We start from the raw sequence: 57,671 nt of genomic DNA on the forward strand, positions 1-57,671 counted from the left end.
ATCAAACTCTTCAATTTAAAGTTTGATTTGCTGCAACAAGTGCAGCGATGCTCATCTGTAAAACGTCATAATGAATTTCATTATGTGTTCACTCGTGAGACTTGATATTTTTTACGTCCGGAGACGTTGATATCAATCCTGCGAGTGCCCACACAGATTGTCTGATAAATTGTTAAAGAGCGGTGCAATCAGCGCCTTAAGCTGCTGTTGCGAGGTGGCGTATATTACGCTTTCCTCCTTCAGAGTCAAACACTTTTTTCAGCGTTTTTCTCCGGCGGGATGAATTTCTTCACTCCCTGCTGAGCCGCCTGCGTTGCCGCTTTGCCGTCTCAGTGGTGGCGCATTATAGGGAGTTATTCGGGGCTGACAAGGGTTTATTGCAAAAAATTGACTGAGCGCTACTTTTTTAACCGAACAGGCTAAAAACAGACATTTCTCGATCAATAATCAGTCAAAAGCGCCCGTTTGGCGGCACAAATCAGCGTCACGCGTATAAGCACCAATGCTATTCTATTAGTCCAACGCCGTTTTCTTTGTTGCAGACTGAACAATTATTAAAGAAGGACTTTCAATGATTCGCTCCGCGCGCAGTATGGCCGGCTTGCCCTGGATCGCCGCAATGGCGTTTTTCATGCAAGCCCTCGATGCCACCGTCCTCAATACTGCGCTTCCTGCTATCGCCACCAGTCTCGACCGATCCCCTCTTGCCATGCAATCTGCTGTGATCAGCTATACGCTCACTGTCGCCATGCTGATCCCGGTCAGCGGCTGGCTGGCCGATCGCTTCGGCACGCGCAAAGTCTTTATCGTGGCCGTTTCACTGTTTACGTTAGGGTCTTTAGCATGTGCACTCTCGGGCTCGCTGAGCATGCTGGTTATCTCACGCATTATCCAGGGTGTTGGTGGCGCGATGATGATGCCGGTCGCGCGCCTGGCATTGTTGCGTGCTTATCCACGCAGTGAATTGCTGCCGGTACTTAACTTTGTGACCATGCCGGGATTAGTCGGACCGATTCTGGGGCCGATGCTCGGTGGCTTGCTGGTCACCTACGCCAGCTGGCACTGGATATTCCTGATTAACATTCCCATCGGCATCGCGGGCATCTTCTATGCACGTAAATATATGCCGGATTTCACCACGCCTAAGCGCCGCTTTGATTTTGGCGGCTTCATTCTGTTTGGCTTAGGTCTGGTGCTGATATCCGTCGGTATCGAACTGTTCGGAGAGCGTATCGTGTCGCCGTGGCAGGCGGTGCTGGTGCTGTTAGCCGGTGTCGCGCTATTGCTTCTATATATAGTGCATGCACGCCGCCATCCTGCACCGCTGATCAACTTACCGATGTTTAAGACCCGAACCTTCTCGGTCGGCATCATTGGTAATATCGCGGCACGTCTGGGCACGGGTTGTATTCCCTTCCTGATGCCGTTGATGTTACAGGTGGGCTTTGGTTATCCCGCACTGATAGCGGGTTGCATGATGGGGCCAACAGCGATTGGCTCGCTGCTGGCCAAATCCACCGTGACACAAGTGCTACGTCGCTTCGGCTATCGTAAAACGCTGGTCGGTATCACCATCATCATCGGCATTCTTGTCGCCAGCTTCTCACTGCAAACACCGGGTGAAAGTGTATTAATGCTGTTAGCCGCGCTGTTTGTATTAGGTATGGCGATGTCGACACAATTCACCGCGATGAACACCATCACACTGGCCGATTTGAATGATGAGAATGCCAGCGGTGGTAACAGCGTGCTGGCAGTAACGCAGCAGGTATCGATCAGCTTTGGCGTGGCCGTCAGTGCGGCGGTACTGCGTTTCTATCAGGATTTCGAGAGCACAACTGTGCAGCAATTCCACGCCACCTTCCTGACGATGGGCGTGATCACCGTGCTGTCCGCGTTTGCTTTCCTGATGCTGCGTCCCGGAGATGGCCGCAATCTGATCGCTAATCGCGAGAAAAAGAAGAAAACCGCTTAAACCGAACCGCGTTCCACCAGCTCCGGCGTCAATACCAGCGTTTGCTGGCTGGCGTCGGGATCGCTCATACGATGAATCAGCGTATCAATCGCCAGTTCGCCCAGTTCATCCTTGGGCTGATGGATGGTACTAAGCGGTGGTGTGAGATAACGTGCCAGTTCGATATTGTCATAACCCATCACCGCGATATCTTGCGGCACGCGTAATCCCGCCTGGAATAGCGCGTGATATACGCCCACTGCCATCGCATCGTTACTGGTGAAAACCGCTTCGGGCAGCAACTCTAACGTCAGCAGTTGGTTCATCGCGTTGAAGCCGCCCTGAAACTCGAAATCACCGTCAACCACATAACCTGGCAACACCGGCAATCCACTGTTGGTCATCGCTTTATGGAAACCTTCCAGACGCAAACGCGCCGGGGTTTTATCCTGAGGGCCGGCAATACAGGCAATACGCGTGTATCCGCGATCGATCAGATGCTGCGTTGCCAGTTCACCGCCCAGCAGCGCATTATCCTGAATGATGTCGCCACGCCCTTCAAACGGCGCCCAGTCCATCATCACCATGGGTACGGACGGATAACGATTGAGGATCTCCGCAGAGGGAAGGTGCGTCTCGGTGCACATCATTAATAAGCCATCGACACGCTTTTGCATCAGCGTTTCGAGGCTGCGATTCATGCGCTCTTCATCGCCTTCGGTATTGCACAGAATCAGGCTGTAGCCGCGCTCGTAGCAGCTATTTTCTACGCCGCGTACCACTTCTGAATAAAACGGGTTACTGCTGGCCGTCAGTAACATGCCAATAGTGCGGGTTTGGTTGATTTTCAGGCTGCGTGCCAGCGCGGAGGGCGCGTAATTCAGCTCACGGATTGCCTGATCCACTTTTTCCCGCACCTGTTCGCTCACAAAACGATTGTTATTGATGACGTGGGAAACAGTGGAAGTGGAGACGCCCGCCAGGCGGGCGACATCTTTCATGGTCGCCAAAGGCTTAACCCTGTTGCTGCAGGAAGTTATCGATCTCAGTGCGCCACGGCACTGAGGGCTGCGCACCCGGACGCGTCACCGCAATTGCGGCGGCGGCATGGGCAAAACGCACGGCATCATGCATTGCAACACCTTCCAGACGCGCGGTAATAAAGGCACCGTTAAAAGTATCGCCCGCTGCGATGGTGTCGATAGCCTGCACGTTGAAGCCCGGAATACGCACGCCTGTGCCCTGCTCGCTCAACCACACACCACGACGACCTAAGGTAATCAAAACGGTAGAGATGCCTTTATCATGCAACGCCTGCGCCGCATGTGCTGCATCTTCATCACTTTTCACCGCGATGCCGGTCAGAATTTCGGCTTCGGTTTCGTTCGGTGTGATGATATCGATTAAGGCCAGCAGCTCATCAGACAAATGTGTGGCAGGCGCTGGATTCAGAATCACTTGCGTGGCATTGGCACGCGCAATCTTCGCTGCCGCCAACACGCTTTCCAGCGGCGATTCCAACTGCATCAGCAAGGCCTCAGCATCAGCAATCACTTGCTGATGGCGATCGACACAGGCTGGCGTCAGCGCCGCGTTAGCACCGGAATAGATGCCGATATTATTTTCACCTTCGCCATTCACGAAGATCATCGCCACGCCGGTGGCTTCGTCTGCCACGATTTCTACCGGAGCAGTATCAATACGGTCCTGCTGCAGCTGCTGGCGGATACGTTCGCCAATGTCATCTGCACCTACACAGGCAATAAAAGCGATATCCGCGCCAGCACGACCGGCCGCCACGGCCTGGTTAGCCCCTTTGCCACCAAAGGCAATCTGATACTGTTTGCCGATCACCGTTTCGCCCGGACGCGGAAAATGGGTGAGGTTCAGAATGTGGTCGGCATTGATGCTGCCAAGTACCGCCAGTTTTGCGCTTGTGTTCATAGGGAGTGATCCAGAAAGTTGCGCCACCAGGACGGTGGCGCGTTGCCATGCTTTTCTTTGTTTTTTATTTGGTGACCAGCTTCAGGTCAACTGGATTAACCGACTGTACTTTTTCGCCTTTCAGCACTTTATCTGCAGTGTCCACACCAATCACGCCAATTTTATCAGGCATCTGCGCCACTGTGGCGGTCAGTTTACCGGCTTCTACCGCTTTCACACCGTCAGCGGTACCGTCAAAGCCCACCACCAGTACATCGGTTTTACCGGCAGTCTGCAGCGCACGCAGTGCGCCCAGCGCCATTTCGTCGTTCTGAGCAAATACAGCCTGTACATCCGGATGCGCCTGCAGCAGGTTCTGCATCACGTTCAGACCTTTAGTACGGTCGAAATCTGCTGGCTGGCTCGCCAGGATATTAAATTTGTGCGCATCAGCAGCCTGCTTGAAGCCTTCGCCACGCTCGCGCGCTGCGGAAGTCCCGGCAATACCCTGCAGCTCGATGATTTTTGCGCCATCGCCCAGTTTCTTCGCGATGAAGTCACCGGCCATTTTGCCGCCGAAGCGGTTGTCAGAAGCCACGTGGCTCACCACGGTGCCTTGTGCCGCCACGCGGTCCAGGGTGATCACCGGAATGTTGGCCTGGTTGGCCATCTTCACGGCGTTACCCACGGCATCAGAATCCGTTGGGTTAATCAGCATCAGCTTGGTGCCACGCACAGTCAGATCCTGTACGTTCGCCAGCTCTTTCGCCGGGTTATTCTGCGAATCCAGCACCACCAGGTTATAACCCAGTTTGTCGGCTTCTTTCTGTGCGCCATCTTTCAGAGACACAAAGAACGGATTATTCAGCGTTGATACAACCAGCGCAATGGTGTCCTTAGCCATCGCGCCAGCACTGAGGGTGGCGCCAAGGATGACGGCCAATGCAGTTAACTTTTTCATTTATAGAGTCCTGTGTGAAGGTCAGAGTTATTTGCTGCTTTTGTTATCCACCAGCACCGCCAGCAGAATGACAACGGCTTTAACAATCATTTGGTAGTAAGAAGATACGCCCATCAGATTCAGGCCGTTGTTCAGGAAACCCAGGATCAGCGCGCCAATCAGCGTGCCCATAATGCGACCTTTACCGCCCGCCAGGCTGGTTCCGCCTAAGACCACCGCCGCGATGGCATCCAGTTCATAACCGGTACCTGCCGTCGGTTGCGCAGAGGAAAGCCGCGCGACTTCGATGGTGCCCGCCAGCGCCGCCAGCAGACCACACAGCGAATAGACGATGATTTTGACGCGGTTAACATTGATCCCTGACAGACGTGTCGCCGCTTCATTGCCGCCTAACGCATAAATGTAACGACCGAGGCGCGTGTGATGCAGCATGTACCACGCCAGCGCGAACACTACTGCCATCAGCCACACCGGCGTTGGGATACCCAGCGGACGGCCAATACCGAACCAGCCGAACAGATCGGCGTTATCACTGAAACCGGTGTTGATCGGGCTACCGTTGGTATACACCATGGTGACGCCGCGCAGCAGCAGCATCATCACCAGCGTGGCGATAAACGCCTGTACCTTGCCGCGCGCCACAATCACGCCGGTAATACCGCCAATCGCCGCACCCAGCGCCAGCGAAGCCGCTACTGCCACCAGCGCATTCACTTCCAAACCGACAATTGAAGCGGCGACTGCACCGGTGAGCGCCAGCAGCGATCCCACCGACAGATCAATACCCGAAGTCAGAATCACCAGCGTCATGCCGACGGCCATAATGGCGTTAACCGAGGTCTGCTGCAGGATGTTGAACATGTTGGCAACGGTGAAGAAGTTCGGGCTTTGGCTCGCCACCACGGCAATCAGCACGATCAGCGCAATCAGCGATTTCTGCTCCAGCAGCCAGGCTTTGCTAAACCAGCGACGGCTGGCGGGTAAGGTTTGGGTGCTCATACAACTAACTCCTCGCTGTGTTGCTTACCGACTGCCGCCGCCATCAGGGATTCCTGGGTAGCCTGCTCACGGGAAAATTCGCCACTCAGATGGCCTTCATGCATCACCAGGATGCGATCGCTCATGCCCAGCACTTCCGGCATTTCCGATGACACCAAAATGATGCTCAGCCCTTCGGCTTTAAACTGGTTAATTAACTGATAAATCTCTTTTTTCGCACCCACGTCCACGCCACGCGTCGGCTCATCCAGAATCAGTACGTTCGGGCGCGTCATTAATCCGCGCGCAATCGCCACTTTCTGCTGATTACCACCCGACAGCAGGCCAATCGGCTGCTCCATTGACGGGGTTTTAACGTTGAACAAACGGATGAAGTCGCCTACTGCCAGTTGTTCTTCACTGTGTTTCAGATTACCGGTGGCATGGCTGAAATAGCGCAGCGCGGTCAATGACATGTTCTCTTTCACCGACATGCCGAGCACCAGGCCATCGCGCTTGCGGTCTTCTGAGATATAGACGATGCCGTTGGCCAGGCCGTCCTGGGGTGATCGGGTAATAATTTCGCGACCGTTGAGCGTAACGGTGCCGTTGCTGCGAGGCAGTGCGCCGTACAGCACTTTCATCAGTTCCGTCCGTCCCGCGCCCATTAAACCGGAAATGCCAAGGATTTCCCCTTTGCGCAGGTTGAAACTGACGTTATCCACGCCCGGCCCGCTGAGATTTTTAACAGTTAAACGAACATCGCCCGGTGCCTGATCAATATGCGGATATTGATCTTCCAGCTTACGGCCCACCATCATCTCGATCAGACTCTCTTCGCTGAGATCGCTCACCGCGCGCTCGGCAATAAATTGCCCGTCACGAAACACGGTGACATCATCGCAAATCTCGAAGATCTCTTTCATACGGTGCGAGATATAAACAATGCCGCAGCCCTGCGCTTTCAGTTCATTGATGACGCGGAACAGCGACAGGGTTTCGGTATCGGTCAGCGCATCGGTCGGTTCATCCATAATGATGACCTTCGACTCGAAGCTAAGTACTTTGGCGATCTCAACCATCTGCTGATCGCCAATCGATAAATCGCCCACCAGCTTATGGCTGTTGAAGCGCAGGTTCAGACGATGTAATAAGGCATCCGCCTCGGCGTACATCCGGTTCCATTCGATGCGGCCAAAGCGGTTAACAAATTCGCGACCGAGGAAAATATTCTCTGCAACGGTCAATTGCGGAATCAGGTTGAGTTCCTGATGAATAATGCCAATGCCCGCTTCCTGCGACGCTTTCGGTCCAGAAAAAGCCACATCCTTGCCCAGCCACTGCAGAGAGCCCGCATCCATGCTGTAAATGCCGGTCAGCACTTTCATCATGGTGGATTTCCCCGCGCCGTTTTCACCCACCAGCGCCATCACGCGCCCCGGATAAACAGCCAGCGAAGCGCCATTCAGCGCTTTCACGCCGGGAAACGACTTTTCAATCCCTTTGAGTTGCAATAACGGTTGCATAACGACCTCAGAAGGTTACGCCAGCGCTCAGGATGACATTCGCATACGGAGAACACTCTCCGCTGCGAATGACGGCCTGACTACGCTGCGTTTCTTGTTTGAACTGTTCATGGCTGGTGTAACGGATGGTGATGACATTCCCCTGGTGCCGTTGCAAGGCATCGAGCACGGCGAGCAGTGCGCTGTGGAGTTGCGGATTGTGTTGCTTGATCTCCTCCGCCATCAGGGCGCTTTCGACTTGCATCTCCTGAGTGACAACATCAACCACCTGTAAAAATTCGGGCGTTCCCGGCGTCAACGCCAGGTCGATTCGCTGTGGTCCGGCCGGAATCGGCAAGCCCGCATCCGCAATCGTCAGCGTATCGGTGTGCCCCAGGCGGGCAATCACATGAGAGAGTTCAGCGTTTAACAAGCGACCTTTTTTCATTTCTTCCACTCCACAGCGAAACGTTTCGCTGAGCGGGAGTGTATTAAATGTGCGCGGCAACTCAATGACGTCATCACGGAAATGTGATCGCCATCGAAACGTTTCGCTTGTGCCGGGAATAATTTGAGTTTGGTGGGGGATACGAGCCGCCTGAGCGGCTCTGAAGGGTGTTATGGCAGCTTGCGGACCTGCTTAACGTCCAGTTCAATGGAATTAAAGTCCTTATCCAGCTCGCCGGTCAGTTCAACCTGATCCTTCGGAGTGATGGTCTGTCCGTGCCAACGCTTATGGTCGATTTCCACTTTCATGTTGCCGCTACCGTCACGGAACAGATAATCCTCATCGCCGATTTGCTTATCCAGATAACCGCGCACGGTGATCCAGCTGTCATCTTTCATCTCTTCAGCCTGCTTCACTGTTACGACGCTGGTGTTATCGGCCTGGAAGCCGCCGGCGTGAACCTGAGCCTTTGGCGCCCTGGGATCAACAAAGCCACCCTGCTGCGCGGCCAGAACCGGCGTCGATGCCAACATCACAATCGCAATTAACGCTGCACTCTTTTTCATTTTTCACCTCTGTTCCATGAATGTGTGGGATACGGAAGCCATTACAGCATAGGGTTCTTAACAGGATCTTAAGGGTTAAAAAAACACGAAAAATAGCCAAAATGCAGCGATTGACGCTGTACAAGCCGGTTTTGGCTTCGTATAACGACTCCTGCACTAAAGGAGAAACGCATGCGCATATTATTGATTGAGGACGACAAGCTTATTGGCGATGGCTTGAAAGTGGGGCTAACGAAACTCGGTTTCAGCGTTGACTGGTTCGTCTCAGGCGAAGCGGGATTCCAGGCCCTGCCAGCCGCGCCATGGGATGCCGTGGTACTGGATCTTTCGCTACCCGAGCGCGATGGACTGGAGATCCTGCGTCAATGGCGTGAGCAAGGCGCAGATGTGCCTGTATTGATCCTCACCGCACGTGATGCGCTCGATCAGCGCATACAAGGATTACAGTCAGGCGCTGACGACTATTTGTGTAAGCCCTTCGCGCTCGCTGAAGTCGCCGCGCGTTTACAGGCGCTGATTCGCCGCCGTCATGGACAACTACAGCCCGAGTTGAAACACGGCAAGGTGGTGATGTCGCCCAGCAGCCACAGCGTCTGGATTGACGGCGAAACCATCAGCCTGAAGAGCCGTGAACTGGCGCTGCTGGAGCTGTTTATGCGCAATCCAGGTCGCGTGCTAACCCGCAGCCAGCTGGAGGAAAAACTCTATAGCTGGGATGACGATGTCTCCAGCAACGCAGTAGAAGTGCATATTCATCATCTGCGCAAAAAGCTCGGCACAGCGTTTATTCGTACCGTTCACGGCGTGGGTTATACACTCGGTGCGGCAGAATGAGTCTATTTCTACGACTCGCCATCGGCTTTGTGCTGCTGATTACGCTGTGCGGTGGGGTGGCCAGTTACAGCGCCTGGCATCAGACCCGCGACACCGTTAATGAGCTATTCGATACCCAGCAAATGCTGTTTGCCAAACGCCTGCTGTCACTCGATCCCACCAGCTTGCACGCCGCCTCTCTGCCAAAAACCAAATCCATTTTGCGCCATCACCGCGGCGATCAGGATGATGATGCACTGGCGTTTGCCATTTTCCGTGCGGACGGCCAGCCGTTGCTTAACGATGGCGAGAACGGGCGCGATATGCAGTTTGATGATAAGCGTGACGGTTTTCGCGAGGGTCGTCTGCGCGGCGACGATGAGAGTTGGCGACTGCTTTGGCTGACTTCTGCTGATAAACAATATCGCGTGGTAGTGGGCCAGGAGTGGGAATACCGCGACGATATGACGCGCGATCTGGCACTGGCGAGTTTGATGCCGTGGCTTTACGCCATGCCCTTTATGCTGCTGATGCTGCTGGTATTGGTGTGGTTCGAATTGCGCCCGCTAAAGCGCCTGACGGCATCACTCCAGTTGCGAGCACCCGATGACGCCACACCGCTCGACGAAGCACGCTTGCCCAAAGAGGTGCAGCCGTTGGTGGCGGCATTAAACGGGCTGTTTCACCGTATGGCGCAACTCGTGCAGCGCGAGCGCCGTTTTACCTCCGATGCGGCGCACGAACTGCGCAGTCCGTTAGCTGCACTGCGCGTGCAGAGTGAGGTGATTCAGCTGGCGGATGATGACGAAGCAATGCGCAAACGGGCATTGCAGCAGCTTGATAGCGGCATCCAGCGCGCCACACGGCTGGTGGATCAACTCTTGACGCTATCAAGAGTGGAAGCGGACGATCTGCGCAGCGAATTTCAGCCGGTGCCACTGGCACCGCTGCTGCAAAAGCTTCTGATAGAACATTTTCCACAGGCCGAGGCGCAACAGATGGATCTGCAATTGCATGCACAGGCCGAACCGGTGATGAACGGTCATCCTCTGCTGTTGAATTTGCTGATGCGTAACCTGCTGGATAACGCGCTGCGCTATGCGCCGCCGGGCAGCCAGATTCAGTTCACGTTAAACGCGCGGACGATAACTATTGAAGATAACGGGTCAGGTGTTAGCGATGAGCAGCTTGCGCGCCTTGGTGAGCGTTTCTGGCGACCGCCGGGGCAAACGCAAACGGGCAGCGGTTTAGGAATATCGATTGTGAAAAACATTGCGCAACTGCACGGTATTCGCATTGCATTCAGCCATGTGCAGCCTCAAGGCTTGCGCGTCACCTTGAGCTGGTGACGCGCTTAATCCTTAAATCTCGACTTGCGTGCCCAGCTCGATCACGCGATTAGGCGGGATTTCAAACTGATCCGGCGCACGCAGCGCATTGCGTTGCAGCGCAAGGAACAGTTTGCCGCGCAGACGCAGATACCACGGGCGATCGCCAATAATCAGCGATTCATGGGACATGAAGAATGAGGTTTCCATCATGCGGCAGTTGAGACCTTCCAGCCCGCAGCGGTGGAAAATTTCTTCCACGTTCGGGGTCTCACGCCAGCCGTAGCTCGCCACCACGCGCCAGAACGTCGGCGACAGCTGTTCGATGGTAACGCGACGCACATTGTGCACGTAAGGCGCATCCTCAGTACGTAGCGTCAGCAGTACCACACGCTCATGCAGCACTTTGTTGTGCTTGAGATTATGCAGCATGGCAAAAGGGATCACGTTCAGGGCACGCGACATATAGACTGCGGTGCCCGGCACGCGTACCGGCGGAGATTTCTCCAGCGAAGCGATCATCGCTTCAAGCGAATTGCCGTGCTCATGCATACGACGCAACAGGCGGAAGCGCTCGCTTTTCCAGGTGGTCATCACGATAAACATCATCAGTGCCAGGGTCAGCGGCAGCCAACCGCCGGAGAACACTTTGACCAGGTTTGCCGAGAACAAGGACACGTCAATACACAGCATGCCAATCAGAATCAGCACCACCAGATAACGGTTCCAGTGCCAGTTCTGAATTGCCACCGTGGAGCAGAGAATCGCAGTCAGCACCATGGTGCCGGTGACTGCGATGCCGTAAGCCGCCGCCAGGTTACTGGAGTGCTCAAAGCCAACAATCACGATCACCACGGAGAAGTAGAGCAGCCAGTTGATCACCGGAATGTAAATCTGACCCGACTCTTCTTCCGAGGTGTGCACGATACGCATCGGCGGGAGATAGCCTAAACGTACCGCCTGACGTGTTAAGGAGAACACACCAGAGATCACCGCCTGCGAGGCGATAACCGTGGCCAGCGTCGCCAGAATCAGCATGGGAATCAGCATCCAGTCTGGCGCCAGCAGGAAGAAGGGGTTTTTGATCGCTTCGGGATGTTTAAGTAGCAGCGCGCCCTGACCAAAGTAGTTCAGCACCAGCGAGGGCAGCACCACGATAAACCAGGCAAGACGAATCGGGAATTTGCCGAAGTGACCCATATCCGCATACAGCGCTTCCACACCGGTAATGGCCAATACCACCGCGCCGAGCGCAAAGAACGACACCGTTTTGTACTGGATAAAGAAGTGCATCGCCCAATACGGGTTCATGGCATGCAGCACATCAGGGTTACTGATGATGCTACGCGCGCCCAGCACGGCCAGAATGATAAACCACACCAGCATCACCGGCGCAAACAGCTTACCCACGATGCCGGTACCGTGCTTCTGAATCACAAACAGCAGCGTCAGCACTGCAATCGCAAGCGGAACGATATATGCATCCAGGCTCGGTGCCGCAATCTCCAGCCCTTCAATCGCCGACAACACCGAGACGGCGGGCGTGATCACCACTTCACCATAGAAGAAGCTGCCACCAATCAGCCCCATGATGACAAGAATCGCCGTTGCACGTGCGCCGGTATTGCGCCCGGCCAGTGACATCAAGGTCAGGATCCCACCTTCACCGGCGTTATCGGCACGCATCACGTAACTGATGTACTTCAGTGACACCACTAAAATCAGCAACCAGAAGATCAGCGAGAGAAAGCCAAATACCGCTTCGCGTTCTACGCCAAAGCCGAACTGACCGGAGAGACATTCACGCAAAGTATAGAGCGGGCTGGTACCGATATCGCCATACACCACGCCAATCGCGGCGAGTGTGACTGCGCCAAGGGACTGCTTCTTATCCGAGCTCATAAGTTGTCTTTTGTTGGAGCCGATGAGGCACTTGCCTACCGCTCAGGCCATCAAAAAGCGCACAGTATGCACATATTCCCAAAAAAACCTACTCTTACAACATGTCATCATGACGTCAGCGAGGCGGTTTTTCGCCGAAATTAGGCGCCAAAAACCGTCTGAAGCAGCGAGTTCTCCCGCCTCAACCTTCTGAAACAAAAAAGCTGACGGCTATCAACGCAATCAAGCATGATAACCAGTAGAGTATTGCGCTCGCCAGAATATGACGGCTCCAGGATCAGAAGGACAATGATGTGATTATGGCTCAACCCCATCTTTTGGCAGAAAGAATTTCTCGCCTGAGTAACGCCCTGGAGAAAGGGCTGTATGAACGGCATCATGCGATCCGCCTGTGCTTATTAGCTGCACTCAGTGGCGAGAGCGTATTTTTGCTGGGGCCGCCCGGCATTGCCAAGAGCTTGATTGCTCGCCGCCTGAAATACGCCTTCCAACACGCCCGCGCCTTTGAATACCTGATGACCCGTTTTTCTACCCCTGAAGAAGTGTTTGGCCCGCTGTCGATTCAGGCGTTAAAAGATGAAGGTCGTTATCAGCGATTAACCAAAGGCTATCTGCCGGATGCCGAAATCGTCTTCCTTGATGAAATCTGGAAAGCCGGTCCGGCGATATTGAACACCTTACTCACCGCCATCAACGAACGCCGCTTTCGCAATGGCGACAGCGAAGAAAAGATTCCGATGCGCCTGCTGGTGACCGCTTCCAACGAATTGCCGGAGGCCGATAGCGGGCTGGAAGCCTTGTATGATCGCATGTTGATTCGCCTATGGCTGGATAACGTGCATGAGAAGCAGAACTTCCGCAGCATGCTCACCCACCAGCAGGACGAAAATGATAATCCGGTGACGGAAGCGCTACGCATCAGTGATGAAGAGTATCACCAGTGGCAGAAAGGCATCAGCCAGGTCTCCTTACCTGATCATGTGTTTGAGCTGATTTACCAACTGCGTCAGCAACTGGAGAATTTGCCCAGCGCACCTTACATTTCCGATCGCCGCTGGAAAAAAGCGATTCATCTGCTGCAGGCCAGTGCGTTTTACAGTGGCCGCGTGACCATTGCGCCGATCGATCTGATTCTGCTCAAGGATTGCCTGTGGCATGACGTCGCATCGATGCAGCTATTGGATCGCGAAATTGATGCTTTGATGACGCAGCACGCCTGGCAACAGCAGGCGTTACTGCACAAACTGCAGCAGATCAAAGCACGTCGTCTCGCCTTGCAACAGCAGCAGAGCGTGGCACAAGCGCTGACGCTGGAGAAACACAGCGGTATGTTTAGCCGCAAACCTCATTACGAATTACCTGCTGCCATCAGCGATGAACAACTGACGCTCATGCTGCAACAGCCGTTAACGCTGCACGACATGCAAGTGACGCATGTGCTGATTGCCCGTGAAGCCTTAGCCCAGTGGCTGATTAAAGGCGGTGAAATTCGCGGCAAACTGAATGGCATTGGTTTTGGCCAGACGCTGGATCTGCTGGTGGATGCGCATCACTGCCTGACGCTACGCGATGTCAGCCTGCAATCCACACGCTTAACGTTGCCCGGAGCCAGCAACAGTAGCGACATGCCGCAGGAAATCCAGGATGAATACGAAGCGCTGGATACCCAGCTCCGCGCACAGCGCACGCTGTTTAGCCAGCACCAGCGCTGCTTGTTTATCAGCGATGACTGGCTGGCACGTATTGAAACCAGCCTGCAGGATGTGGCAGAACAGCTGAAACAGGCGCGTAAATGATCTCACTGGAGACGCTGAGCACGCTGCTATCGATTGGCGAAACGGAGTTAATCGAAGAATTGATTCTGGCACTGCTCGCGTCGCCACAGCTGGCGTTGTTTTTTGAAAAGTTTCCGCGCATGAAACAAGCTTTGATGCGCGATTTGCCTCGTTGGCGTACCGAGATCGCTGAACAGATGAAAACCACCCCGGTGCCGGACGCACTGGCGCAGGAGTTTCAACTGTTTCAGCAAATGCAATTGATCAGCACGCAGGATTTCAGCCACCAGCTTCCCCACATCATGTCGCAGCTAAAAAACCTGCCGTCGCCATTTCTCGAAGAAGCCAGCAAACTGCTGCTGCACAACGAAGCTGAACAACTGAGCAATGCTCAGCACACGCTGTTTTTGCAACGCTGGCGACTCAGCCTGACGCTGCAAACGCTCACGCTCAACGAAACCCTTCTTGAGGAGCAGCGCGAACGTCTGATGGCCGAGCTGCAGCAACGGATGGCAATCAGTGGCCAGCTGGCGCCAATTCTTACCGACGATGATGAAGCCGCAGCCGGACGTTTGTGGGATATGAGCAAAGCGTCACTTCAGCACGGTGATTATGAGCTGATTGTGCAATATGGCGATTTCCTCGCACAGCAGCCGGAATTAATGAAACTGGCGCAGCAGTTGGGCCGCAGCCGCGAAGCCAAATCGGTGCCTTCGCAGGATGCACCGCTGGAAGAATTTCACCAACTGGTACGTGAGCCCGATCATGTGCCGGAAGAGGTCAGCGGTGTTCATCAGAGCGATGACGTACTGCGTCTGTTACCGCCTGAGCTGGCGGCGCTGAGCATCAGTGAGCTGGAGCTGGAATTTTATCGTCGCCTGGTGGAAAAACGCCTGCTGACTTACCAGTTACAAGGTGATGCCTGGCACGAGAAAGTCACACTGCGCCCGGTCAGCCACCAGCAACATGAAGCGCAGCCGCGCGGCCCTTTTATTGTTTGTGTCGATACATCAGGCTCGATGGGCGGATTCAACGAACGCTGCGCCAAAGCCTTCTGCCTTGCGCTGTTAAAGGTGGCATTAGCCGATAAGCGCCGCTGCTACATCATGCTGTTCGCTCACGAAGTGATTGGCTACGAACTCACTGCCGATAGCGGCATTGAGCAGGCTATCCGTTTTCTCAGCCAACGTTTTCGTGGTGGCACTGATCTGGCGGCTTGCCTTGCTGCGGTGGTTAAACGTATGGAGGGCGGCGTCTGGGATGAGGCCGATGCGGTGATCGTGTCGGATTTTATCGCCCAGCGTTTACCGGATGACACCATCAACGCGATCAAGCAACGTCAGCGCCAGCATCAACAACGTTTCCACGCGGTGGCGATGTCGCTTCACGGTAAACCGGGCATTCTGCGTATCTTCGATCATATCTGGCGCTTCGATACCGGACTGAAAAGCCGCCTGCTGCGCCGCTGGAAACGCTAATTCATCTGGCAGAAATGCTTATTTGCTATAGTGAATAGTTCGCACACTGAGCATCTGGAGCATCTTGTGAACACCGCCCAACTTCCTGCACCGACCCGCACTTTGCAGCTCTCCGGCCAAAACGCCGAACAAAAACGGAGCGAGCTGCTGGCGTATTTCACCCAAACCTGGGAGCTGTACGAAAGCCTGTTTGATTGCCTTGCCGACGAACGCGCGTATTTCAACAAAGCGATCTCATTACGCCATCCGCTGATCTTCTACTTTGGCCACACCGCTACGTTCTATATGAATAAGCTGATCGCTGGTCGCTATCTGGACAATCGCGTGGACGATCGCATCGAAGCCATGATGGCAATCGGTGTGGACGAGATGAGCTGGGACGATCTCAACGACAGCCATTACGCCTGGCCGACGGTCGAAGAGGTGCGTGACTACCGTGGAAAAGTCAAAAACGTGGTGAGCGAGTTTATTCGCACCATGCCGCTGGAACTGCCGATCACCTGGGAAAGCCCGGCGTGGGTGGTATTGATGGGCATTGAACATGAGCGTATCCACCTGGAAACCTCCAGCGTGCTGATCCGCCAGCTACCGATAGAATGGGTAAAACCGCAGGCGCATTGGCCGGTTTGTCCGCAGGCGCGCCACGATCGCGCATCGGTTCCAGATAACTCGCTGATTGCGATGCCTGGCGGTCGCGTGCAACAAGGCAAAACGGATGATACTTACGGCTGGGATAACGAATACGGCAATCAGGTAACTGAACTCAAACCCTTTAAGGCCAGTAAAATGCTGGTCAGCAACGCCGAGTTTTATCGCTTTATCGCCGCTAACGGCTATCAGGATCAGCGCTGGTGGGATGAGGAAGGCTGGGGCTGGCGTGAATTCTCTGGCGCGCAAATGCCCACCTTCTGGGTCGGCGAGATTACGCAACCCGATCAACTGAAACTGCGCTTAATGACTGAAGAAGTCGCTCTGCCGTGGGACTGGCCAGCGGAAGTGAATCAGCTTGAAGCCGCCGCGTTTTGTCGCTGGCTGGCGGAAGAGACGGGTAAATCTATTCAACTCCCTTGTGAAGCCGAATGGATGCAGCTACGCGAACAGGTGAGCGGCGATCAGCCCGACTGGATCGAGGCGCCCGGCAATATCAATCTGGCCTATTGGGCTTCATCCAATCCTGTGGATCGCTTTGCGCAGGGCGAGTTTTTCGACATTGTTGGCAACGTCTGGCAGTGGACCACAACGCCAACTAACGGTTTCGAAGGTTTCAAAGTTCATCCGCTGTATGACGATTTCTCGACGCCGACCTTCGACGGCAAACACGCGCTGATCAAAGGTGGCAGTTGGATTTCCACCGGCAACGAGGCGTTAAAATCGGCTCGTTATGCCTTCCGTCGTCATTTCTTCCAGCACGCCGGTTTCCGCTATGTGGTCTCCTCACATAAAGAGACCATGGCACTCAATCCGTATGAAACGGACAGCATGGTGTCACAGTATCTCGATTTCCAGTACGGACCGGGCTACTACAACGTGCCGAATTACGCCGTGGCGCTGGTGGAAAAACTGCTGCCACACTGCAAACAACGTGGTGCGGCACTGGATCTCGGCTGCGCGACCGGCCGTGCCAGTTTTGAACTGGCACGCCATTTCGCGACGGTCACAGGCATGGATTATTCCGCGCGTTTTATTGATGTGGCGCTGCAGCTGACCTCCGGTGAGGACTTCCGCTATGTGGTGCCGGAAGAGGGCGAGCTGGTGGAATATCGCCAGGTGCGCCTGAAGGACTTCAATGTTAGTGACGAGCAAGCGGCACGCATTCAGTTTGTGCAGGGCGACGCCTGTAATCTTAAACCGCAGCCGGATCGTTACGATCTGGTATTGGCTTCAAACCTGATCGATCGTCTGCGTCAGCCAAAACGTTTCCTGCAGGACGTCATCCCGATGATCCGCTCTGGCGGGCTTTTGGTGCTTTCGTCGCCTTATACCTGGCTGGAGGAATTCACGCCGAAGGAGAACTGGCTGGGCGGCGTGCGTGAGAACGGTGAAGCTTTGACGACCTATCAGGCATTGCAGCGTTTGCTGCGTGATGCCTTTGAAGAAGTGGTGCCGCCGCAGGATGTGCCGTTTGTGATCCGCGAGACGGCGCGCAAGTATCAACATACCGAAGCGCAGCTCACAATCTGGCGTAAGCGATAAAAAAAGCGTGCAGACTGCGGCTACCACGCGGTCTGCACCTTGCCTGCACTGCTAATTTGCTGCACATTCTCCACTGTTCATAGAAGAAGAACTTAAAGAGGATGGATGATGGCAGAACAACTGCAACTGGATAACCTTGATCGCGGCATTCTCAATGCGCTGTTGGAAAACGCGCGCACCGCATATGCCGAGCTGGCCAAACAGTTCAATGTCAGCCCCGGCACCATTCACGTACGCGTAGAAAAAATGCGCCAGGCAGGCATTATCCTGGGCACTCGTGTTGAAATCGATCCTCGTCAGTTGGGTTTTGATGTCTGCTGCTTTATCGGCATCATTCTGAAAAGCGCCCGCGATTATCCCGCAGCACTCAGCAAGCTGGAGGCGCTGGATGAAGTGGTAGAAGCCTGGTACACCACCGGCCACTACAGCATCTTTATTAAGGTGATGTGCCGATCCATCGATGCACTTCAGCAGGTGTTGATCAACAAGATCCAGACCATAGACGAAATCCAGTCCACCGAAACCCTGATCTCGCTGCAAAACCCGATCATGCGTACCATCAAGCCGTAATTCCCTCTCTTTCCTGTGCACAACCTTTTCCCAGGCGGATCACTTGTGTGATGCGCCTTGTCGGCTGATGCTTTCTGTTATTAACCCTGTTTTCCACAGGTGGATCACGGCTTGATCACAGCGTACAATGCTCGCCTTTAGTGCGGGAGAAGATCATGGCCGATATTACCTTAATCAGTGGCAGTACCCTTGGCAGCGCCGAATACGTCGCCGAACATCTGGAAGCAAAACTGCAGGAAGCGGGCTTTTCAACCGAGGTGCTGCACGGGCCAGAGCTGGACGAGCTGCCACAGGAAGGGATCTGGCTGATTGTGACTTCCACTCACGGTGCGGGCGAACTGCCAGACAATCTGCTTCCTTTATATGAAGCCTTGCAGGAGACGCAGCCGGACCTTTCCGCGGTACGTTATGGCGCAGTGGGTATCGGCAACCATGAATATGACCTTTTCTGCGGTGCCATTAAACTGCTGGAAGATCAGCTCAACCAGTTAGGCGCCAAACGCATTGGCGATCGCCTGGAGATCGACGTTCTCGAACATGAGATTCCTGAGGATCCGGCTGAAGTGTGGGTTGAGACTTGGAAAACGCAGATTTAAGACGATCTTTGCCGGTTGGGGATCGGGAAAAGTGAACGATCCCCAGTTTATTTCGCTGTTTTATTGTTTTTTTTATGCCATTGTCTGTGGATAACACAGCCTTAATCTTGCGTATAACCGGTAGTTATCCCAATAACAACCCGTGATGCTTTTTTCGTCTGTGTATAAGTCGCCATTTAGATCCCAGCTTATACGGATCAGGATCACCGATCATTCACAGCAAGCGATCCTCTCTAATCCTCTGTTAATGCTTTGCTTTTCGGGGTTATCAACAGACCCTGACGATCCTAATAAGAGATCTAACAGAGAGATCATATAAAAGAATAAAGATCCTTTCTTTTAAACCGCAGGATCCCGCGGCTTTCGCAGTCGACAGAATTTCAGTAGAATCCACCGCCCAGGGCAACGATCCCTGTCCGAACATTAACGAGGACCCACTTCATGTTTTATCCAGATCCTTTTGACGTCATCGTAATCGGTGGTGGTCATGCGGGCACAGAAGCCGCGATGGCAGCTGCCCGAATGGGTCAGCAAACGCTGTTACTCACCCATAACATTGATACGCTTGGACAAATGTCCTGCAACCCGGCGATTGGTGGCATTGGGAAAGGACACCTGGTGAAGGAAGTGGATGCCTTAGGCGGTTTGATGGCAACGGCAATTGACCAGGCCGGCATTCAGTTTAGGATACTAAACGCAAGCAAAGGCCCTGCTGTGCGGGCAACGCGTGCGCAAGCCGACCGCGTCCTGTATCGCCAGGCGGTACGCACTGCGTTGGAAAACCAGCCGAACCTGATGATCTTCCAGCAGGCCGTTGACGATCTGATTGTGGAGAACGATCGCGTCGTCGGTGCTGTCACGCAGATGGGCCTGAAATTCCGTGCCAAAAGTGTGGTGCTGACAGTCGGGACATTCCTCGACGGCAAAATTCATATTGGTCTGGATAACTACAGCGGTGGCCGTGCTGGTGATCCGCCATCCATTCCACTGGCGAAACGCCTGCGTGCTTTGCCGCTGCGCGTAAATCGTCTGAAAACCGGTACGCCGCCGCGTATTGATGCACGCACCATCGATTTTTCGGTGCTGACACCGCAGCATGGCGATACGCCAATGCCGGTGTTCTCGTTTATGGGCAATGTTTCTCAGCACCCGCAACAAGTACCGTGCTGGATCACTTACACCAACGAACAAACACACGATGTGATCCGCAATAACCTCGATCGCAGCCCGATGTATGCCGGGATCATCGAAGGGATCGGACCACGTTACTGCCCATCGATCGAAGACAAAGTGATGCGCTTTGCCGATCGTAATGCGCATCAGATCTTCCTTGAACCGGAAGGGCTGACCAGCAACGAGATCTACCCTAACGGTATCTCCACCAGCTTGCCGTTTGACGTGCAGATGCAGATCGTCCGTTCGATGAAAGGTCTGGAGAACGCAAAGATTGTGCGCCCAGGTTATGCCATCGAGTACGATTTCTTCGATCCGCGCGATCTGAAGCCGACGCTGGAAAGCAAATTTATCCACGGGCTGTTCTTTGCCGGTCAGATTAACGGCACCACCGGTTATGAAGAAGCTGCGGCGCAGGGCTTGCTGGCCGGTTTGAACGCTGCACGTGCCTCAGCAGACAAAGAGGGCTGGGCGCCGCGCCGCGACCAGGCTTATCTCGGTGTGCTGGTTGACGATCTCTGCACCCTCGGCACCAAAGAACCGTACCGTATGTTTACCTCGCGCGCGGAATATCGTTTGATGCTGCGCGAAGACAACGCCGATCTGCGTTTGACAGAAAAAGGTCGCGAGTTGGGTCTGGTCGATGATGCGCGTTGGGCGCGTTATAACCAGAAGCTGGAAGCGATTGAGCAGGAGCGCCAGCGCCTGCGCGATCTGTGGGTACATCCGAAATCAGACAATGTGGGCGAAGTGAATAGCGTCATCAGTGCGCCACTAACGAAAGAAGCCAGCGGTGAAGATCTGTTGCGTCGCCCGGAAATGACCTACGAGCTGCTGATGACGTTACCGAGTTATGGACCGGCATTATCTGACGAGCAATCTGCAGAGCAGGTTGAGATTCAGGTGAAGTATGAAGGGTACATTGCACGCCAGCAGGAAGAAATTGACCGCCAGCAACGCAACGAAAACACCTTGCTGCCTGGCGATCTCGACTATCGTCAGGTTAATGGCTTGTCGAATGAAGTGATCGCCAAACTCAACGATCACAAACCTACCTCCATTGGGCAGGCCTCGCGTATTTCAGGCATTACACCAGCAGCGATCTCCATTTTGCTGATTTACCTGAAAAAACAGGGCCTGCTGCGTAAAAGTGCCTGATCGACCCTGGGGCGAGGTCACTCGCCCCCGTTTATGGAACGTTCCTTGTGATTAACAAACTCTCCCAGCTGCTCGATGCGGCAAATATTTCACTTACCGATCAACAAAAACAGCAGCTCGTCGGCTATGTAGAATTGCTGCATAAGTGGAACAAGGCGTACAACCTGACATCGGTGCGCGATCCGCAGCAGATGCTGGTGCGCCATATTCTCGACAGCGTGGTCGTCGAACCGCATTTACAAGGCGAGCGCTTTATTGATGTGGGCACCGGGCCGGGTCTGCCAGGGATTCCGTTAGCCATTGTCCGTCCGCAGGCGCATTTTACGCTGCTGGATAGCCTGGGAAAACGCATCCGTTTCCTGCGTCAGGTACAACATGAGTTAGGGCTCACTAACATCACCCCGGTACAAAGTCGTGTGGAAGAGTTCCCCGCAGAACCACCGTTTGATGGCGTTATCAGCCGTGCCTTTGCTTCGCTGGAAGACATGCTGAACTGGTGCCATCATTTACCGGGCACCTCAGGCCGCTTCTACGCACTGAAGGGGGTGCGTCCGGATGATGAAATTTCAGCCTTGCCTGCGGGCTTTGTGGTGGAGAAGATTGAATCACTGCATGTGCCAGAACTGGATGGTGAACGTCATTTAGTGGTGCTGTCTCGCCAATAGCCATAAAGAAGGTGCGGATTTAACACCAACCGCACCTTTAGTCAGTGAAAACGTCCTGAATAAAAAAACAGCAGTTGAACACTTTTAGTCAAAAGCTTTTATTCGGCAGGGCAGGGTGAGACGGTTAACAAGCGCCACGGAAATTATCCGAAAAGCTCTGTTACATTTAACGAACATTTCACATTTTATTATCAGTTAGATCACTTTATTGGCTGTATTTACCTGCGCAAATAGTCACGTCAGAAAATATAACTCTGCAATAAATCGGCGTGCGTAATATCAGTTTTACGTTTTTATTGCGATGTACGATGTCAATAGAGTGTTTTTATCGAAAATCATGACCTGATATCGGATGGATAATTCTATAGTTATGATAAAAAACAGCTTTCATCACTTTTGAAATCTTAAAATTCATGCTTAAAACAAATTCATTCGCCAGCCTATTGCCTATAATGTGATCTGAAGCACGCTTTAAAAGCAAGCCAACAAGGCAATTTCAGCGATTTAGCTGAGTCATAGTGGAAGGTGATGTTTTGAAAAATAGCCCTCCAGAAAGAAATTTAAATAATTGTTCACCTTTTCGCTACTTACCGATTGAAATCGCAGGTGGCGCCCGTATAATTTGCACGGCTTTTGCTGCTTGACTCAAATGAGTAAAGGCAGTCTTATACGACACGCGACATACCCCGTTCGGGGCAGGAGAGTTCAACGCCATGTCAGTGTCTCTTTACAGTGTGAAATTAGCCCGGACCGTGCTGGTGATCCAGCTGGTGACGTTTGTCATCATCGGTGCACTCTTTACTCTGAAAGATGTTATCTGGGGCGCCTCCGCCATCGCGGGTGGAGCGGCAGCCTGGCTGCCGAATGTGTTGTTTATGTTTTTAGCCTGGCGCCTGCAGGATCAAACGCCTGCCAAAGGTCGTGTGGCCTGGAGCTTCGCCCTCGGTGAAGTGTTGAAGGTCTTCACGACAGTCATTCTTCTCATGGTGGCGTTAGGTGTGTTTGGAGCGGTCTTCTGGCCTCTCGCAATCACTTGGTTATCGGTGCTGGTGGTGCAGATCGTCGCGCCGGCTGTAATTAACAACAAAGGGTAAGAGGCATCATGGCTGCTGGAGAAATCTCTACTCCGCAAGAATACATAGGTCACCACCTGAATAACCTTCAGCTGGACCTGCGTACTTTCGAGTTGGTGAATCCGCACGACGCTCCTGCGACGTTCTGGGTATTAAATATCGATTCCATGTTTTTCTCTGTGGTACTGGGACTGCTTTTCCTGGTGTTGTTCCGTAAAGTGGCAAAAAGCGCCACCAGCGGTGTGCCAGGGAAACTTCAAGCGGCTATCGAACTGGTTGTCGGTTTCGTTGATAACAACGTTCGCGACATGTACCACGGTAAAAGCAAACTTATCGCCCCGCTGGCTCTGACAATTTTTGTCTGGGTCTTCCTGATGAACTTCATGGATCTGCTGCCTATCGATTTGCTGCCGTTTATCGGTGAGCACTATCTTGGCCTGCCAGCGCTGCGCGTTGTGCCGTCTGCAGATGTGAACATCACGCTGTCTATGGCGTTGGGCGTCTTTATTTTGATTCTGTTCTACAGCATCAAAATGAAAGGCATTGGCGGCTTCACCAAAGAACTGACGCTGCAGCCTTTTAATCACCCGATCTTCATCCCAATCAACCTGATTCTTGAAGGTGTTAGCCTGCTGTCTAAACCGGTTTCACTCGGTCTGCGACTGTTCGGCAACATGTATGCGGGTGAACTGATCTTTATCCTGATTGCCGGCTTGCTGCCGTGGTGGTCGCAGTGGGTGTTGAATGTGCCATGGGCCATTTTCCACATCCTGATCATTTCGCTGCAGGCTTTCATTTTCATGGTCCTCACGATCGTCTATCTGTCGATGGCATCTGAAGAACATTGATTTTTTTATCTCAACACTAAGCTTTTAACTGAAACAAACTGGAGACTGTCATGGAAAACCTGAATATGGATCTGCTGTACATGGCTGCCGCTGTGATGATGGGCCTGGCGGCAATCGGTGCTGCGATCGGTATCGGCATCCTCGGAGGCAAATTCCTGGAAGGCGCTGCGCGTCAACCGGATCTGATTCCTCTGCTGCGTACGCAGTTCTTTGTTGTAATGGGTCTGGTGGATGCAATCCCAATGATCGCTGTAGGTCTGGGTCTCTACGTGATGTTTGCGGTCGCCTAAACCTGGTAGCCTTGTTCACTCATGGCACCCGGTGTGATGAGGAACGGATTCTGCCGTTTATCGCTGATAGCGGCAGAGCAAGTTAACTTAATAAGAGGCATTGTGCTGTGAACATTAATGCAACAATCCTCGGCCAGGCCATCGCGTTCATTCTGTTTGTCGCGTTCTGCATGAAGTACGTATGGCCGCCGATCATGGCTGCCATCGAGAAGCGCCAGAAAGAAATTGCTGATGGCCTTGCTTCTGCTGAGCGCGCGAAGAAAGATTTAGATCTCGCGCAGGCCAATGCGACCGACCAGCTGAAAAAAGCGAAAGAAGACGCTCAGGTCATTATCGAGCAGGCGAACAAACGCCGTGCACAGATTCTGGACGAAGCGAAAACCGAAGCTGAGACTGAACGTAACCGCATCGTGGCACAAGCGCAGGCAGAAATCGAAGCCGAGCGTTCACGTGCCCGTGAAGAGCTGCGTAAGCAAGTCGCGTTGCTGGCATTAGCTGGCGCCGAGAAAATCATCGAACGTTCCGTGGATGAAGCTGCTAACAGCGACATCGTTGATAAACTGGTCGCTGAACTGTAAGGAGGGAGGGGCTGATGTCTGATCTGATTACTGTAGCTCGCCCCTACGCCAAAGCAGCTTTTGACTTTGCTGTTGAGCATCAAAGTATCGATCGTTGGCAGACCATGCTGGCGTTTGCCGCTGAAGTGGCTCGCAACGAACAGATGGCAGATCTTCTTTCCGGTGCGCTCGCGCCGGAAGCTTTATCTGCTTCTTTCAACGCGGTATGTGGCGATCAACTTGATGAACCCGCTCAGAACCTGATTAAGGTAATGGCGGAAAACGGACGTTTGACAGCACTTCCAGCGGTACTGGAACAGTACATCCAACTGCGTGACGCTTATGAAGCGACCGCCGAAGTGGATGTGATTTCTGCCAGTACCCTGAGTGACAGCCAGCTGAGTAAAATCAGCGCCGCGATGGAAAAACGTCTGTCACGCAAAGTTAAGCTGAATTGCAAAATTGACAAGTCTGTAATGGCAGGTGTGGTTATCCGTGCGGGTGACCTGGTCATTGATGGTAGCGTACGCGGCCGTCTTGATCGTCTGGCAGACGTCTTGCAGTCTTAAGGGGACTGGAGCATATGCAACTGAATTCCACCGAAATCAGCGAACTGATCAAGCAGCGCATTGCTCAGTTCAATGTGGTGAGCGAAGCTCACAACGAAGGTACTATTGTTTCTGTAAGTGACGGTATCATCCGCGTACACGGCCTGGCCGATGTGATGCAGGGTGAGATGATTGCCCTGCCGGGCAACCGTTACGCTATCGCACTGAACCTCGAGCGTGACTCGGTTGGTGCAGTAGTGATGGGCCCGTACGCTGACCTCGCCGAAGGCATGAAGGTTAAATGTACTGGCCGTATTCTTGAAGTTCCAGTTGGCCGTGGCCTGCTGGGCCGTGTAGTGAACACCCTGGGTGCACCGATCGACGGTAAAGGCGCAATCGACAACGACGGCTTCTCGCCGGTTGAAGTGATTGCACCGGGCGTTATCGACCGTCAGTCAGTAGACCAGCCTGTTCAGACCGGTTACAAATCTGTCGATGCGATGATTCCAATCGGCCGTGGCCAGCGTGAGCTGATCATCGGTGACCGTCAGACCGGTAAAACCGCAATGGCAATCGACGCCATCATCAACCAGCGCGATTCAGGCATCAAGTGTGTCTACGTTGCGATTGGCCAGAAAGCGTCAACCATTTCTAACGTGGTACGCAAGCTGGAAGAACACGGCGCGTTGGCTAACACCATCGTCGTTGTGGCTTCTGCTTCTGAATCCGCTGCACTGCAATACCTGGCGCCATACGCCGGTTGCGCGATGGGTGAGTACTTCCGTGACCGCGGTGAAGATGCCCTGATCGTATACGATGACCTGTCTAAGCAGGCTGTTGCTTACCGTCAGATTTCACTGCTGCTGCGCCGTCCACCAGGTCGTGAAGCATTCCCAGGCGACGTGTTCTATCTCCACTCTCGTCTGCTGGAGCGTGCATCACGCGTAAGCGCTGACTACGTTGAGCGTTTCACTAACGGTGCTGTGAAAGGCCAGACCGGTTCTCTGACCGCGCTGCCAATCATCGAAACTCAGGCGGGTGACGTTTCTGCGTTCGTTCCGACCAACGTAATCTCGATTACTGATGGTCAGATCTTCCTGGAATCGAACCTGTTCAACTCCGGTATTCGTCCAGCCGTTAACCCGGGTATCTCTGTATCCCGTGTTGGTGGTGCTGCACAGACCAAGATCATCAAGAAACTGTCCGGTGGTATCCGTACCGCTCTGGCACAGTATCGTGAACTGGCTGCGTTCTCTCAGTTCGCATCCGATCTGGACGATGCAACGCGTAAACAGCTGAGCCACGGTCAGAAAGTGACCGAGCTGCTGAAACAGAAACAGTATGCGCCGATGTCTGTCGCGCAACAGGGTCTGGTGCTGTTTGCTGCTGAGCGCGGCTTCCTGAACGACGTTGAACTGGCGAAAATCGGCAGCTTCGAAGCCGCTCTGCTGGCGTTCGCAGACCGCGATCACGCTGAGCTGATGGCTGAAATCAACCAAGCGGGCAACTTTAATAACGAAATCGAAGAGAAGCTGAAAGGCCTCCTCGAAACGTTTAAAGCAACCCAGTCCTGGTAATGTCTGGCGGCTTGTCTGAAAAGGCAGGCCGCAAGGCTTTGAGGAGAAGCTAATGGCCGGTGCAAAAGAAATACGTACCAAGATTGGAAGCGTAAAAAATACGCAGAAGATCACCAAAGCGATGGAAATGGTCGCCGCCTCCAAAATGCGTAAAACGCAGGAACGCATGGCGGCCAGCCGTCCGTATGCAGATACCATGCGCAAAGTGATTGGTCACCTTGCTCTCGGTAATCTGGAATACAAGCACCCTTACCTGGATGAGCGTGACGTTAAGCGCGTCGGCTACCTGGTCGTTTCGACTGACCGCGGGCTTTGTGGTGGTTTGAACATTAACCTGTTCAAAAAATTGCTGGCAGATATGAAGGGCTGGGCTGATAAAGGTGTACAGAGCGATCTGGCCGTTATCGGTTCTAAAGGCAATTCATTCTTCGGCTCTGTCGGTGGCAACATCGTGGCACAGGTCACTGGTATGGGCGACAAGCCTGCACTGTCTGATCTTATCGGCCCAGTAAAAGTGATGTTGCAGGCCTATGATGAAGGCCGCATCGACAAGCTGTATATCGTCAGCAACAAGTTTAATAACACCATGTCTCAGACTCCGACCATTACCCAACTGCTGCCGTTACCGCCAGCGGAAGGTGAAGAAGAGATGAAGGCGAAGACCTGGGATTACCTGTACGAACCCGATCCGAAAGCGCTGCTGGATACCCTGCTGCGCCGTTATGTCGAATCGCAGGTTTATCAGGGTGTGGTGGAAAACCTGGCCAGTGAGCAGGCTGCACGTATGGTGGCAATGAAAGCTGCAACCGATAACGGCGGAAACCTGATCAAAGAGCTGCAGTTGGTTTACAACAAAGCTCGTCAGGCCAGCATCACCCAGGAACTTACCGAGATCGTCTCGGGAGCCTCCGCGGTTTAACCAGGCATATATCCTGTCGCGCGAGCGCGGCCGGATATTCTCGTATTAGGTAGAGGATTCAAGATGGCAGCTGGAAAGATTGTCCAGATTATCGGCGCCGTAGTTGACGTCGAATTCCCTCAGGACGCGGTACCGCAGGTATATAGCGCGCTTGAGGTTCAAAATGGTGACGCTCGTCTGGTGCTGGAAGTTCAGCAGCAGCTGGGTGGTGGCGTGGTGCGTACCATCGCCATGGGTACTTCTGACGGCCTGAAGCGCGGTCTGCAAGTTACCGACCTGAAAAAACCGATCCAGGTACCGGTTGGTAAAGCAACCCTCGGCCGTATCATGAACGTATTGGGCGAACCAATCGACATGAAAGGCGACCTGCAGAATGACGACGGCACCACTGTAGAGGTTTCCTCTATTCACCGTGCTGCGCCTTCTTATGAAGATCAGTCTAACTCGCAAGAGCTGCTGGAAACCGGCATCAAGGTTATCGACCTGATGTGTCCGTTCGCTAAGGGCGGTAAAGTCGGTCTGTTCGGTGGTGCGGGTGTAGGTAAAACCGTAAACATGATGGAGCTGATCCGTAACATCGCGGCTGAGCACTCAGGTTACTCGGTATTTGCTGGTGTGGGTGAACGTACTCGTGAGGGTAACGACTTCTACCACGAAATGACTGACTCCAACGTTATCGATAAAGTAGCGCTGGTGTATGGCCAGATGAACGAGCCGCCGGGTAACCGTCTGCGCGTAGCACTGACCGGTCTGACCATGGCGGAGAAATTCCGTGATGAAGGCCGTGACGTTCTGCTGTTCATCGACAACATCTACCGTTACACCCTGGCCGGTACTGAAGTATCAGCACTGCTGGGTCGTATGCCATCTGCGGTAGGCTACCAGCCAACGCTGGCAGAAGAGATGGGTGTGTTGCAGGAGCGTATTACCTCCACCAAGACCGGTTCAATCACCTCTGTTCAGGCCGTTTACGTTCCTGCGGATGACTTGACTGACCCGTCACCAGCAACCACCTTTGCTCACTTAGACTCAACCGTTACGCTGAGCCGTCAGATCGCCTCTCTGGGTATCTACCCAGCCGTTGACCCGCTGGATTCAACCAGCCGTCAGCTGGATCCACTGATCGTGGGTCAGGAGCACTACGACGTTGCGCGTGGCGTGCAGTCTCTGCTGCAGCGTTACCAGGAACTGAAAGACATCATCGCCATTCTGGGTATGGACGAGCTGTCTGAAGAAGACAAACTGTTGGTGGCACGTGCGCGTAAAATTCAGCGCTTCCTGTCTCAGCCGTTCTTCGTTGCTGAAGTCTTCACCGGTTCTCCAGGTAAGTACGTGACCCTGAAAGACACTATCCGTGGCTTCAAAGGCATCATGGAAGGCGAATTCGACCACCTGCCAGAGCAGGCGTTCTACATGGTCGGCGCTATCGAAGAAGCTGTAGAAAAAGCGAAGAAACTGTAATAACGGTTTCCCAGGAGGAATAGTATGGCTATGACTTATCATCTGGACGTTGTCAGCGCGGAGCAACAAATGTTCTCCGGTCTGGTTGAGCGCATCCAGGTGTCAGGTAGCGAAGGTGAGCTGGGTATTTACCCAGGCCACGCCCCGCTGCTGACAGCCATCAAGCCTGGTATGATTCGCATCGTGAAACAGCACGGCGAAGAGGAGTATATCTACCTCTCTGGCGGCGTGCTGGAAGTACAGCCGGGCAGCACGACCGTTCTGGCCGACACCGCGATTCGCGGTGAAGACCTCGACGAAGCGCGCGCGCTGGAAGCGAAACGTAAAGCAGAAGAGCACATGAACAGCAGCCACGGTGATGTGGACTATGCTCAGGCCTCTGCGGAACTGGCGAAAGCTATCGCGAAACTGCGTGTAATCGAGCTGACCAAGAAAGCGATGTAATCAGGCTTTATGCGTCACGAAATGCCAGCCCATTGGGTTGGCATTTTTTTTGCGCGCGATAAATCATCCTGCTTTGGGGGAGGACGATGTTGTCTTGCTCTGCCCGATTTCATCGGCAAAATGCATCGCGTGATGCCCAGGCCGGCACTGGTTTTATCTCCAATCAGCCTTTCATCTTTATCCGCTAATTTCGGTCCGAGAAAAATGTAGTAATCTCAGAGGTAAACCTTACACTTTCGAAAGTTAAATTGAGTCTGGATAGTTATGTCTACAAGCGCGATGAGTGTGGTGATCCTGGCCGCTGGCAAAGGCACCCGAATGTATTCCGATCTGCCAAAAGTTCTGCATAGCCTGGCAGGAAAACCGATGGTTCAGCATGTGATCGATGCCGCGACCGGTCTGGGTGCCCAGCAGGTGCATCTGGTGTACGGTCACGGCGGCGATTTACTGCAAGAGAAACTGGCCCACAACACCCTGAACTGGGTATTGCAGGCTGAACAGCTGGGTACCGGCCATGCGATGCAGCAGGCAGCACCTTTCTTTGCCGATGACGAAGACATCCTGATGCTGTACGGCGACGTACCGCTGATCTCGCAAGCCACTTTACAGCGTTTGCGTGAAGCGAAACCTGAAGGTGGAATCGGTTTGCTCACCGTGGTGTTAGACAACCCTACCGGCTATGGTCGCATCGTGCGTGAAAACGGCACGGTGACCGGCATCATTGAGCAGAAAGATGCCTCAGCAGAAAAGCTTAAGATTCAGGAAATTAACACCGGCATCCTGATTGCAAACGGCGGCGACCTCAAACGCTGGCTGGCGCAGCTCAACAATAACAATGCTCAAGGCGAGTTTTATATCACCGATATCATCGCCATGGCGCATCACGAAGGTCGCGTGATCAACGCGGTACATCCTGCGCGTATCAGTGAGACCGATGGTGTGAATAACCGCCTGCAACTGGCCACGCTGGAGCGTGCCTATCAGAGCGAGCAGGCAGAACAATTGCTGCTGGCGGGCGTCATGCTGCGCGATCCTGCGCGTTTCGACCTGCGCGGTTCGCTGCAACATGGGCGTGATGTCGAGATCGATACCAACGTTATCATTGAAGGCACCGTGACATTGGGCGACCGCGTCAAAATTGGCGCTGGGTGCATCATCAAAAACAGCGTGATTGGTGATGATTGTGAAATCAGCCCTTATTCAGTCCTCGAAGATGCCATCTTAGCCGCTGCCTGCACCGTTGGGCCATTCGCGCGTCTGCGTCCTGGCAGCGAGTTGGCGGAAGAGGCACATGTCGGCAATTTCGTTGAGATGAAAAAGGCCATCTTGGGCAAAGGTTCCAAAGCGGGTCATCTTTCGTATCTTGGCGACGCAGAAATTGGCGCGGGCGTAAACATCGGGGCTGGCACCATTACCTGTAACTACGATGGCGCGAATAAATCGAAAACCATTATCGGCGACAACGTGTTTGTCGGCTCTGATACCCAGTTGGTGGCTCCGGTCACCGTCGCGGCTGGCGCGACCATCGCGGCAGGTACCACGGTAATGAAAGATGTCACCGCCGCCGATTTGGTCTACAACCGCAAAGAACAGAATCAGAAGTCTGGCTGGCAGCGTCCGGTTAAGAAAAAATAAATTTTAAGGGTCGGCAAAGATCGGCCCGTGAAAAAAACTACCCGAACTCATTCGAGTTTCAGAAAGGCGGCAAGCGCGAGTCCTCAGGAGTTGACTGAAGTCAGTGACTAAGGTGAATGCGCATAGCTAACGCACCTGAAATTTGATGTATGAAGGGTAGATCCCCCACTCTCTACAAGGCTCGGGGAATAATCAGGTTAGAAGACAACGCAATGGCCGAAAGCCATGAAGTCAGGAAACTATTATGTGTGGAATTGTTGGTGCAGTAGCGCAGCGTGACATCGCAGAAATTCTGCTGGAAGGTCTGCGTCGTCTTGAGTATCGCGGTTATGACTCTGCGGGTCTGGCCGTTGTCGATCGCCAGGGACATATGACGCGTCTGCGTCGTCTTGGCAAAGTGGCTAATCTGGCCGAAGCCGCAGAGCAGCAGCCACTGATTGGTGGCACTGGTATTGCTCATACGCGTTGGGCAACCCACGGTGAGCCATCAGAAGCCAATGCGCATCCGCATGTCTCTGAGCACATCATCATTGTGCATAACGGCATCATTGAGAACCATGAGCCATTGCGTGCGCAGATGATCGAACGCGGTTACCAGTTTGCCTCAGAAACGGACACCGAAGTGGTGGCGCATCTGGTGCACTGGGAGCAGAAGCAGGGCGGCACATTGCGTGAAGTGGTACTGCGCGTGATCCCGCAACTGCGCGGTGCTTATGGCATGGTGATCATGGACAGCCGCGATCCATCCGTGCTGGTGGCTGCGCGTTCAGGTAGCCCGCTGGTGATTGGCCGTGGCGTGGGTGAAAACTTCATTGCTTCTGACCAACTGGCGCTGCTGCCGGTGACCCGCCGCTTTATGTACCTGGAAGAGGGCGATATCGCCGAGATTACGCGCCGTGAAGTCACCATCATCGATCGTGATGGCAAGCCAGCCAAACGCGCGGAAATCGAATCCACGGCGCAGTACGATGCTGGTGATAAAGGTGCCTATCGTCACTACATGCAGAAAGAGATCTATGAGCAGCCGAACGCGATTAAAAACACCATCACTGGTCGTTTTAATCATGGGCAGATCGATCTCAGCGAACTGGGTGCCAATGCCGAAACCTTGCTGAGCAAGGTTGAGCACATCCAGATTATCGCCTGCGGTACCTCGTATAACTCCGGGATGGTGTCGCGCTACTGGTTTGAGTCGCTGGCCAACATTCCTTGCGATGTGGAAATCGCCTCCGAATTCCGCTATCGCAAATCCGCTGTGCGTAAAAACAGTCTGCTGATCACCCTGTCGCAATCGGGTGAAACCGCCGATACGCTGGCCGCGCTTCGCTTGTCTAAAGAGCTGGGTTATCTCGGTTCGCTGGCCATCTGTAACGTTGCCGGCTCTTCGCTGGTGCGTGAATCCGATCTGGCGCTGATGACCAAAGCCGGCACCGAAATTGGTGTGGCCTCAACGAAAGCCTTCACCACGCAGTTGGTAGTGTTGCTGATGCTGGTGGCAAAACTGGGTCGTCTGCGTGGCATGAAGCCAGAAACCGAGCACGAAATTGTGCATGCGCTGCAGGCATTGCCAAGCCGCATTGAGCAGATGTTGGCGCAGGATAAAGTGATTGAAAGCCTGGCTGAAGGTTTCTCTGACAAGCATCATGCGTTGTTCCTGGGCCGTGGCGATCAGTATCCGATTGCGATGGAAGGCGCGCTGAAGCTGAAAGAGATCTCCTATATTCACGCAGAAGCCTACGCCGCCGGAGAGCTGAAACACGGCCCGCTGGCGCTGATTGATGCCGATATGCCGGTGATCGTCGTTGCGCCGAATAACGAGCTGCTGGAGAAGCTGAAATCGAACATTGAAGAGGTGCGCGCGCGCGGCGGTTTGCTGTATGTATTTGCCGATCAGGATGCGGGTTTCACCGACAGCGAGGGCATGAAAATCATCTCACTGCCACACGTCGAAGAGGTGATAGCACCGATCTTCTATACCGTGCCGTTGCAGCTGCTTTCGTATCATGTTGCGCTGATTAAAGGCACCGACGTTGACCAGCCCCGTAACCTGGCAAAATCGGTTACTGTTGAATAATCTATAAAAAGGGCGGGCCTGCAACGGGTCCGCTTGCTTTTTAAACGGTGTCATATAACTGTCATATTTCGTACATTTCACTGTCATCAAACTGTCCTATTTTCCCTCCAGCAGCAATCACTGACTCCAACTAAAATGGCATTGAGCCTGATTTTTTTAAATCCCCTGGAGGGAACATGACACTGATGCGTACATCCGTAGCCCGAATCCTCGCCGCCACCTTCGCAGTAAGCGCGGTATCTGCTTTTGCAGCCACCGACCTGACTGGCGCTGGCGGTACATTCCCGGCACCGGTTTATGCCAAGTGGGCAGCAGAGTATCAGCAAGCCACCGGTAGCAAAATCAACTATCAGGGTATTGGTTCTTCAGGCGGCGTTAAGCAAATCATCGCTAAAACCGTCGATTTCGGTGCGTCTGATGCGCCGTTAAGTGATGCCGATTTGGAAAAAAATGGTCTGTTCCAGTTCCCTACCGTTATCGGTGGCGTGGTACTGGCCGTTAACATCCCAGGCGTGAAATCAGGTGAACTGACGCTGGACGGCAAAACCGTTGGCGATATCTACCTGGGCAACATCAAAAAGTGGAACGACCCGGCGATCACTAAACTGAACCCAGGCGTGAAACTGCCAGACACCAACATCAACGTGGTTCGCCGCGCAGATGGTTCAGGTACCTCTTTCGTGTTCACCAGCTACCTGTCTAAAGTCAACGCAGACTGGAACAGCAAAATTGGTAAAGGCAACACCGTTAACTGGCCAACCGGTCTGGGCGGTAAAGGTAACGACGGCGTTGCAGCCTTCGTACAGCGTCTGCCTGGTTCAATCGGCTACGTTGAGTATGCTTACGCTAAGCAGAACAACCTGACCTACACCAAACTAATGGATGCAGATGGCAAGCCAGTTGCGCCAAGCGAAACCAGCTTCTCAAACTCTGCTAAAGGCGCAGACTGGAGCAAATCTTTCGCTCAGGACCTGACCTTCCAGAAAGGTGCAGATGCATGGCCAATCTCTTCTACCACCTTCATCCTGATCTACAAAGAGCAGGCTGATGCGGCTAAAGGTGCTGAAGTGATGAAGTTCTTCGACTGGGCTTACAAAGGCGGCAGCAAAACTGCAACCGCACTGGATTACGCTGCGCTGCCAGAAAGCGTTGCTAACCAGATTCGTACTGCCTGGAAAGCGAACATCAAAGACAGCTCAGGCAAAGCGATTTACAAGTAAGCGAATGACCCGGTCAGTCTCCCCTGACTGACCAACCCGATGGGCGGCATGGTATGCCGCCCTGAACTTCCTCTGAGAACCGAGAAACTTATGGCTGCCACTAAGCCGACGTTCAAAGCCCCAGGTAAACAAGGTGACATGATTTTCGGCGCGCTGGTGAAACTTTCCGCGCTTATCGTGTTGTTGTTGATGGGTGGCATTATCGTCTCCCTGATTTTCTCCTCCTGGCCAAGCATCCAAAAATTTGGTTTTTCCTTCTTATGGACCAAAACCTGGGATGCGCCAAACGAACAATTTGGTGCGCTGGTACCGATCTACGGCACCCTCGTCACCTCCATCATTGCCTTAATCATCGCTGTGCCGGTGAGCTTTGGCATTGCGCTATTCCTGACGGAACTGGCACCTAACTGGTTGCGTCGCCCGCTGGGTACCGCAATTGAGTTGCTGGCAGCGATCCCGAGTATCGTTTACGGCATGTGGGGCCTGTTTATCTTCGCCCCGCTGTTCGCTGAGTACTTCCAGACACCGGTCGGCAACATCATGTCGAATATTCCCATTGTGGGTGCCCTGTTCTCAGGCCCGGCATTCGGTATCGGTATTCTGGCCGCTGGCGTGATCCTCGCCATCATGATCATTCCGTACATTGCATCGGTCATGCGTGATGTGTTTGAGCAGACGCCAGTGATGATGAAAGAGTCCGCCTACGGTATTGGTTGCACCACGTGGGAAGTGATCTGGCGCATCGTGCTGCCGTTCACCAAAAACGGTGTAATCGGTGGTGTGATGCTGGGCCTGGGTCGTGCACTGGGTGAAACCATGGCGGTGACCTTCATCATCGGTAACACCTACCAGCTCGACAGCGCCTCGCTGTTTATGCCGGGCAACAGTATCACCTCCGCGCTGGCGAACGAATTCGCTGAAGCTGAATCCGGTGTGCATGTTGCGGCATTGATGGAACTGGGTCTGATTCTGTTCGTGATTACCTTTATCGTACTGGCCATCTCCAAACTGATGATCCTGCGCCTGGCGAAGAGTGAAGGAGCCCGTTCATGACCGCTATCGAAATGCATGCTCGTGCTGAGCTGGAAGCCTCGCGCCGTAAAATGCAGGCACGACGCAGCGCTAAAAATAAAGTGGCACTGACGCTGTCGATGCTGACCATGGCCTTTGGCCTGTTCTGGCTGGTGTGGATTCTGTTCACTACCGTCACCAAAGGCATTGATGGTCTGAGCTGGTCACTGTTCACTGAATCGACCCCGCCACCGAACACCGCAGGCGGTGGTTTAGCCAACGCCCTGGCGGGCAGTGGGTTACTCATTCTGTGGTCAACGGTGTTCGGTACACCGCTGGGCATCATGGCCGGTATTTATCTTGCCGAATATGGCCGTAAGCACTGGCTGGCGGAAGTGATTCGCTTCATCAACGACATCCTGTTGTCAGCACCGTCGATTGTGGTGGGCCTGTTCGTCTATACCATCGTGGTGGCACAGATGCAGCACTTCTCTGGCTGGGCGGGTGTGGTGGCGCTGGCGCTGTTGCAGATTCCTATCGTGATTCGTACCTCAGAAAACATGCTGCGTCTGGTACCAGACAGCATGCGTGAAGCGGCTTATGCACTGGGTACGCCGAAGTGGAAGATGATTTCGGCCATTACGCTGAAAGCTTCAGTCTCCGGCATTATTACCGGTGTCCTGCTGGCCGTGGCACGTATCGCGGGCGAAACCGCACCGCTGCTGTTTACTGCGCTGTCGAACCAGTTCTGGAGTACCGACATGATGCAGCCGATCGCGAACCTGCCGGTGACGATTTTCAAATTCGCCATGAGCCCATTTGCCGAGTGGCAAAGCCTGGCATGGGCGGGTGTGTTGATCATTACCCTGTGCGTGCTGCTGCTGAACATTGTCGCGCGAGTGGTTTTCGCCAAGGGCAAACATTAATTTCCCGGCGCGGCTTCGGCGGCGCTGCACATGAGAGATGAGCAATGAGTATGGCAACGACTTCTGCCGGTAAAATTCAGGTTCGCAATCTGAACTTCTATTACGGAAAGTTTCACGCTCTGAAGAACATTAACCTGGATATCGCGAAGAACCAGGTCACCGCCTTCATCGGACCATCAGGTTGTGGTAAATCCACCCTGCTGCGCACCTTCAACAAAATGTACTCGCTCTACCCTGAGCAGCGTGCTGAAGGTGACATTCTGCTGGATGGCGACAATATTCTGGCTTCCCATCAGGATATCGCCCTGCTGCGCGCACGCGTTGGCATGGTGTTCCAGAAGCCAACGCCGTTCCCGATGTCGATTTATGACAACATCGCGTTTGGCGTGCGTCTGTTTGAAAAGCTGTCACGTGCCGATATGGACGAGCGTGTGCAGTGGGCGCTGACCAAAGCCGCGCTGTGGAATGAAACCAAAGACAAGCTGCATCAGAGCGGTTACAGTCTCTCCGGCGGTCAGCAGCAGCGTCTGTGCATCGCACGCGGTATCGCGATTCGCCCGGAAGTGCTGTTGCTGGATGAGCCATGCTCAGCCCTCGACCCGATCTCTACCGGTCGTATTGAAGAGCTGATCACCGAGCTGAAGCAGGATTACACCGTGGTGATCGTGACGCACAACATGCAGCAGGCCGCGCGTTGTTCTGACCATACCGCTTTCATGTATCTGGGCGAGCTGATCGAATTCAGCGACACCGATACACTGTTTACCAAGCCCGCGCAGAAGCAGACCGAAGATTACATCACCGGTCGTTACGGCTGATTCAGGAGACGCACATGGACAATTTGAATCTGAACAAACACATCTCCGGTCAGTTCAACGCGGAGCTGGAACACATTCGCACCCAGGTGATGATCATGGGTGGCATGGTTGAGCAGCAGCTTACCGATGCCATTACCGCGATGCACAACCAGGATGGCGAGCTGGCACGTCGCGTGATCGACGGTGATCAGAAGGTCAACATGATGGAAGTGGAGATTGATGAAGCCTGCGTGCGCATCATCGCCAAACGTCAACCTACCGCCAGCGACTTGCGTCTGGTGATGGCAATCATCAAGACCATCTCTGAGCTGGAACGTATCGGTGACGTCGCTGAGAAAATCAGCCGCACGGCGCTGGAGAAGTTCAGCCAGCAGCACCTGCCTCTGCTGGTGAGTCTGGAGTCTCTGGGTCGCCACACCGTGCAGATGCTGCATGACGTGCTGGATGCCTTCGCGCGTATGGATCTGAATGAAGCCATTAAGATCTATCGTGAAGATAAGAAGGTCGACAAAGAGTACGAAGGCATTGTGCGTCAGCTGATGACCTACATGATGGAAGATCCCCGCACCATCCCAAGTGTACTGACGGCGCTGTTCTGTGCCCGCGCCATCGAGCGTATCGGTGACCGTTGCCAGAACATCTGCGAAATTATCTTCTATTTCGTTAAAGGTCAGGATTTCCGTCACGTTGGCGGCGACAAGCTGGATGAACTGCTGTCAGGTGACGACGGCAGCAATAAACCCTCTTAATTGCCGTTTCGGCTGCCTGTTGCCACTGTGGCAAACAGGCAGCCATCTTCATTTCTGATTGGTCTCCGCGATTCCCTCTCTTTATACTTGGCGCACTTTTTTCTGCCAGGTGCTGTTAAATGTCTTCCCCAATAACGAAAAAAAACGCCGTGACGCCGGCAAAAGCGATGGTTGCTGCCATTAGTGGCTATGCGATGGACGGCTTCGATCTGTTAATTCTGGGCTTTATGTTACCGGCGATCAGCGTCTCGCTGGCGCTCGATCCCTCTCAGGCCGGTTCGCTGGTCACCTGGACGCTGATCGGCGCGGTGATCGGTGGCATTGTGTTTGGTCATCTCAGCGATCGCTATGGTCGTATCCGTATTCTTACCGTGACGATCCTGATGTTCTCAATCTTCACCGGGCTGTGCGCGGTGGCGCAGGGCTACTGGGATCTGTTGGCCTATCGCACGCTGGCGGGCGTGGGCTTAGGCGGTGAGTTTGGTATTGGCATGGCGCTGATTGCGGAAGCCTGGCCGAAGGAGAAGCGTAATCGCGCCTCGGCATGGGTCGGCATCGGCTGGCAGCTCGGTGTGCTGCTGGCGGCGTTTATTACTCCACCGCTACTGAGTGTGATCGGCTGGCGCGGCATGTTCCTGGTGGGCCTGTTGCCTGCACTGGTGTCGTTTGTGATTCGCCGTAGCATGGGCGAGCCGGAAGGCTTCACGCGTCACGTTGAGAAGACGCCGCAGCTATCATTCGCCGCACGCATCAAATTGCTGTTCGCCGACCGCGCCACCAGTAAAGCCAGCCTCGGGATTTTCATCCTCTGCTCAGTGCAGAACTTCGGTTACTACGGCTTGATGATCTGGATGCCGAGCTATCTGTCATCGAGCTTTGGATTCAGCCTGACCAAATCCGGCTTGTGGACAGCGGTGACCGTGGTCGGCATGACCTTTGGCATCTGGCTGTTTGGTGTATTGGCCGATCGCTTCGCGCGCTGGAAGATTTTCCTGCTGTACCAGTTTGGCGCAGTGGTGATGGTGGTGGTGTATGCGCAGCTGCGCGATCCTACCGTGATGTTGTTCACTGGCGCGATCATGGGGATGTTTGTGAATGGCATGATTGGCGGCTACGGTGCGCTGATCTCCGACACTTTCCCACCGCAGGCGCGTGCCACTGCGCAGAACGTACTGTTTAACCTCGGGCGCGGTGTTGGCGGCTTTGGTCCGCTGGTGATTGGCCTGCTGGCGGCGCAAATATCCTTTACTGCGGCCATCACTTTGCTGGCGCTGATTTATCTGTTGGATATCGTTGCGACACTGTTCCTGCTGCCGAAGAAACAGAGCAACGAGGATTCACTGGGCGCGATTGGCTAAGGCGTTTAGGTTACCTGGTGCGCATAAATGCGCACCCTATTAGATCTGCGAACAGATCAAAATCGCACATCGGCCTCTGTAGAGGCAGCACCAGGTTCCACCGGGCACAGAGGTAACAGATCAGACCGACCACAGAGGTAACACTTTTGGGGTCAGTCGATTTGCATCCTGCATTGCCCGGACATCGTGCGCCGGTTTCTGCAGGGGCGACATTCATGACGCCCTGGGTTTACACCAAATCCCAACCCCGTGCGCGCCACAGTGCGGGCAGTTGCGTCATATCATCAAAGCGCGTCACCAGCGGATGATCCAACTCCGGATTGTGCGCATCAGCGCAGTAGTAAAATACCGGAATGCCCGCCGCGATCCCCGCACGCGCACCGGCTTCTGAATCATCCACCAGAATGCACTTCTCAATCGGCACCTGCATTTGCTCCGCCGCGTGATACATCAATTCCGGATCGGGCTTCCAGTGATTGATGTCGTATCCGCTGTACAGCCGACCTTCGAGGTACGGCAGCATGCCGGTTAAGCCCAGCGAGTGCTGCATCTTCTTCACTGTCCCGTTCGAGACCACGCACATCGGCACTTTCACGCTTTCCACCAGCGCTTTGGCACCGGCAATCGGCTTTAGGTCGAGGTCAAACAGGCGGGCGACATCTGCACGATACGCCGTTTCGAACTCGTCTAACGGCACCTCTTTCTGATGCTGCGCCAGTACATCCCGCACGATGTCATAGAGCTTTACCCCTTTGTACTGCTCAAACATCTGCTGCAAAGAGAGCTCAATACCGTATTGGGCAAAGGTGTTGATGTAGGATTGCGTACAGATCACTTCACTGTCGACCAGCGTACCGTCGCAATCGAAAAACACACATTCAACTGACATCGCACATCATCCTTTTATTAAACAGCCAGCTGACACTCTAGCGCACTGAGCGTAGAAAGCGACCCCGGCAACCGTTTGCGAATAATCAGTGTTTTGCTGCGCTAAAATCTATAGGATACGCGGCGATAAATTTTTTTCCGGGACAGTTGAATGAACAATCAGGGCTTGTTGCAGCGCATCTTTAAGCTGCAGGAACACGGCACAACCGCGCGCACCGAAGTGATCGCCGGTTTCACGACTTTCCTGACGATGGTGTATATCGTCTTTGTAAACCCGCAAATTCTGGGCGCCGCAGGCATGGATACTCAGGCGGTGTTTGTCACCACCTGTTTGATAGCGGCCTTTGGTAGCATCCTGATGGGGCTGGTGGCGAACTTGCCGGTCGCGCTGGCACCGGCGATGGGGCTGAACGCCTTCTTCGCGTTTGTGGTGGTCGGCGCGATGGGTTACTCATGGCAGGTAGGTATGGGCGCGATCTTCTGGGGCGCACTGGGTCTGCTGATCCTCACGCTGCTGCGTGTGCGCTACTGGATGATTGCTAATATCCCGATGAGTCTGCGCGTCGGCATCACCGCCGGTATCGGCCTGTTTATCGCCATGATGGGCCTGAAAAACGCCGGTATCATCGTGCCGAATGCCGACACCATTGTGACAGTCGGGAACCTGACCTCGCATAGCGTACTGCTGGGGGCGCTGGGCTTCTTCATTATCGCGATTCTGGCCTCACGCAATATCCACGCGGCGGTGCTGGTATCGATTGTGGTCACTACGGCGATTGGCTTAGCCATTGGCGATGTGAAATTCAGCGGCGTGTTTGCCGCGCCGCCCGCCGTGACCGCAGTTGTGGGTCAGGTCGATATTAAAGGGGCGTTCAACATCGGCATGGCGGGGGTGATCTTCTCCTTTATGCTGGTCAACCTGTTCGACTCTTCCGGCACGCTGATCGGTGTCACCGATAAGGCCGGATTGACCGATGAAAAGGGCACTTTCCCGCGTATGAAGCAGGCGCTGTATGTTGATAGCATCAGCTCGGTGACCGGTTCGCTCATCGGCACCTCTTCAGTGACGGCGTATATCGAAAGCTCTTCCGGCGTGGCGATTGGTGGCCGTACCGGCTTGATGGCGGTCATCACCGGGATTCTGTTCCTGCTGGTGATGTTCCTGTCACCGCTGGCCGCGATGGTGCCTTCTTATGCGGCAGCAGGTGCGCTGATCTATGTGGGAGTCTTGATGACGGCGTCACTGTCACGCGTGCGCTGGGACGATCTCACCGAAGCGGTCCCGGCGTTTGTCACGGCGGCGATGATGCCATTCAGCTTCTCGATCACCGAAGGTATCGCGCTGGGCTTCATCTCGTACTGTGTGATGAAGCTTGGCACAGGACGCTGGCGTGAAATCAGCCCGTGCGTGGTGATTGTTGCCCTGCTGTTTGTGCTAAAAATCGCGTTTATCGACGCGCACTAAAAACAACAGGCCGCGATTGCGGCCTGTTTTGTTAGAGATGTCCGATTTCCTGGGGGGTGGGAGTGAGGCTGGTCAGACGCAGCGAGCGCGGGCCAATATTCGGTTTGCTCATTTCAACGTCGCGCAATGGCTGCCATTGCTGTTGTGCATCAATCTCCCACAGGCATAAGCGCTCAGTGCCCGGAGAGAGCGCGCACGACCACACTAGCATCGGCTCAGCATCACAGACCGCCTGAATATCCGGAAACACGCTGGAGCGCAGACGGCCGGCAGCAGGGTGCAACTGCAGCGAACCGGCACCGTTCTCACTTTCACCGGTTAATTTGAGAATGCTCTGGCGCAGCGTCCAGATTTGCGTCACCGCTTCCATAAAATCCTGCTGCGCGTTGATCCACGCTTTCTCACCCGATGAGAGATCCTGCGTGAGCGTGTCCTGCGTCTGACGGCTGTGGGCGCGGACAATCTCCATATCCAACCCCGCACGTCCGCCTTCTTCCGCCAGCAGCACACCGACCATATTACCGGCGTACGCAATGCTGAAGTCAGGGAGGTTGGGATCGGCAAAGCAAGGGCGTCCGCTGCTGGTGGTGATGAGCGGCGGCAGTTCACGAATGCCATAGACGCGCAGCATCAGCTGAGCCAGCAATTCGCGTGCGGCGAGAAAACGGCTACGGCGCTTGTCAGGGAAGCGCTCGGCGCTGTTAATCACATCCTGTGGAACCCGAAACAGCTCTGAAGAGAGCGGCGAGTTACCCATCCAACGTACAAAATGACTAGCCATCTGTCGCTCCGTGAAAATGGTCAGATAATCATCAGCGCTATTGTAGGAATTTTCTCAGAGGTTTGCATCCGGCATAACATGTAATGACCAAAAATCAGATAAGACCGAAGCGGCGGCTAATCCCATCAGTTGAATTTGCATATAACGCTTTTGCTGATTTTGCGCGGATAGGGTGCCGTAAAGTCTGAGGTAGTGTAGGATTTGGGCAACCAAAAGCACATCTAAGTGCGTGAACAATCCACCTCAAGATAATCGTGCCCATCGCAGCAGCATGCACGTCGGAGTTTTTTTATGTCAGTAACTTCACTTACTCGCCAGGAATCAATCTCACTTGATGAATTTCGTCATGGTATGCGCCGCCTGACCGCAGGCGTTTCTTTAGTGACCACTGAGTTTCAGGGCGAAAAGCTGGGTCTGATTGCGACCTCCGTTAGCTCACTGGCTGCTGAGCCGCCAAGCTTGCTGGTGTGTGTTAACCGTAGTGCATCCAGCCACGACGCATTTGTGAATGCTGGCCATTTCGCTGTGAACGTCTTGCGAGAACAGCATGACGATTTATGCGCGCAGTTCAGTCAGTCTGCACGTCGCGCAGAACGCTTCCAGAGCGGTGAGTGGCAAACGCTGAACACCGGTGCACCGGTGCTGGCTGATGCATTGGTGAGTTTTGACTGCCAGCTGGAGAAAGTGGTGGAGTGGAATACGCACAGCGTGCTGCTGGCGCGCATCGTTGGCATTTCACTGCCAGGTGAAGCGGCGGAGCCGATGGTCTATTTCAACAGCGGTTTTCACTCGCTGGGTTAATGTGAGTGACAGGCGTCGCGCAATGCCCGACGCCTGGAATCAATCAGGCAAATTTGCAGGCTTCATCAAAGCCGAGACGCGGTAAACGCGCATGCAGTTTGCTGGCTTCGCCATAGCCCAGATTAATCAGTAAATTCACCTGCCATTTGCTTTCGCTAAAGAAGGCTTCATTGACTTTTGACGGGTCAAAACCGGACATCGGGCCGGCATCCAGCCCCAGCGAACGCGCCGCCAGAATTAAATATCCTGCCTGCAGGCTGCTATTGCGGAAAGCCGTCTCTTTAGCCAAATCCGGGCTGCTGGTGAACCAGCTACGCGCATCACCGTGCGGGAAGAGTTTGGGCAGCGCTTCATAGAACTCAGGATCCCACGCCACGATCACCGTTGCCGGTGCTGCCATGGTTTTGTCCACGTTGCCGGAGGAGAGCGCAGGTTTCAGCTTCTCTTTGCCTTCCTGCGAAGTGACAAACACGAACCGTCCTGGTGAACAGTTGGCTGAAGTCGGGCCGAGCGCGGTCAGGCTATAGAGTTGCTGCAGCACATCGTGAGAAATCGGTTTGTCCTGCCAGTAGCTGTGGGTGCGAGCGTCATTGAACAGCGCGTTCAGCGCCACGCTGTCGAGCGGTGTACTCATGTTTCTCTCCTGTTCAGGCAGCAACTTGCGCCTAATGTTTAGCATGAATCGTGGGTGAGGCCGATACGCTTTAGCACGGGCCAGCGATCGTTATACTGCAAAGGAGAGGGGGTGCCAAATAACAAAGACGCATGTTTCCCCCAACCAAACAATGATGGGGGAAACAGGGTAAAGACTACTTACCAATACAGAAGCTGGAGAAAATCCTGCCGAGCAGGTCGTCGGAGGTGAACTCACCGGTGATCTCGCTCAGTGCTTGCTGCGCCAGACGCAGCTCTTCCGCCAGCAGTTCACCGGCCCATGCACCCAGCAGCTGGTCTTTGCCCTGCTGTAAGTGAGTGGCAGCTAACTCCAGCGCCTGCAGATGGCGTCGGCGTGCCAGGAAGCCACCTTCCATATTGCCAGAGAAGCCCATGCTCTGTTTTAGATGGTCGCGCAGTGCATCCACGCCCTCCCCAGTCCGCGCAGAGAGACGAATCAGTGAGTGATCATTCACTTCTGTCAGACCCAGCACCTCACCGGTCATATCGGCTTTGTTACGCACCACAGTAATCGGCAGTTGTGCCGGTAAACGTGCGACAAAATCAGGCCAGATTGCGGCCGCTTCGGTGGCATCGGTGGTGGTGCCATCCACCATAAATAGCACGCGATCGGCTTGCTCGATTTCCTGCCAGGCGCGTTCAATTCCAATTCGCTCAACTTCATCACTGGCTTCACGCAGCCCCGCAGTATCGATGATGTGCAGCGGCATGCCGTCGATATGAATATGCTCACGCAGCACGTCACGCGTGGTGCCAGCGATATCGGTGACAATCGCGGCTTCACGACCGGCGAGGGCATTCAGCAAGCTGGATTTACCGGCATTAGGACGACCAGCAATCACCACTTTCATTCCTTCGCGCAGCAGGCTGCCCTGACGCGCTTCGGCGCGCACGTTATCTAGATCGCCGATCACCGCATTAAGCTGACCTTCGATTTTGCCGTCAGACAGAAAATCGATCTCCTCATCCGGGAAGTCGATAGCGGCCTCCACGTAGATGCGCAGGTGAGTGAGTGCTTCCACGAGTGTATTGATGCGCAGGGAAAATGCGCCTTGCAGTGAATTCACGGCGGAACGCGCGGCCTGCTCTGAACTGGCGTCGATCAGGTCGGCGATCGCTTCCGCCTGCGCCAGATCGAGTTTGTCGTTGAGGAACGCCCGTTCGGAGAATTCACCCGGCTGAGCGATGCGTACACCCGACAGCGCCACGATGCGTTTCAGCAGCAGATCCAGAATAACCGGGCCGCCGTGACCCTGCAGCTCCAGCACATCTTCGCCGGTGAAAGAGTGGGGGCCTGGAAACCACAGCGCAATCCCTTGATCCAGCACGCTGCCATCCGCATCGTTGAATGGCAAGTAGTCGGCATAACGCGGTTTCGGCAATTTGCCGAGCACGGCTTGCGCGACGTCAGCGGCTTTGGCGCCGGAAATACGCAGAATGCCGACGCCGCCACGGCCGGGAGGTGTCGCCTGGGCAACGATAGTATCGCTGTGGCTCATGATTCTCTCTCTTACCCGTCATACTTCAAGCTGCAGCGGCGTTGGCTGCGCTCGAATTATTCAGGGTACAAATTTTGAAAAAAAACAGGGCGACATAAATGCCGCCCCTTGAGTATACGCTGCTGCTGTTGCAGTCAGACGTTACGCTTTCTTCTTGTCGCGGCTGTGCAGACCACGTTTTTCCAGCCCGCGATAAATCAGCTGCTGCTGGAGGATGGTCACCAGGTTACTGACGATGTAGTACAGCACCAGACCCGCAGGGAACCACAGGAAGAACACGGTAAAGATAACCGGCATGTAGGTCATGATCTTCTGCTGCATCGGATCGGTCACGGTGGTCGGTGACATCTTCTGGATGAAGAACATGGTGATACCCATGATAACCGGCAGAATGTAGTACGGATCCTGCGCGGAAAGGTCATGAATCCACAGAATGAACGGTGCATGACGCAGTTCAATCGAACCTGACAGCATGTAGTACAAGGCCAGGAAGATAGGCATCTGGATAACCAGCGGCAAGCAACCACCCAGCGGGTTCACTTTCTCTGCTTTGTACAGCGCCATCATTTCCTGGCTCTGCTTCTGCTTGTCATCGCCCAGACGCTCACGCATTGCCTGAATCTTCGGCTGCAGCATACGCATCTTCGCCATGGAGGTGTACTGCGCTTTAGTCAGCGGGTACATGATGCCACGAACGATGAAGGTGATAACGATAATCGAGAAGCCCCAGTTACCGATAAAGCTGTGCAGGAACTTCAGCAGCTTAAACAGTGGCTGAGAGATGAACCACAACCAACCGTAATCCACGGTCAGATCCAGGTGAGGCGCGATAGCGGCCATCTTGTCCTGGATTTCTGGCCCCAACCACAGGGTCGCGCCCAGGTCTTGCTGTGCGCCTGCTGCCACGGTCACCGGTGAAGATTTATAACCGATTGCCGCAACGCCGTTACCGAGGTTGCTGGTGTACAGGGTGTTGTTACCCTGAGTACGCGGCACCCAGGCGGTAGCGAAGTACTGCTGCAGCATCGCCACCCAACCATTGCTGGTGGTGGCGTTCAGGTTCTCGTTATCCGCGATGGTATCGAATTTGTATTTTTCGTATTTCGCTTCGCTGGTCGAGTACGCTGCGCCACGGAAGGTGTGCAGGGCAAAGTTGTTGCTGCCGGTATCACGATGCTTCGGCAGATCAATGGTCTGCTTCAACTGACCGAACATCGACACTTCCAGCGGCTGCTGCGAGGCGTTATTGATGTTGTAGTCAACGTTAACCGCGAAGTCGCCACGCTTGAACACGAAGGTTTTGGTATAAACCACACCTTTTTCATCGGTCCAGGTCAGTGGTACACGCAGCTCGGTCTGGCCATCGGCCATCTCGAAGTGATCCTGAGTGGTGGTGAACAGCGGACGAGCGCCATTGTTCGGGTTATCCGGGCCATTACGACCGGTTAAGCCACTTTGCGCCTGATAAACGAAGGCGGGGGTGGTTTCCAGCAACTGGAACGGTGCGTCTGAACCCAGTTTGTCCGGGTAAGTCAGCAGCTGTGCCTGCTCAATATCGCCACCGCGAGTATTGATGCTGAGTGACAGGACATCAGTCTTAACGGTGATCGTTTGGCCCTGACCGCTAGCCGGCACGCCGGAAGAGGCGGCATCACCCGCTGCGCTGCTTGTGTTCTGCGTGGTCTGAGTCTGCTGTGGCTGCGGAGCGTGGTCCGTCTGCCAGGCTTGCCAGATCATAAAAGACACGAACAGAAAAGCGATGAGAAAGAGATTGCGTTGCGAATCCATCGTTAATGTTCTCTGGTATCAAAGGTTTTTGGCGGCACAGGATCGTCACCACCCGGGTTCAAAGGGTGGCATTTTAATACGCGTTTTATCGTCAACCAACTACCTTTTACGACGCCGAAACGGCGTAATGCCTCAATCCCATACTGCGAGCAGGTGGGATGGAACCGACAATGAGGTCCAAGTAGTGGGCTGATGGCGCGTTGATAAACGCGTATCAGGGCGATCAGGAGCCGCGAGCCAGGCGACAGTGACGACGCCATAATTTCTCCAACGCTTCCGTTAACGCACGGTTATCGAGGTCAGCAATCCCCTTTTTCGCCACGATGACAAAATCCATCGCAGGCAGCTCATGTTGGCGCAGACGAAAGCTTTCGCGGGTCAATCGCTTGATCCGGTTGCGTTCATGGGCGCGTTTCACATGCTTTTTGGCGACGGTAAGACCGATGCGGGGATGCCCCAGCGAGTTAAGGCGGCCGAGGATGGTGATTTGCGGCGTACCGGCTCTTTGTGGCTGCTGGAAGACGAAAGTGAAATGAGTGGGAGTTAACAAACGTAACTCCCTGGGAAATGCGAGCTTAACCACGAGGGTTAGCTTTATTACTTAGAAACGGTCAAACGAGCACGGCCTTTAGCACGACGACGTGCCAGAACCTGACGACCATTTTTTGTTGCCATACGAGCACGGAAACCGTGTGAACGGTTGCGCTTCAGTACGGACGGTTGAAAAGTGCGTTTCATGGCGATTTCTACCTAAACTTGAAAATTTTCACTGGGTGACGCGTTTTCGGGCCAGTAAATCGACCTACGCCTCAATGTGTCTTTAATAAAGAGGCGGGATTGTAATAATTGTACAGTCCAGAGTCAATTTACTTCGCAGTTCGCGGCACCTGGAAACCAGATACAGCCCGCTGATTCCGGGCATCAAGGCTTCACGCAATAATGCCGGGTGGGGAATTATACGGGCTATAGGGTAAAGCGCAAGGATCGCGCAGGATCTTCTTGCGATCAATTTGCAGATTTATTGCGCGGAAACGAGAGGCGACCAGAAAAATTGCCTCTTTCAGCAAGATCACCGCTCGCTTTTTCCACAGAAAGCGTAAACTCATTAGCGCTTCACTAGCCTGTGGATAAATTGGATCAAAACTGTGTAGAAAGGGAAGATCTCTGTGCCGCTTTGCGCTATGATCCGCCCTTCCGCTGACGATCCTCACTGCGATCGCCAGGGATGACTACCGCGGATAGCGGTCGCAGGCGCTTTCTGATCGCCTGTGTCAAAAAAGACAGTTTCTATTATTAGCGCCTGAAATTCTTATCGATTTTGTACGAGTGGAGTCCGCCGTGTCACTTACGCTTTGGCAACAGTGTCTTGCCCGTTTGCAGGATGAGCTTCCTGCCACCGAATTCAGCATGTGGATTCGTCCGCTGCAAGCTGAATTAAACGACAATACGCTGACCTTGTATGCACCAAATCGGTTTGTACTCGACTGGGTTCGGGATAAATATCTCAATAGTATTAATGGGCTGCTGAATGAATTCTGCGGTCCGAATGTGCCTTTGCTGCGTTTTGAAGTGGGCACGCGCCCGGCTGCGCAGGTTGCAACCAGCCAGCCAGCCATGGCGGCTTACAGTACCCCTGCTCCTGTTGAAAACCGTCCTGCTCCGGCGCAAATCTTGCGTCCAAGCTGGGACTCAGTGCCCGCCCCGGCGGATGTCACCTATCGCTCAAATGTGAATAACCGCCATAACTTCGATAACTTCGTTGAAGGTAAATCTAACCAGCTGGCGCGCGCGGCGGCACGTCAGGTGGCGGATAATCCTGGTGGGGCTTACAACCCGCTCTTCCTTTATGGCGGAACCGGTTTAGGTAAAACTCACCTGTTACATGCAGTGGGAAATGGCATTATTGCGCGCAAGCCGAATGCCAAAGTGGTTTACATGCACTCAGAACGTTTTGTGCAGGACATGGTAAAAGCGCTGCAGAACAACGCCATTGAAGAATTTAAGCGTTATTACCGCTCCGTCGATGCACTGTTGATCGATGACATTCAATTCTTTGCCAATAAAGAGCGCTCGCAGGAAGAGTTTTTCCATACCTTTAACGCCCTGCTGGAAGGCAATCAGCAGATCATTTTGACCTCGGATCGCTATCCTAAAGAGATCAATGGTGTTGAAGATCGCCTGAAGTCGCGCTTTGGCTGGGGATTAACCGTCGCGATCGAGCCGCCTGAGCTGGAAACGCGTGTGGCGATCCTGATGAAGAAAGCGGATGAAAACGATATCCGCCTGCCGGGAGAAGTCGCCTTCTTTATTGCCAAGCGTCTGCGCTCCAATGTGCGTGAGTTGGAAGGGGCGCTGAACCGCGTCATCGCCAATGCCAACTTTACCGGCCGCGCGATCACCATCGATTTCGTGCGCGAAGCGCTGCGGGATTTGCTGGCGCTGCAGGAAAAGCTGGTCACCATCGATAACATCCAGAAAACGGTGGCCGAATACTACAAGATCAAAGTCGCGGATTTACTGTCGAAGCGCCGTTCGCGCTCGGTGGCACGTCCGCGTCAGATGGCAATGGCAATGGCGAAAGAGTTGACCAACCATAGCCTGCCGGAAATTGGCGATGCGTTTGGTGGCCGCGATCATACCACCGTGCTCCATGCCTGCCGTAAAATTGAGCAGTTGCGTGAAGAGAGCCACGACATCAAAGAAGATTTCTCTAACCTCATTCGAACATTATCTTCCTGACGCATATGAAATTTATTGTAGAACGTGAGCAGTTGCTGAAACCACTGCAACAGGTTAGCGGCCCGCTTGGTGGACGCCCGACCTTACCGATCCTCGGAAATTTACTGTTGCAGGTGAGTGAAGGCGTACTGCGTCTGACCGGCACCGATTTGGAAATGGAGATGGTGGCCCGCGTTGCATTAACGCAGCCCCACGAGCCCGGTGCGACCACCGTGCCCGCGCGTAAATTCCTCGATATCTGTCGCGGTTTGCCAGAGGGGGCGGAAATTAGCCTGACGCTGGAAGGTGACAGAATGCTGGTGCGTTCTGGCCGTAGCCGTTTTTCCTTATCGACGCTGCCCGCCACTGACTTCCCTAATCTGGATGACTGGCAGAGCGAGGTGGAATTCACCTTGCCGCAGGCCACGCTGAAACGTCTGATCGAAGCGACCCAGTTCTCAATGGCGCATCAGGATGTGCGTTACTACCTCAACGGCATGCTGTTTGAGACTGAAGGTGAAGAGTTACGCACCGTCGCTACTGATGGTCACCGTCTGGCAGTCTGCTCCATGCCGATTGGCCAGGCGTTGCCTAACCATTCGGTGATCGTGCCACGTAAAGGTGTGATTGAATTAGTCCGTTTGCTTGATGGCGGCGAGACTCCGCTGCAGGTACAGATCGGCAGCAGCAACATTCGCGCCCACGTAGGTGACTTTATCTTTACCTCTAAGCTGGTTGATGGCCGTTTCCCGGATTATCGCCGCGTATTGCCGAAAAACCCGGACAAAGCGCTGGAGGCCGGTTGCGATCTGCTGAAGCAGGCGTTTGCCCGTGCAGCGATCCTCTCTAACGAGAAGTTCCGCGGCGTTCGCATCTATATCACCGAAAATCAGCTCAAGATCACCGCTAATAACCCAGAACAGGAAGAAGCGGAAGAGATGCTGGATGTGTCGTATAGCGGCACTGAACTGGAGATCGGCTTTAACGTGAGTTACGTGTTAGATGTGCTGAATGCGCTGAAATGCGAAAACGTGCGTTTGCTGCTGACCGATTCGGTTTCGAGTGTGCAAATTGAAGACGTTGCCAGCCCAGCGGCGGCATACGTCGTCATGCCAATGCGCTTGTGATTTTATAGCGGGCTAACTTACTCGCTATTTTGCCCCCGGGCAGTGCTCGTCCCTGGTCACATACTTCAGTATGCTCCCAGGGACTGCGCGCTGGCCGTGAGCAAACTAGCTTCGCCGTTAACGCCCTCGATGGCAGGGTTAGGTGAAAACCACTTCTTAATGCGCAGCTGGATTCGTTCATGGCTTTAACCCGCCTCCTGATTAAAGATTTCCGCAACATCGAGCAGGCCGATCTCACGCTGGCACCAGGCTTTAATTTCCTCGTGGGTGCTAACGGCAGCGGTAAAACCAGCGTGCTGGAGGCTATCTACACCCTCGGACATGGCCGCGCATTTCGCAGTTTGCAGGCTGGACGCGTCATTCGTCACGATCAGGATGCGTTTGTCCTGCACGGACGAATTGAAGGCAGTGAGCGCGAATTGGCCGTGGGGCTGACCAAAAATCGCGCCGGTGATAGCAAAGTGCGCATCGACGGCAGTGACGGTCATAAAGTGGCGGAGCTGGCGCAATTGCTGCCGATGCAGTTGATCACGCCGGAAGGGTTTACTTTGCTCAACGGCGGCCCCAAATACCGTAGAGCCTATATTGATTGGGGATGCTTTCACTCCGCACCCGGTTTCTTCAATGCCTGGAATAATCTACGGCGTCTGATGAAACAGCGTAACGCCGCGCTGAGACAAGTTTCGCGTTACAGCCAAATTCGCCCGTGGGATCAGGAACTGGTGCCGCTGGCCGAACAGATTAGCCAGTGGCGAGCCGAGTACAGTGCGGCGATCTCGAAAGAGATCATCGCTACCTGCAGTCAATTTTTACCAGAGTTTGAGTTGTCGTTTTCGTTTCAGCGCGGCTGGGATAAAGAGAGCGACTTTGCCGAACTGCTGGAACGTAATTTCGAGCGCGATCGCGCGCTCACCTATACCGCCAGCGGCCCGCACAAAGCGGATTTTCGCATCCGTGCGGAAGGCACGCCGGTGGAAGATTTACTCTCACGCGGTCAATTAAAGCTGCTGATGTGTGCACTGCGTTTAGCGCAGGGCGAATATCTGACGCGCAGCAGCGGACGTCGCTGTTTGTACCTGATTGATGACTTTGCCTCGGAGCTGGACGATTCGCGTCGTCGGTTGCTGGCCGAGCGCCTGAAAGCCACGCAGGCTCAGGTATTTGTCAGCGCCATTGGTGTCGAACATGTAATCGACATGAGTGACGAAAAGGGCAAGATGTTCCGCGTGGAACAGGGTAAAATAGCGGTTCAACCTGAAGATTAAATGAGCGAGAAACGTTGATGTCGAATTCTTATGACTCCTCAAGTATCAAAGTCCTTAAAGGGCTTGATGCGGTACGCAAACGCCCGGGTATGTATATCGGTGATACCGATGACGGCACCGGTCTGCATCACATGGTATTCGAGGTCGTGGATAACGCAATCGACGAAGCGCTCGCGGGTCACTGTAGTGACATCGTCGTCACCATCCATGCGGACAATTCTGTGTCTGTTCAGGATGATGGCCGTGGTATTCCGACCGGCATTCACCCGGAAGAGGGTGTGTCTGCGGCAGAAGTGATCATGACCGTGCTGCACGCCGGCGGTAAATTCGACGATAACTCGTATAAAGTGTCCGGTGGTCTGCACGGCGTGGGCGTGTCAGTGGTTAACGCCCTTTCGCAGAAGCTGGAACTGACCATTCGCCGCGAAGGTAAAGTGCATCAGCAGATTTACCAGCACGGTGTGCCGCAGGCACCGCTGGCGGTATCCGGTGATACTGAAACCACCGGTACACGCGTCCGTTTCTGGCCGAGCTACGAAACCTTCACCAATGTGGTGGAGTTCGAGTATGACATTTTGGCGAAACGCCTGCGTGAACTCTCCTTCCTGAACTCGGGTGTTTCTATCCGTCTGGAAGACAAGCGTGACGGCAAGAGCGACCACTTCCACTACGAAGGCGGCATCAAGGCGTTTGTTGAGTACCTCAACAAGAATAAAACCCCGATTCACCCAACCGTGTTCTATTTCTCTAACGAGAAAGACGGTATTGGTGTGGAAGTCGCGCTGCAGTGGAACGATGGTTTCCAAGAAAACATCTACTGCTTCACCAACAACATTCCACAGCGCGATGGCGGTACGCACCTTGCGGGCTTCCGTGCGGCAATGACGCGTACGCTGAACGCTTATATGGACAAAGAAGGCTACAGCAAAAAAGCCAAAGTCAGCGCCACCGGTGATGATGCGCGTGAAGGCCTGATTGCTGTGGTCTCGGTGAAAGTGCCGGATCCAAAGTTCTCCTCACAGACCAAAGACAAACTGGTCTCTTCTGAGGTGAAATCCGCGGTTGAGCAGCAGATGAACGAACTGCTGAGCGAATACCTGCTGGAAAACCCGTCAGACGCGAAAATCGTGGTTGGCAAAATTATCGATGCCGCGCGTGCACGTGAAGCGGCGCGCCGCGCCCGTGAAATGACCCGTCGTAAAGGCGCGCTGGACTTGGCTGGTCTGCCGGGCAAGCTGGCTGATTGCCAGGAACGTGACCCAGCGCTGTCTGAAATCTACTTAGTGGAAGGGGACTCAGCGGGCGGCTCTGCCAAGCAGGGACGTAACCGTAAGAACCAGGCGATCCTGCCGCTGAAAGGTAAAATCCTCAACGTGGAGAAAGCGCGTTTCGACAAGATGCTCTCCTCTCAGGAAGTGGCGACGCTGATCACCGCACTCGGCTGTGGTATCGGACGCGACGAATACAACCCGGACAAACTGCGTTATCACAGCATCATCATCATGACCGATGCCGACGTCGATGGCTCGCACATCCGTACGCTGCTGTTGACCTTCTTCTATCGTCAGATGCCGGAAATTGTCGAGCGTGGTCATGTGTATATTGCTCAGCCGCCACTGTACAAAGTGAAGAAAGGCAAGCAGGAACAATACATTAAAGATGACGAAGCGATGGATCAGTACCAGATCGCTATCGCACTTGATGGCGCAACACTGCACACCAACGCCAGCGCACCGGCGCTCGGCGGCCAGCCGCTGGAAAATCTGGTGGGTGATTTCAACAGCACCCAGCGCATGATCAAGCGTATGGAACGTCGCTTCCCAACGGCAATGCTGCGTGGCCTGATCTACCATCCAACCCTCAGCGATCTCAGCAATGAAGCCGCAGTTAAAGGCTGGATTGAAGGTTTAGTCGCATACCTGAGCGAGCGCGAAGCGCACGGCAGCAGCTATATGGCGCACGTACGCACCAACAGCGAACTGAACGTGTTCGAGCCGGTATTGCGTGTGCGTACGCACGGCGTTGATACCGACTATCCGATGGACAGCGAGTTCATTGATGGACCGGAATACCGTAAAATCTGTGGTCTGGGCGAGCAGCTGCGCGGCCTGATTGAAGAAGATGCGTTTATCGAACGTGGCGATCGCCGTCAGCCAGTGACCAGCTTCGAGCAGGCAATTGAGTGGCTGGTGAAAGAGTCGCGCCGTGGTCTGTCAGTCCAGCGCTATAAAGGTCTGGGCGAGATGAACCCAGAGCAGCTGTGGGAAACTACCATGGATCCAGACAGCCGCCGCATGCTGCGCGTCACCATCAAAGACGCCATCGCGGCTGACCAGCTGTTCACCACGCTGATGGGCGATGCGGTTGAACCGCGCCGCGCCTTCATCGAAGAGAACGCGCTGAAAGCCGCTAACATCGATATCTGATGTGAACAAAAAAACCCTTCCATATCTGGAAGGGTTTTTTTAGCTGTTTAAACCCGAATTGTTCTGCCTACGGATCCATCCGGCATTTCAATCAACAAGCTGAGTTTTCCACCCATCGCCTCAATATAACGTTTAATGGTAATCAGGCGTTGATCGGCTCCCGCTTGTTCAATCTGTGTAATACGAGGTTGCTTCACCCCCATCGCTTCAGCTACCGTTTTTTGTGACAGCTCTAACTCCTCGCGCAATAACTGCAATCCGGTTTCCAGGATCAGCTCATCAGCCATTTGCTGAATATCTGCACGTTCAGACGCAGAAAAAGCATCATTCAAAAAGTCTTTAAGGTCAGTCATTTGCTTTACCCTCCAGGGCCGCCAAATGGCAGGCAAAAATCTCATCGGCAAATACAATCATGTGCTGATAAAAATGCTTATCACCCGTTTTATCTCCTGCACATAACACGATAGCTTTACGCTGAATATCGAACGCATAGAACGCGCGTATAGGGCGACCCGCATATTGCACCCTAAGCTCTTTCATATTGTGAAAGCGCGACCCGCTCACCGTGTCCGCGTAGGGACGGGGCAGCATTGGGCCATAATGCTGAAGGTTTAATAACGCTGCAGCGACACGTTTTCTTAAGCCACTATCTTGCTGGAGCAACCATTCCTTAAATGGTTCAGTTAATTGGACCTGCCACATAACGCAATCTCCATATAAGTGATTGCTTATATGAATTTATAAGCAATAGCTTATATAGTCAAGTCGCATCCCGATTGTAAAAGATCAAGTCGTTAACGTGGAAGCGGCAACACAAACTAACCATGCCGTGCGTTGCCGATTAACTGGTCAATGTGAGCTGAATCGCGCTAGCATTAAACAAACTCTGACTTAACCGAGGATGTTATGGCGATAAAATTGATTGCGATCGATATGGACGGCACGCTGCTCAACCCGCAGCACGAAGTGACGGCGGCGGTGAAATCGGCGATTGGTCGTGCGCGTGATAAAGGCGTTTCCATTGTGCTGGCGACCGGTCGTCCGTTGGTGGGCATTGAGCGCTATCTGATGGAACTCGATATGCAGCAGCCCGGCCAGTATTGCATCAGTAACAACGGTGCGCTGGTGCACAGCGCGGATAGCGGCGATGTGGTGGCAGAAAAAACGCTGAGCTTTGATGACTATCTTTATCTGGAACAGCTGGCGCGCGACCTCGGCGTGCATTTCCAGGCATTCGACAAATCTTTCCTCTACACGCCAAATAAAGACATCAGCGAATATACCATCCATGAAGCCAGCCTGACCGGCATTCCGGTTCGCTACCGAGCGGTAGAAGAGATGGACCCGGCCACTCGCTTCCCGAAACTGATGATGATCGACAAGCCACATTTGCTGGATAAAGCGATTGCTGGCCTGCCTGCGCGTGCCCGTGACAGCTACACCATCCTGAAAAGTGCGCCGTACTACCTCGAAATTCTCAATCCACTGGTCAACAAAGGCTACGGCGTGAAAATGCTGGCGGACAAACTCGGCCTGCAGCAGTCGGAAGTGATGGCGATTGGCGATCAGGAAAACGACCTGGCGATGATTGAGTACGCGGGAACCGGCGTGGCGATGGGTAATGCCATTGATTCAGTCAAAAACATTGCGCAGTTCGTGACCAAAACCAATATGGAAGATGGCGTCGCGCATGCCATTGAAGAGCTGGTGCTGTAATCCTTTCTTTTGCGGGCAGCGTGCTGCTGTCCGCCTCTCTGAATTCATTCTGCAAATGTCCATCGGTCGCCATCAATGCCGACACGACGAATGATCGTTACGGTTTCCGTGAAGCAGCTATTCATACTTCATAAATGATGAACCCGCGAACGATCAGTCTCGTTTCCACCCGGTGCGCATTGCTTCACCATGAATGATCACCCAACGAGCGAGCTTCTAAGTTTCTGCCTGGGGCACACTGATCCGTCATAAGTGATGCCCCAACTCACACTCAGCTTGATTTAATCGGGTGCACATTTATGCGTCGATGAATTGTCTATTATGTGATCCCGATTGTAGTACAACTTACTTAGTTAGTACTACAATCTGCGTCGTGACGTGAGGTGTCTGTTAGTTTTCACGCGTCGAAAGCAGTAATCTGATGGGCTACCGTCTTTCACTGAATGGAACATCATGACGCAAGAACAATTAAGCAAAACTGAGCGCATCATCCTGACGCTGGGTGAAGAAATTGTAGCAGGGAAGTATGTGCCGGGCGCCGCGTTGCCCGCCGAAGCAGAGTTGTGTGAGCGCTTTGGCACCTCGCGAAACATCATCCGCGAAGTATTTCGCTCGCTGATGGCAAAGCGGTTGATGGAAATGAAGCGTTACCGTGGCGCCTTTGTCACCCCGCGCAATCAGTGGAATTACCTCGACAGCGATGTCCTGCAATGGGCACTGGCGCACGATCAAGATCCCAGGCTGATTGCCGCCATGAGTGAAGTGCGCGTGCTGGTGGAGCCGCAGATTGCGCGCTGGTCGGCGGAACGCGCGACCTCCAACGATTTGGCGGCGATTGAGCAGGCTTATAACGACATGGTTGCCCATCATCTCGATCGGGAAGCATTCAATGAGGCGGATATCCGCTACCACGAAGCGGTGCTGGCTTCGGTGCACAATCCGGTATTGCAGCAGCTTAATGTGGCGATCAGCCAGTTACAGAAAGCGGTGTTTGCGAAAACCTACATGGCGGATTCCGGCAACATGCC

54 protein-coding genes (1 of these 54 running past the window's edge) are annotated in these 57,671 nt (G+C 53.9%); 35 read left to right on the forward strand and 19 right to left on the reverse strand.

Annotation, left to right across the window (positions count from 1 at the left end):
* Positions 1 to 571: 571 nt before the first annotated feature.
* Positions 572 to 1,975 (forward strand): multidrug transporter subunit MdtD, encoded by a 1,404-nt coding sequence (mdtD, locus tag CRO33_RS12950; RefSeq protein WP_097118410.1) that lies wholly within the window; start codon positions 572 to 574, stop codon positions 1,973 to 1,975.
* On the opposite strand, the gene rbsR is transcribed toward mdtD, so the two are convergent.
* The 7 genes from rbsR to CRO33_RS12985 form a co-directional block, all read right to left on the reverse strand.
* Positions 1,972 to 2,955: a ribose operon transcriptional repressor RbsR gene (gene rbsR, locus CRO33_RS12955; RefSeq protein WP_097118537.1), complete on the reverse strand. Its 984-nt coding sequence runs from the start codon at positions 2,953 to 2,955 to the stop codon at positions 1,972 to 1,974. The genes mdtD and rbsR overlap by 4 nt on opposite strands.
* A 13-nt stretch (positions 2,956 to 2,968) precedes the next feature.
* The gene (gene rbsK, locus CRO33_RS12960) at positions 2,969 to 3,898 is read right to left on the reverse strand and encodes a ribokinase (RefSeq protein ID WP_097118411.1); all 930 of its coding nucleotides are present in this window, start codon (positions 3,896 to 3,898) and stop codon (positions 2,969 to 2,971) included.
* Between the two features lie 64 nt (positions 3,899 to 3,962).
* A complete protein-coding gene (gene rbsB, locus CRO33_RS12965) occupies positions 3,963 to 4,838 on the reverse strand; it encodes a ribose ABC transporter substrate-binding protein RbsB (protein ID WP_034830075.1) in 876 nt (291 codons plus the stop codon).
* A gap of 27 nt (positions 4,839 to 4,865) precedes the next feature.
* Entirely contained in the window at positions 4,866 to 5,837 is a 972-nt protein-coding gene (rbsC, locus tag CRO33_RS12970) for a ribose ABC transporter permease (RefSeq protein WP_034830072.1), read from the reverse strand.
* A complete protein-coding gene (gene rbsA / locus CRO33_RS12975) occupies positions 5,834 to 7,342 on the reverse strand; it encodes a ribose ABC transporter ATP-binding protein RbsA (protein ID WP_097118412.1) in 1,509 nt (502 codons plus the stop codon). Before rbsA ends, rbsC begins: the two co-directional genes overlap by 4 nt.
* Before the next feature lie 7 nt (positions 7,343 to 7,349).
* Complete coding sequence (gene rbsD, locus CRO33_RS12980) at positions 7,350 to 7,769, reverse strand: D-ribose pyranase (protein ID WP_038643989.1); 420 nt, start codon at positions 7,767 to 7,769, stop codon at positions 7,350 to 7,352.
* Between the two features lie 170 nt (positions 7,770 to 7,939).
* A complete protein-coding gene (locus tag CRO33_RS12985) occupies positions 7,940 to 8,335 on the reverse strand; it encodes a YgiW/YdeI family stress tolerance OB fold protein (protein WP_097118413.1) in 396 nt (131 codons plus the stop codon).
* A gap of 171 nt (positions 8,336 to 8,506) precedes the next feature.
* On the opposite strand from CRO33_RS12985, the gene qseB reads away from it, so the two are divergent.
* Together qseB and qseC are read left to right on the forward strand one after the other, a co-directional pair.
* On the forward strand, positions 8,507 to 9,169 hold the full coding sequence (gene qseB, locus CRO33_RS12990) for a quorum sensing response regulator transcription factor QseB (protein ID WP_097118414.1): 663 nt from the start codon (positions 8,507 to 8,509) through the stop codon (positions 9,167 to 9,169).
* The gene (qseC, locus tag CRO33_RS12995) at positions 9,166 to 10,497 is read left to right on the forward strand and encodes a quorum sensing histidine kinase QseC (RefSeq protein ID WP_097118415.1); all 1,332 of its coding nucleotides are present in this window, start codon (positions 9,166 to 9,168) and stop codon (positions 10,495 to 10,497) included. The genes qseB and qseC overlap by 4 nt, the downstream gene beginning before the upstream one ends.
* A gap of 12 nt (positions 10,498 to 10,509) precedes the next feature.
* Here the strand turns inward: qseC and kup are convergent, their stop codons facing one another.
* Positions 10,510 to 12,378, reverse strand: a complete 1,869-nt coding sequence (gene kup / locus CRO33_RS13000) for a low affinity potassium transporter Kup (protein ID WP_034830061.1) — start codon at positions 12,376 to 12,378, stop codon at positions 10,510 to 10,512.
* Positions 12,379 to 12,677: 299 nt separating this feature from the next.
* Between kup and ravA the strand changes: the two genes are divergently transcribed.
* From ravA to CRO33_RS13120, 24 genes are all read left to right on the forward strand, one after another.
* Complete coding sequence (gene ravA / locus CRO33_RS13005) at positions 12,678 to 14,174, forward strand: ATPase RavA (protein ID WP_097118416.1); 1,497 nt, start codon at positions 12,678 to 12,680, stop codon at positions 14,172 to 14,174.
* A complete protein-coding gene (viaA, locus tag CRO33_RS13010) occupies positions 14,171 to 15,631 on the forward strand; it encodes an ATPase RavA stimulator ViaA (protein WP_097118417.1) in 1,461 nt (486 codons plus the stop codon). The genes ravA and viaA overlap by 4 nt, the downstream gene beginning before the upstream one ends.
* 66 nt (positions 15,632 to 15,697) lie before the next feature.
* Positions 15,698 to 17,824 carry a 5-histidylcysteine sulfoxide synthase gene (gene ovoA / locus CRO33_RS13015; protein WP_097118418.1) on the forward strand — a complete coding sequence of 709 codons (2,127 nt, stop codon included), beginning with the start codon at positions 15,698 to 15,700 and terminating at the stop codon, positions 17,822 to 17,824.
* A gap of 108 nt (positions 17,825 to 17,932) precedes the next feature.
* Positions 17,933 to 18,394 carry a transcriptional regulator AsnC gene (gene asnC / locus CRO33_RS13020; RefSeq protein WP_034830053.1) on the forward strand — a complete coding sequence of 154 codons (462 nt, stop codon included), beginning with the start codon at positions 17,933 to 17,935 and terminating at the stop codon, positions 18,392 to 18,394.
* A gap of 155 nt (positions 18,395 to 18,549) precedes the next feature.
* Positions 18,550 to 18,990 carry an FMN-binding protein MioC gene (mioC, locus tag CRO33_RS13025; protein ID WP_034830052.1) on the forward strand — a complete coding sequence of 147 codons (441 nt, stop codon included), beginning with the start codon at positions 18,550 to 18,552 and terminating at the stop codon, positions 18,988 to 18,990.
* A gap of 441 nt (positions 18,991 to 19,431) precedes the next feature.
* Entirely contained in the window at positions 19,432 to 21,321 is a 1,890-nt protein-coding gene (gene mnmG, locus CRO33_RS13030; RefSeq protein ID WP_097118419.1) for a tRNA uridine-5-carboxymethylaminomethyl(34) synthesis enzyme MnmG, read from the forward strand.
* Positions 21,322 to 21,368: 47 nt separating this feature from the next.
* On the forward strand, positions 21,369 to 21,986 hold the full coding sequence (gene rsmG / locus CRO33_RS13035) for a 16S rRNA (guanine(527)-N(7))-methyltransferase RsmG (protein WP_038643976.1): 618 nt from the start codon (positions 21,369 to 21,371) through the stop codon (positions 21,984 to 21,986).
* A 713-nt stretch (positions 21,987 to 22,699) separates the two neighbouring features.
* Positions 22,700 to 23,080 carry a F0F1 ATP synthase subunit I gene (atpI, locus tag CRO33_RS13040; RefSeq protein WP_034830047.1) on the forward strand — a complete coding sequence of 127 codons (381 nt, stop codon included), beginning with the start codon at positions 22,700 to 22,702 and terminating at the stop codon, positions 23,078 to 23,080.
* 8 nt (positions 23,081 to 23,088) lie between these two features.
* Complete coding sequence (atpB, locus tag CRO33_RS13045) at positions 23,089 to 23,907, forward strand: F0F1 ATP synthase subunit A (protein ID WP_034830046.1); 819 nt, start codon at positions 23,089 to 23,091, stop codon at positions 23,905 to 23,907.
* Between the two features lie 50 nt (positions 23,908 to 23,957).
* Positions 23,958 to 24,197: a F0F1 ATP synthase subunit C gene (gene atpE, locus CRO33_RS13050; protein WP_003849523.1), complete on the forward strand. Its 240-nt coding sequence runs from the start codon at positions 23,958 to 23,960 to the stop codon at positions 24,195 to 24,197.
* A gap of 107 nt (positions 24,198 to 24,304) precedes the next feature.
* Positions 24,305 to 24,775, forward strand: a complete 471-nt coding sequence (atpF, locus tag CRO33_RS13055) for a F0F1 ATP synthase subunit B (RefSeq protein ID WP_034830044.1) — start codon at positions 24,305 to 24,307, stop codon at positions 24,773 to 24,775.
* Between the two features lie 14 nt (positions 24,776 to 24,789).
* The gene (gene atpH, locus CRO33_RS13060) at positions 24,790 to 25,323 is read left to right on the forward strand and encodes a F0F1 ATP synthase subunit delta (protein ID WP_034830043.1); all 534 of its coding nucleotides are present in this window, start codon (positions 24,790 to 24,792) and stop codon (positions 25,321 to 25,323) included.
* 14 nt (positions 25,324 to 25,337) lie between these two features.
* A complete protein-coding gene (atpA, locus tag CRO33_RS13065) occupies positions 25,338 to 26,879 on the forward strand; it encodes a F0F1 ATP synthase subunit alpha (protein ID WP_058961695.1) in 1,542 nt (513 codons plus the stop codon).
* A gap of 52 nt (positions 26,880 to 26,931) precedes the next feature.
* Positions 26,932 to 27,798, forward strand: coding sequence for a F0F1 ATP synthase subunit gamma (gene atpG, locus CRO33_RS13070; protein WP_034830040.1), 867 nt, complete (start codon positions 26,932 to 26,934; stop codon positions 27,796 to 27,798).
* A 63-nt stretch (positions 27,799 to 27,861) separates the two neighbouring features.
* A complete protein-coding gene (gene atpD / locus CRO33_RS13075; RefSeq protein ID WP_034830039.1) occupies positions 27,862 to 29,259 on the forward strand; it encodes a F0F1 ATP synthase subunit beta in 1,398 nt (465 codons plus the stop codon).
* 24 nt (positions 29,260 to 29,283) lie between these two features.
* Positions 29,284 to 29,703 (forward strand): F0F1 ATP synthase subunit epsilon, encoded by a 420-nt coding sequence (locus tag CRO33_RS13080; RefSeq protein WP_034830038.1) that lies wholly within the window; start codon positions 29,284 to 29,286, stop codon positions 29,701 to 29,703.
* 264 nt (positions 29,704 to 29,967) lie between these two features.
* A complete protein-coding gene (glmU, locus tag CRO33_RS13085) occupies positions 29,968 to 31,338 on the forward strand; it encodes a bifunctional UDP-N-acetylglucosamine diphosphorylase/glucosamine-1-phosphate N-acetyltransferase GlmU (protein ID WP_097118420.1) in 1,371 nt (456 codons plus the stop codon).
* Positions 31,339 to 31,582: 244 nt separating this feature from the next.
* Positions 31,583 to 33,412: a glutamine--fructose-6-phosphate transaminase (isomerizing) gene (glmS, locus tag CRO33_RS13090; RefSeq protein WP_097118421.1), complete on the forward strand. Its 1,830-nt coding sequence runs from the start codon at positions 31,583 to 31,585 to the stop codon at positions 33,410 to 33,412.
* Positions 33,413 to 33,588: 176 nt separating this feature from the next.
* A complete protein-coding gene (gene pstS / locus CRO33_RS13095; RefSeq protein ID WP_097118422.1) occupies positions 33,589 to 34,632 on the forward strand; it encodes a phosphate ABC transporter substrate-binding protein PstS in 1,044 nt (347 codons plus the stop codon).
* Between the two features lie 90 nt (positions 34,633 to 34,722).
* Positions 34,723 to 35,685, forward strand: a complete 963-nt coding sequence (pstC, locus tag CRO33_RS13100) for a phosphate ABC transporter permease PstC (protein WP_034830032.1) — start codon at positions 34,723 to 34,725, stop codon at positions 35,683 to 35,685.
* Positions 35,682 to 36,569, forward strand: coding sequence for a phosphate ABC transporter permease PstA (pstA, locus tag CRO33_RS13105; protein WP_034830030.1), 888 nt, complete (start codon positions 35,682 to 35,684; stop codon positions 36,567 to 36,569). The genes pstC and pstA overlap by 4 nt, the downstream gene beginning before the upstream one ends.
* 44 nt (positions 36,570 to 36,613) lie before the next feature.
* Positions 36,614 to 37,387, forward strand: coding sequence for a phosphate ABC transporter ATP-binding protein PstB (gene pstB, locus CRO33_RS13110; RefSeq protein WP_034830029.1), 774 nt, complete (start codon positions 36,614 to 36,616; stop codon positions 37,385 to 37,387).
* A gap of 14 nt (positions 37,388 to 37,401) precedes the next feature.
* Positions 37,402 to 38,136: a phosphate signaling complex protein PhoU gene (gene phoU / locus CRO33_RS13115; protein WP_038643963.1), complete on the forward strand. Its 735-nt coding sequence runs from the start codon at positions 37,402 to 37,404 to the stop codon at positions 38,134 to 38,136.
* 119 nt (positions 38,137 to 38,255) lie between these two features.
* Positions 38,256 to 39,494, forward strand: coding sequence for an MFS transporter (locus CRO33_RS13120; RefSeq protein WP_097118423.1), 1,239 nt, complete (start codon positions 38,256 to 38,258; stop codon positions 39,492 to 39,494).
* 229 nt (positions 39,495 to 39,723) lie between these two features.
* Here CRO33_RS13120 and yieH read toward each other — a convergent pair whose 3' ends face one another.
* Complete coding sequence (gene yieH, locus CRO33_RS13125; RefSeq protein ID WP_097118424.1) at positions 39,724 to 40,383, reverse strand: 6-phosphogluconate phosphatase; 660 nt, start codon at positions 40,381 to 40,383, stop codon at positions 39,724 to 39,726.
* 150 nt (positions 40,384 to 40,533) lie between these two features.
* Here yieH and CRO33_RS13130 point away from each other — a divergent pair, with 150 nt between their 5' ends.
* Positions 40,534 to 41,847 (forward strand): NCS2 family permease, encoded by a 1,314-nt coding sequence (locus CRO33_RS13130; protein ID WP_058961700.1) that lies wholly within the window; start codon positions 40,534 to 40,536, stop codon positions 41,845 to 41,847.
* Between the two features lie 31 nt (positions 41,848 to 41,878).
* On the opposite strand, the gene CRO33_RS13135 is transcribed toward CRO33_RS13130, so the two are convergent.
* Entirely contained in the window at positions 41,879 to 42,628 is a 750-nt protein-coding gene (locus CRO33_RS13135) for a 4'-phosphopantetheinyl transferase family protein (protein WP_097118425.1), read from the reverse strand.
* A gap of 291 nt (positions 42,629 to 42,919) precedes the next feature.
* Here CRO33_RS13135 and CRO33_RS13140 point away from each other — a divergent pair, with 291 nt between their 5' ends.
* Positions 42,920 to 43,429 carry a flavin reductase family protein gene (locus CRO33_RS13140; RefSeq protein ID WP_034830017.1) on the forward strand — a complete coding sequence of 170 codons (510 nt, stop codon included), beginning with the start codon at positions 42,920 to 42,922 and terminating at the stop codon, positions 43,427 to 43,429.
* Between the two features lie 43 nt (positions 43,430 to 43,472).
* Here CRO33_RS13140 and CRO33_RS13145 read toward each other — a convergent pair whose 3' ends face one another.
* The 7 genes from CRO33_RS13145 to CRO33_RS24605 form a co-directional block, all read right to left on the reverse strand.
* The gene (locus CRO33_RS13145) at positions 43,473 to 44,063 is read right to left on the reverse strand and encodes a malonic semialdehyde reductase (RefSeq protein WP_058961702.1); all 591 of its coding nucleotides are present in this window, start codon (positions 44,061 to 44,063) and stop codon (positions 43,473 to 43,475) included.
* A gap of 175 nt (positions 44,064 to 44,238) precedes the next feature.
* Positions 44,239 to 45,603, reverse strand: a complete 1,365-nt coding sequence (gene mnmE, locus CRO33_RS13150; protein ID WP_097118426.1) for a tRNA uridine-5-carboxymethylaminomethyl(34) synthesis GTPase MnmE — start codon at positions 45,601 to 45,603, stop codon at positions 44,239 to 44,241.
* A 141-nt stretch (positions 45,604 to 45,744) separates the two neighbouring features.
* Complete coding sequence (gene yidC, locus CRO33_RS13155; protein WP_038643953.1) at positions 45,745 to 47,391, reverse strand: membrane protein insertase YidC; 1,647 nt, start codon at positions 47,389 to 47,391, stop codon at positions 45,745 to 45,747.
* A 2-nt stretch (positions 47,392 to 47,393) separates the two neighbouring features.
* The gene (gene yidD, locus CRO33_RS13160) at positions 47,394 to 47,651 is read right to left on the reverse strand and encodes a membrane protein insertion efficiency factor YidD (RefSeq protein ID WP_007893564.1); all 258 of its coding nucleotides are present in this window, start codon (positions 47,649 to 47,651) and stop codon (positions 47,394 to 47,396) included.
* Positions 47,615 to 47,974 carry a ribonuclease P protein component gene (gene rnpA, locus CRO33_RS13165; RefSeq protein WP_034830013.1) on the reverse strand — a complete coding sequence of 120 codons (360 nt, stop codon included), beginning with the start codon at positions 47,972 to 47,974 and terminating at the stop codon, positions 47,615 to 47,617. Before rnpA ends, yidD begins: the two co-directional genes overlap by 37 nt.
* A gap of 14 nt (positions 47,975 to 47,988) precedes the next feature.
* Positions 47,989 to 48,129 carry a 50S ribosomal protein L34 gene (rpmH, locus tag CRO33_RS13170; protein WP_000831330.1) on the reverse strand — a complete coding sequence of 47 codons (141 nt, stop codon included), beginning with the start codon at positions 48,127 to 48,129 and terminating at the stop codon, positions 47,989 to 47,991.
* Positions 48,130 to 48,320: 191 nt separating this feature from the next.
* Positions 48,321 to 48,497, reverse strand: a complete 177-nt coding sequence (locus CRO33_RS24605) for a hypothetical protein (RefSeq protein WP_166933364.1) — start codon at positions 48,495 to 48,497, stop codon at positions 48,321 to 48,323.
* Between the two features lie 232 nt (positions 48,498 to 48,729).
* On the opposite strand from CRO33_RS24605, the gene dnaA reads away from it, so the two are divergent.
* From dnaA to gyrB, 4 genes are all read left to right on the forward strand, one after another.
* Entirely contained in the window at positions 48,730 to 50,130 is a 1,401-nt protein-coding gene (dnaA, locus tag CRO33_RS13175; protein WP_097118427.1) for a chromosomal replication initiator protein DnaA, read from the forward strand.
* 5 nt (positions 50,131 to 50,135) lie between these two features.
* The gene (gene dnaN / locus CRO33_RS13180) at positions 50,136 to 51,236 is read left to right on the forward strand and encodes a DNA polymerase III subunit beta (protein WP_034830010.1); all 1,101 of its coding nucleotides are present in this window, start codon (positions 50,136 to 50,138) and stop codon (positions 51,234 to 51,236) included.
* Between the two features lie 179 nt (positions 51,237 to 51,415).
* Positions 51,416 to 52,501 (forward strand): DNA replication/repair protein RecF, encoded by a 1,086-nt coding sequence (gene recF / locus CRO33_RS13185; protein WP_034830004.1) that lies wholly within the window; start codon positions 51,416 to 51,418, stop codon positions 52,499 to 52,501.
* Between the two features lie 17 nt (positions 52,502 to 52,518).
* Complete coding sequence (gene gyrB, locus CRO33_RS13190) at positions 52,519 to 54,927, forward strand: DNA topoisomerase (ATP-hydrolyzing) subunit B (RefSeq protein WP_034830003.1); 2,409 nt, start codon at positions 52,519 to 52,521, stop codon at positions 54,925 to 54,927.
* Positions 54,928 to 54,974: 47 nt separating this feature from the next.
* Here gyrB and CRO33_RS13195 read toward each other — a convergent pair whose 3' ends face one another.
* Positions 54,975 to 55,280, reverse strand: a complete 306-nt coding sequence (locus CRO33_RS13195; protein ID WP_038643950.1) for a helix-turn-helix domain-containing protein — start codon at positions 55,278 to 55,280, stop codon at positions 54,975 to 54,977.
* Positions 55,273 to 55,629 carry a type II toxin-antitoxin system RelE/ParE family toxin gene (locus tag CRO33_RS13200; RefSeq protein WP_097118428.1) on the reverse strand — a complete coding sequence of 119 codons (357 nt, stop codon included), beginning with the start codon at positions 55,627 to 55,629 and terminating at the stop codon, positions 55,273 to 55,275. Before CRO33_RS13200 ends, CRO33_RS13195 begins: the two co-directional genes overlap by 8 nt.
* Positions 55,630 to 55,833: 204 nt before the next feature.
* On the opposite strand from CRO33_RS13200, the gene yidA reads away from it, so the two are divergent.
* Both yidA and CRO33_RS13210 read left to right on the forward strand, forming a co-directional pair.
* On the forward strand, positions 55,834 to 56,643 hold the full coding sequence (yidA, locus tag CRO33_RS13205; protein ID WP_034830000.1) for a sugar-phosphatase: 810 nt from the start codon (positions 55,834 to 55,836) through the stop codon (positions 56,641 to 56,643).
* Between the two features lie 453 nt (positions 56,644 to 57,096).
* Positions 57,097 to 57,671 carry the 5' portion of a FadR/GntR family transcriptional regulator gene (locus CRO33_RS13210; protein WP_034829999.1) on the forward strand. It continues 124 nt past the right edge of the window, so only the first 575 of its 699 coding nucleotides appear in the window; its start codon is at positions 57,097 to 57,099; its stop codon lies beyond the right edge, outside the window.

The organism is Pantoea sp. GL120224-02, from assembly GCF_900215395.1.
Taxonomy (GTDB): domain Bacteria; phylum Pseudomonadota; class Gammaproteobacteria; order Enterobacterales; family Enterobacteriaceae; genus Pantoea; species Pantoea communis.

What these genes read in the sequence shown, in the direction of transcription:
- rbsK (WP_097118411.1), bottom strand. Translation starts at nt 3,898, where the DNA reads ATGAACACAAGCGCAAAACTGGCGGTACTTGGCAGCATCAATGCCGAC.
- rbsC (WP_034830072.1), bottom strand. Translation starts at nt 5,837, where the DNA reads ATGAGCACCCAAACCTTACCCGCCAGCCGTCGCTGGTTTAGCAAAGCC.
- dnaN (WP_034830010.1), top strand. Translation starts at nt 50,136, where the DNA reads ATGAAATTTATTGTAGAACGTGAGCAGTTGCTGAAACCACTGCAACAG.
- gyrB (WP_034830003.1), top strand. Translation starts at nt 52,519, where the DNA reads ATGTCGAATTCTTATGACTCCTCAAGTATCAAAGTCCTTAAAGGGCTT.
- glmS (WP_097118421.1), top strand. Translation starts at nt 31,583, where the DNA reads ATGTGTGGAATTGTTGGTGCAGTAGCGCAGCGTGACATCGCAGAAATT.
- yidD (WP_007893564.1), bottom strand. Translation starts at nt 47,651, where the DNA reads ATGGCGTCGTCACTGTCGCCTGGCTCGCGGCTCCTGATCGCCCTGATA.
- atpD (WP_034830039.1), top strand. Translation starts at nt 27,862, where the DNA reads ATGGCAGCTGGAAAGATTGTCCAGATTATCGGCGCCGTAGTTGACGTC.
- rbsR (WP_097118537.1), bottom strand. Translation starts at nt 2,955, where the DNA reads ATGAAAGATGTCGCCCGCCTGGCGGGCGTCTCCACTTCCACTGTTTCC.
- CRO33_RS13135 (WP_097118425.1), bottom strand. Translation starts at nt 42,628, where the DNA reads ATGGCTAGTCATTTTGTACGTTGGATGGGTAACTCGCCGCTCTCTTCA.
- CRO33_RS13120 (WP_097118423.1), top strand. Translation starts at nt 38,256, where the DNA reads ATGTCTTCCCCAATAACGAAAAAAAACGCCGTGACGCCGGCAAAAGCG.
- CRO33_RS13200 (WP_097118428.1), bottom strand. Translation starts at nt 55,629, where the DNA reads ATGTGGCAGGTCCAATTAACTGAACCATTTAAGGAATGGTTGCTCCAG.
- CRO33_RS12985 (WP_097118413.1), bottom strand. Translation starts at nt 8,335, where the DNA reads ATGAAAAAGAGTGCAGCGTTAATTGCGATTGTGATGTTGGCATCGACG.
- CRO33_RS13080 (WP_034830038.1), top strand. Translation starts at nt 29,284, where the DNA reads ATGGCTATGACTTATCATCTGGACGTTGTCAGCGCGGAGCAACAAATG.
- viaA (WP_097118417.1), top strand. Translation starts at nt 14,171, where the DNA reads ATGATCTCACTGGAGACGCTGAGCACGCTGCTATCGATTGGCGAAACG.
- pstA (WP_034830030.1), top strand. Translation starts at nt 35,682, where the DNA reads ATGACCGCTATCGAAATGCATGCTCGTGCTGAGCTGGAAGCCTCGCGC.
- yidA (WP_034830000.1), top strand. Translation starts at nt 55,834, where the DNA reads ATGGCGATAAAATTGATTGCGATCGATATGGACGGCACGCTGCTCAAC.
- pstB (WP_034830029.1), top strand. Translation starts at nt 36,614, where the DNA reads ATGAGTATGGCAACGACTTCTGCCGGTAAAATTCAGGTTCGCAATCTG.
- kup (WP_034830061.1), bottom strand. Translation starts at nt 12,378, where the DNA reads ATGAGCTCGGATAAGAAGCAGTCCCTTGGCGCAGTCACACTCGCCGCG.
- yidC (WP_038643953.1), bottom strand. Translation starts at nt 47,391, where the DNA reads ATGGATTCGCAACGCAATCTCTTTCTCATCGCTTTTCTGTTCGTGTCT.
- pstC (WP_034830032.1), top strand. Translation starts at nt 34,723, where the DNA reads ATGGCTGCCACTAAGCCGACGTTCAAAGCCCCAGGTAAACAAGGTGAC.
- atpB (WP_034830046.1), top strand. Translation starts at nt 23,089, where the DNA reads ATGGCTGCTGGAGAAATCTCTACTCCGCAAGAATACATAGGTCACCAC.
- atpI (WP_034830047.1), top strand. Translation starts at nt 22,700, where the DNA reads ATGTCAGTGTCTCTTTACAGTGTGAAATTAGCCCGGACCGTGCTGGTG.
- CRO33_RS13145 (WP_058961702.1), bottom strand. Translation starts at nt 44,063, where the DNA reads ATGAGTACACCGCTCGACAGCGTGGCGCTGAACGCGCTGTTCAATGAC.
- mnmE (WP_097118426.1), bottom strand. Translation starts at nt 45,603, where the DNA reads ATGAGCCACAGCGATACTATCGTTGCCCAGGCGACACCTCCCGGCCGT.
- asnC (WP_034830053.1), top strand. Translation starts at nt 17,933, where the DNA reads ATGGCAGAACAACTGCAACTGGATAACCTTGATCGCGGCATTCTCAAT.
- rbsA (WP_097118412.1), bottom strand. Translation starts at nt 7,342, where the DNA reads ATGCAACCGTTATTGCAACTCAAAGGGATTGAAAAGTCGTTTCCCGGC.
- qseC (WP_097118415.1), top strand. Translation starts at nt 9,166, where the DNA reads ATGAGTCTATTTCTACGACTCGCCATCGGCTTTGTGCTGCTGATTACG.
- yieH (WP_097118424.1), bottom strand. Translation starts at nt 40,383, where the DNA reads ATGTCAGTTGAATGTGTGTTTTTCGATTGCGACGGTACGCTGGTCGAC.
- CRO33_RS13195 (WP_038643950.1), bottom strand. Translation starts at nt 55,280, where the DNA reads ATGACTGACCTTAAAGACTTTTTGAATGATGCTTTTTCTGCGTCTGAA.
- rbsB (WP_034830075.1), bottom strand. Translation starts at nt 4,838, where the DNA reads ATGAAAAAGTTAACTGCATTGGCCGTCATCCTTGGCGCCACCCTCAGT.
- recF (WP_034830004.1), top strand. Translation starts at nt 51,416, where the DNA reads ATGGCTTTAACCCGCCTCCTGATTAAAGATTTCCGCAACATCGAGCAG.
- mnmG (WP_097118419.1), top strand. Translation starts at nt 19,432, where the DNA reads ATGTTTTATCCAGATCCTTTTGACGTCATCGTAATCGGTGGTGGTCAT.
- atpE (WP_003849523.1), top strand. Translation starts at nt 23,958, where the DNA reads ATGGAAAACCTGAATATGGATCTGCTGTACATGGCTGCCGCTGTGATG.
- CRO33_RS13140 (WP_034830017.1), top strand. Translation starts at nt 42,920, where the DNA reads ATGTCAGTAACTTCACTTACTCGCCAGGAATCAATCTCACTTGATGAA.
- CRO33_RS13130 (WP_058961700.1), top strand. Translation starts at nt 40,534, where the DNA reads ATGAACAATCAGGGCTTGTTGCAGCGCATCTTTAAGCTGCAGGAACAC.
- phoU (WP_038643963.1), top strand. Translation starts at nt 37,402, where the DNA reads ATGGACAATTTGAATCTGAACAAACACATCTCCGGTCAGTTCAACGCG.
- pstS (WP_097118422.1), top strand. Translation starts at nt 33,589, where the DNA reads ATGACACTGATGCGTACATCCGTAGCCCGAATCCTCGCCGCCACCTTC.
- atpA (WP_058961695.1), top strand. Translation starts at nt 25,338, where the DNA reads ATGCAACTGAATTCCACCGAAATCAGCGAACTGATCAAGCAGCGCATT.
- atpH (WP_034830043.1), top strand. Translation starts at nt 24,790, where the DNA reads ATGTCTGATCTGATTACTGTAGCTCGCCCCTACGCCAAAGCAGCTTTT.
- ravA (WP_097118416.1), top strand. Translation starts at nt 12,678, where the DNA reads ATGGCTCAACCCCATCTTTTGGCAGAAAGAATTTCTCGCCTGAGTAAC.
- atpG (WP_034830040.1), top strand. Translation starts at nt 26,932, where the DNA reads ATGGCCGGTGCAAAAGAAATACGTACCAAGATTGGAAGCGTAAAAAAT.
- rbsD (WP_038643989.1), bottom strand. Translation starts at nt 7,769, where the DNA reads ATGAAAAAAGGTCGCTTGTTAAACGCTGAACTCTCTCATGTGATTGCC.
- mdtD (WP_097118410.1), top strand. Translation starts at nt 572, where the DNA reads ATGATTCGCTCCGCGCGCAGTATGGCCGGCTTGCCCTGGATCGCCGCA.
- rpmH (WP_000831330.1), bottom strand. Translation starts at nt 48,129, where the DNA reads ATGAAACGCACTTTTCAACCGTCCGTACTGAAGCGCAACCGTTCACAC.
- glmU (WP_097118420.1), top strand. Translation starts at nt 29,968, where the DNA reads ATGTCTACAAGCGCGATGAGTGTGGTGATCCTGGCCGCTGGCAAAGGC.
- mioC (WP_034830052.1), top strand. Translation starts at nt 18,550, where the DNA reads ATGGCCGATATTACCTTAATCAGTGGCAGTACCCTTGGCAGCGCCGAA.
- CRO33_RS24605 (WP_166933364.1), bottom strand. Translation starts at nt 48,497, where the DNA reads ATGAGTTTACGCTTTCTGTGGAAAAAGCGAGCGGTGATCTTGCTGAAA.
- qseB (WP_097118414.1), top strand. Translation starts at nt 8,507, where the DNA reads ATGCGCATATTATTGATTGAGGACGACAAGCTTATTGGCGATGGCTTG.